Consider the following 57214-nt stretch of genomic DNA (forward strand, 5'->3'; position numbering starts at 1 on the left):
CATGGTTAAGCTTTTCTTTTTCACCTTAAACCTTCTTTCTAGTTACTTACTCATAACTCACTTCGCGATCCTTAAAAGTAATTATGTAGCAAATGATAACAAATAATAGTCACAAAATATTTTATCGAAGAAGAAGTGAAAAAACAATAGGTTTCCTCAAAATAATAGACAACTTTTATAATCTAAATCTTTTCTTTATAATCTTAATATTAACTTAATAAATCATATTTTTGATCCAATCTAACGTACTATTCTTTTCAACAAATATCTCANTCTTTCAGCATTTTTATGCAGTGGATATAGGGACAATCTAAACCAAAATATATTTCCAGTCATAGAACCAGGTAGTAATAAGACTATTTCAGGATATTGGTTTTAGCATTCACCCACTGAATCAACAGAAACATTTCTAAAAACATAAAAAGGAGAAAAGTCTCATACTTTTCTCCTTTTAAATTTAGTCTTTTTTATCCAAATCGCGAAGCATTTGGTCGATTTTGTTTCCATATTCGACAGACTGATCTTTTTCAAAAACGATATCTGGAATTTTATATATTTTTAGATTGCGACCTAGCTCGCGCTTGATGGTACCTGTAGCCTTTTCTAGACCCGTTTGAGCCTTTTGATTATCTGAAGCCAAGGTACTATGGATAGTATAGTAAATTTTAGCCAAGGACAAGTCACCTGTCATCACAACATCGGTAATAGTCACATCTTGCACCCGTGGATCACGAACTTTTAGCTTTAGAATTTCGTTCACTTCACGTTTAATTTCCATGCCCACACGGTCACTACGAAAATGATTTGCCATAAGGTTTCCCTTTCTATCTCTATGTTAGAAAAGCTGAGTTACCCCAGCCTCTCTTTTGTTTTTCAATGTCAACTTTTTGTGTAGAAATCATGCTAAATTGAACTCGTACTAAGCATTGGGCAAAAAAGATAAACTTCCCAGTGTCTTCCTGACACTTCGTCAGTTTCCTATTTTTGCGGTGTGCTGTTAACGTTCTCGTATCTTATTTTTTGATTTCTTCCATGATGTAAGCCTCAATGGTGTCGTCCACTTGTAAATCATTGTAGTTTTCAATCATGAGACCACCTTCTTGGGCATTTCCGACTTCCTTCACATCATCTTTATAATGCTTCAAGCTGATGAGTTTGCCATCATACACAACAACGCCATCACGGATAACACGGACGCTTGAATCACGTGTCACTTTACCACTGATAACCATAAATCCACCGATAGTACCAACTTTGGATACCTTGAAGGTTTCGCGGATAATGGCTTCCCCGATAATTTTTTCTTCATATTCAGGATCCAGCATTCCCTTCATAGCATCTTCCATTTCTTCGATTACCTTGTAAATGATACTATGAAGACGGATTTCGACATCATCTGCATCGGCTTGTTGGCGCGCTAATGGTGTAGGACGAACGTTAAATCCGACGATAAAGGCGTTGGAAGCTGCCGCCAAGGTAACATCTGACTCGTTAATGGCACCAACTGCTGCATGGACAATCGTTACTTTCACACCTTCAACATCAATCTTCAAAAGAGAAGAAGACAATGCTTCAACAGAACCCTGTACATCGGCTTTGATAATCACATTGACAGACTTCACTTCACCTGCTTTCAATGTATCAAAGAGGTTTTCAAGGCTGACACGTTGCGTTGCTTGACGTTGTTTGAGAAGGGCACGTTTTGCCCGTTCTTCACCTGCTGCACGAGCTGATTTCTCATCTTCGTAAACAGCAAAATGGTCACCTGCCATTGGCGCTTCGTTCAAACCTGTAATCGAAACTGGTGTAGATGGTCCAGCAACTTTAACACGACGACCGAGGTCATTCGCCATAGCACGAACACGTCCGAAGGTATTCCCAACAACGATTGGGTCTTGAACATGAAGCGTTCCTTGTTGAACAAGGAGGGTAGCAACCGCACCTTTTCCTTTATCCAAATGAGCTTCGATTACCGTACCAATTGCACGAACTGTAGGGTCTGCCTTCAATTCTTGAATCTCAGCTACTAAAAGAACGGTTTCTAACAATTCATCAATATTCTGGTTAAATTTCGCAGAAATTTCAACAAATTCAGATTCACCACCCCAAGCTGTTGAAATGACACCATGTTCTGCTAATTCGCCGATGACACGTTCTGGATTTGCGCCTGGTTTGTCAATCTTGTTGATCGCAACAATGATTGGAACATTCGCTGCTTTTGAGTGATTAATAGCTTCAATAGTTTGTGGCATAACACCATCATCAGCTGCTACAATCAGAATGGTAATATCTGTTACAGAAGCACCACGCGCACGCATTGAGGTGAAGGCAGCGTGTCCAGGTGTATCTAAGAAAGTAATCTTTTTACCACCTTCTTCAATTTGGTAGGCACCAATATGCTGTGTGATACCACCTGCTTCTCCTGTTGCGATACGAGAGTTACGAAGAGTATCCAATAATGTTGTCTTACCATGGTCAACGTGTCCCATGATGGTTACCACTGGTGGGCGTTCAACCATTTCCTCTTCATTGAGATAACCCTCTTCTACGAAGAAACGTTCAATGTCCGCATTGTCCACTTCGACTTTTTCTTTCGCTTCGATACCGTAGTCTACTAGGAGCAATTCAATGGTATCTCCATCGAGAGATTGGTTTTGGGTTACCATAACCCCCATCATAAAGAGCTTCTTGATGATTTCAGCTGGCTCACGTTTGATGCGTTTCGCAATATCTGCCACACTCATGCCTACTGTGTATTCCAACTCTGTTGGCAATTCATGGAATTTACGTTCCGTTACAGGTTTTGCTTGTTGTTGGTTTTTACCTTTTTTGTTCTTCTTGCTGGTATTCCAGTTACTATTTCTTTGATTTCTCACTTGATTTTGATTATTTCGATTCTTTTGTTGTTTACGTGGACCATCTTCTTCATGATCTGTATTAAAATCACGCTTCTTATCAGGTCTGACTTGTTTTTTTCGACGATTGTCTGCTGCTGGAGCCACTGGAGCCACTTGTGCTACTGACGGCACAACTGTTTTTGGTTCAATCACTGGCTCTTCAAATTTTATTTCCTTTGGCTTTTGTTGCCGATTTTTCTTCGCTTCTTGTGCCTGACGGAACCGTTCCTCACTACTACGAGCATATTCGGCATTTTGCTCAGCTTTCAGAGCGGCAGCTCGAGCTTTGAAGTCAATTTTAGGAGCAGCAGGCTTTTGCGCTGTCTGTTGCTGACCGCGAGGTTGGCCTCCTTTTTGAGCAAAGCGACGATCATTCTTTTGTTCAGATCTTCTGTCTGGACGGCGTTCTTGCTTCCGTTGCTCTTGAGACTGTCCCTGTTTGCGTCGGTTGGAATTTCCTTTATCTTGTAAAGGCTGTTTTTTCTGCTGACGCTGCGCCCGTTTTTCCGCTTCTGCCTTTGCTCTCGCTTCACGTTCTGCCTTAAAGTTACGACTTTGTGGACGAGCAGGACGAACTTGGGTTTTAGCAGGAGTGCCTGACTGTTGCTCGGCATTCGTTGGAGTTGAAGATGTTTTCACTACATCTTTTACAACTTGTTTTTCCGTCGTAGCAACCGTTTCAGTGGTCCCCTTTTTCTCATCTGCTTTTGGTGAAGACTGTTTTTCATTAAAACTAGCAACAATTTGTTTTGCTTCCGTCTCTTCTACAGTTGACGAATGACTCTTAACAGCTAAGCCTAAAGCCTGTGCTTTTTCGACAACTTCTTTACTTGTTTTACCCAATTCCTTGGCAATTTCGTGTAATCTCTTCTTAGACAATATCTTGTCCTCCTGTTCTATTCCATAATAGACCTCATTTTCTTAGTAAATCCAGCATCTGTTACGGCTACAACTTTTCTCGTCTTGCCAACAGCAGCGCTTAATTCCAGCGTTGAAAACGCGGTAACAATTTCTACTTGATAGGTGTTACTTTTATCAGAGATTTTTTTCGTTAAATTTGCAGCAGCATCCTCTGCTAAAAAGACCAGTCTTGTCTGACCTTTCCGAATGGCATCTACGACAAATTCCTCCCCTGATACAATGCGTCCAGCTCGTTGAGCCAAACCAATCAGTTGTAACAACCTTTGCTTTTTATTCGAGTCCAAGTTCTCTCCTCTTGACCTTATGATCAACATAAGCAATCAATTCTTCATAAAATTCTGGAGCAACTTCCATGCTAAATGCACGATTAAAGACCTGCTTTTTTTGAGCCTGAGTGGCTTCTTCATTATCCAACTTGATGTAGGCACCACGACCATTTGCTTTACCTGTTGGATCAATAAAGATTTTTCCCTCCTTGTTTTTGACAATACGGAGCAAATCACGCTTGTCAATCACTTCTCCTGACACGACTGACTTCCGTAAAGGGATTTTCCTAACTTTAGCCATGGCCTCTCCTTAATCTACTTGACCTTCTTCTACAACTTCTTCAGCAACATCACCATAAAGCTCCGCTTCAATAGCTTCATACTCTGATGCAGACTTGATATCAATACGGAAGCCTGTTAAATGTGCTGCTAAGCGAACATTTTGACCTCGGCGACCGATTGCCAATGATAATTTATTATCCGGCACGACCACTGTCGCGTGTTTTCCATCTTCTGTATCAAAGAGGACTTGATCTACTTCAGCAGGTGCAATTGCATTGTAAATAAACTCTGCTGGATCTTCCACCCACTCAATAACATCAATGTTTTCCTCAGTTGGAACCATACGATCTGATTTGGCATCATAACGAGCTGGGTGAAACTTACTCGTAATTTTCTTGATGTTGGCACCACCACGACCTACGATTGTTCCAATCGCATCCACATTCGGATTGTGACTTCGAACCGCCACTTTCGTACGATCTCCAGCTTCACGTGATACACTCATGATTTCCACAGTCCCATCATAGACTTCAGGAATTTCTTGTTCCATCAAGCGTTTAATCATTTCTGGATGGCTACGGCTTACAAAGACATTCACTCCACGACCGTTATCTTCTACCTTGTAGACATAGACATCAATGCGATCATGTGATTGAAACACCTCACCTGGAATCTGATCCTGTTTCGATAACTGTGCTTCAATGGTGCCAAGATTTACATAAATGAAACGATTATCAAAACGTTCCACTGTACCTGTCATGATTTCACCTTCATGTTCCTTGTAGGTATTGTAAGTAATGGCACGGGTTTGTTTGCGCATTTTTTCCATGATGGTTTGCTTCGCTGATTGAGCAGCCACACGACCAAACTCACCTGGTGCTTCTTCAAACTTGATTTTGTCTCCAAGTTCGTAGGCTGATGAAATAGTCAAGGCGTCTTTCAAACTGATTTCCAAGCGACTATCAAAGACTTCATCCACTACTTCACGTACAGTGTAAACACGGAAGTCGCCTTTTTTCTCATCAAATTCAATCGCTGCTGATTCAGACTGTCCATAACGACGCTTATAAGCGGAACGAAGAGATTCTGTTACGGCTTCGATGATATCTTCTTTTTTAATACCCTTGTCTTCCTCCAAAATACGGAAGGCTTCTAGCATTTCTTTACTCATGTTCTTTTCCTTTTGTCTTCAAAAGGTCCTTTCTTTTTCTTAAATTTTTACAGCTAAGCGCGCTTTTGCGACGGACGAGTACGGAATTGTTACTTCTTTCTTGCGAGTCTTGTCCATGTATTCCATGACCAGTTGCTCTCCATCAAAAGAAAGAAGAGTTCCTTCAAATACCTTGATTTTATCAATTGCTTGATAGAGTTTGACATGGATGTAGTGACCAACAGCTTGCTCTACTGCTTCGGCTGTCTTGAGCGGGCGCTCTAAACCTGGGCTCGTCACTTCCAGCATATACTGGTCAGGAAAGGGATCAGGTTTAATGCTATCCAATAAAGGACTAATGATTTCAGACAAGTCAGCAGTATCGTTAAGAGAGATCCCTCCTTCTTTATCGACAAAAACTGACAGTACATAATCTCCACCCATCTTGCCATACTCGACATCTACCAACTCATAGGGAGCTTGTATCGCTGGAGCAATCACATCTGTTACTAATTCAACAATGGTTGCCATTCCTACCTCCTTCACAAAATTACAAGATTGAAGGGGCTGGCACACGACCAACCCCTTTTCTACTATTTTTCATTATTATACCACACTACATTATTGTTGTAAAGGAAAAAGGCTTTTTTTGAAACATTCATTGCAAACGCTTTCTATATGTTGTATAATAGTCCTGTAAAAATTCAAAAGGAAGTAAAAATATGAAAAAATCAATAGCTTTTATTCTAGCTCTTATTTTATCACTTTTTCTCTTTCAGGTAGAGCCACCTATTCAGGCCAACACTGAAGCAGGACAAGCGCAAACCTATACCTATAACAATGGTGGCATTCACCTCGATAAGGCAACTGTCCCTCAAGGGGAGGTAACAATAGGCACAAATGGTCAAATTCGTCCTTTGCAAGATAGTCTCATCAAAGATGCCCAGTATGCTTTTGTCTACCAAGTGTCAAATCCGACTATTCTTTCCATTGATGAAAAAGGAAATTGGCACGCTCTCCAATCAGGGACTACAACAATCACCATTTACCCCACTTCTCTAGGAAGTTCTCCTCATTTTGAGGCAGAATTAGATGCTTTGGGTATTCAGCGATCACCAGCTGAGCCAGTCAATGCATACCCACCACAAACCTTTACAGTAACTATTTTGGATAATGCCTTAATACCTGTTAGCCGTCTCTATCATCCAGGTCTTAAAACCCATTTGTACACTAAAGACGCTAATGAAGTACAGCAATTAGCCCAAAGAGGTTGGAGGATTGAGGGTGTTGCTTGGTCTACTCGTGAAAACACAGGCGATCCCGTCTATCGTCTTTATCATTCGGGACTAAGAGTTCACCTCTATACAACAGATGCCAATGAATACAATGTTCTGGCAACTCGTGGTTGGAGGCAAGAAGGGATTGCCTATCGCTCAAATGGTACAAAAGCCATTTACCGTCTTTATCATACAGGTATCAGAAAACATTTATATACCACTGATTTCAATGAAAAAAACATCCTTTCTACCCGTGGTTGGAGATACGAGGGTATCGCCTGGTATGTAGAATAAAACCAACTAGCAAATCCCCCTTCAGCAGAATACTGAAGGGGGATATTTTCTTATTCTAAAACATTAGTTTTTTTTAAATGACATTAGAATCTTGCTTCTACTCGGTAAATAACCTGTCCTTTATTTGAAAATTTTTCTTCGTACTCGGTCATCACATTGCCTTCAAAATCACTAGCATGTAAGTCTAGCCAAACCTGTTGCAGGGTCATCCCATATTGGGAAAAACTTGCCAGGCTATATTCAAACAACCCTCGATTATCCGTCTTGAAGTGAATTTCCCCCTTTTCGGGTAAGATTTCTTGATAGGTCTCCAAGAAGGTCTTATAGGTTAAACGCCGTTTTTCGTGACGCTTTTTAGGCCATGGATCGGAAAAATTGAGATATAACCGACCAATCTCAGCAGGCGCAAAATAGTTTGTTAAGCTAGAACCATCTACGCGGAGTAATTTGACGTTTGGGACATCTGCTTCTACAACCTTATCCAAAGCATAACTCAACACTGATAACTGAATATCAATCCCAATATAGTTAATGTCTGGATGTTGACGTGCCATACCTGTAATGAAGGCTCCTTTACCTGAACCTACTTCAATGTGAATCGGATGATCATTTCCAAAAATCTCGGACCATTTTCCTCTACATTCTTCAGGATTTGAAATCACATATTGGGGATGGTTTGCAAGAAGTTCCCCTGCTCCTTTTCGATTTCTAACTCTCATGCTTCCTTATAATAGTTTGCCCGAAAGAGGCGCAAGGCATAAATTTCTTGATTCGCCGCTTCCATATTGTAGCTTTCAACGTGTTTGGCAATCTGGCTCAGATAGCCAAGTTGCCCATACCAATAAACTTTATTCAAGACAGTGCGATTATATTTATAGCCGTATTCTTTCAGCCACGACTCCCAGCCCACTCTAGGAATATAGTGCGTCAGCAAGTAGGCGACATCTAACATACGATCGGTGATACAAGCTGTCTCCCAATCTGTCAAATAGACTAAACCACTGTTGGTCTCAACCCAATTTTTATGGTGTAAATCTCCATGAACAAAAGTCGCCACTTCTTGGCGAAAAACAGGGAGATTTGCCAGCAAATCTTCGCACACTGACTGCAAGTACGTATTTTGTGCCAAACGACTAGGAGCTTCTTCCCGCCATTTTCGGACCAAATCTTGCGGTTCCTGATAAGTATAATTCAATTGCAAAGCCTGATTCAGCAAAATACGCGAAAAATGCATCCGCATCAAGATTTGACGCACCTGTTTTTTCCCCATATCGCGTCTAGTCAAGGTGCGGCCATTTAACCATTCTTGCTCCACACGTTGCCCTACTCCAACCTCACGATTTGCCGATAAGACTGGGGGCGTAATTTGTTCTCTTGCTAAAGCAGAAACGATAGGAGGCATCTCATATTTCACAAAAACAGGCGTTCCGTCCGACCGTAGGCCTTTAAATGCTTTGCCACTATTTCCTGCAATAGACTGTAGCTGCAGGCCACTCGTATCAAACTGCATGCCATTCCTCCTCACAAAAATTCCTTACTATTTTACTAGTTTTATCCTATTTAGTCAATCAATTTCTTTGCTTTTATCGCCAAATAAAACTGGTTCAATAAAATCCCACCGCCTGCCATGTGCAGCAGATACATTTTATCCTGCAAGACTAGCATCCCTACTAATAATTGTAGGGCTAAAATAGCATACAATACCACCCGTAGAATAGCTTGAAAATTCTTCAATTGAACCGATTGTTCCAAAGGATAAAGAAGGGTCAGATATTGATAATCATAGACATGAAACAGAGCTAAGAGTTGGAACAACAACAAATAGTCAAACAACAATACCAATCCCATCGCTAACCACCCTTGTTCAATGACAAGCAATGAAAGCAGGCTCAAACCCAGCAACCTGAAAGTCAAACTTAAAAAATCACCCGATCGTAAAAAGGCACGCGCGTATAGATAAAGCCATGTTTTTTCCTGTTTTTTAGGAATCCAAGCTAAGAGGCTATCAAGGTAAGCACGGCGGTTAACACTAGTCGTGATTCCTTTCACTCGGGTAAAGAGAGCAAAAAATTGCAAAATAGACTGTTTTCGCCTTATTTCAGCCGATACTGCCATTTCCCATTGGAAAACGCCACTGCTTCGATAAGAGGCTAGACGCCGTTGAATCCAGAAATACTTTCCCATGGTGAGTACAAAAAGAACAAAAACAAACCCCAAAAAAGAGAAGCCTAATCTTACATAGACCGGGTATAAAAGTAAATGGCAAAGTAGTTGAACCGTTCCCCAGACCAAAAAATGCCGTTGTCCAGCTTGATGTAGTAAGGAAATGACCTCATCCTCTTGGGGTAATAAAAAGAGACTATCAGCCGGCTCTAAGTAAGAGGCCGTTTGCCCTGCAAAAAAGAGAAGAAGAGTAATCACACCTACCACCAGATAAATAAACCATGGATTTTCAGGAAAATTCTCCAACAGTTGGCGGTATTGCAAAGAAAGAAAACCAAAGAAAACTAAGAGAAAGAGAACAAAATGATCATTTAGTACATAGCGGGAATATTTGAGGCAACGCGCCAGAAAAAGATGCCGCCGTTTCTGAAAGAGTGTCTTCATCTATTCCACCTCTTTTTGTGTCAGACTCAAGTAGATATCATTTAAACTGGCATCTGGTTGACCAAATTGTTGCTGCAAACTTGCCAAATCCCCTTCAGCCAATACCTGCCCTTGATGCAAAATCACAAAGCGATCACACATCTTTTCAGCTGAATCTAGCACATGAGTAGACATAAGAATAGAGGTTCCCTTTTGACGCTCTTCCGCTAACAAATCAATCAAATCTTGAATAGCTACTGGATCCAAGCCCAAGAAAGGTTCATCTACAATCAAGAGACTGGGATTGACCATAAAAGCACAGACAATCATCACCTTTTGCCTCATTCCCTTCGAAAACTGCACTGGAAACCAGTCTAATTTTGCATCTAGGCGGAATAGTTTCAGCAATTTTTCTGCCTTTTCAAACGCCTGAGCCCATTCCAAACCATATGCCATTGCTACCGTTTCCAAATGTTCTTTCAAGGTTAATTCCTCATATAGACTAGGAGTTTCTGGAATAAATCCAATTTTTTTACGATAACTTTTCTTATCCCCCTTTAGACTTTCACCATCAATAAGCACTTCGCCTTGATAAGGGGTCAATAGCCCAATAATTTCCTTGATAGTAGTAGATTTCCCTGCGCCATTGAGTCCAATTAGACCAACTAATTCACCATCCTTCACTTGAAAGGAGACATCCTTTAATACGGGAATATTGGCATAGCCTCCTGTAAGTTGCTTGATTTCTAACATACAATTCTCCATTAATTTGATATAATAATTATATCAAAATTTCACTAAAGAGGTGCTGTTTATGTCAGACTGTATTTTTTGTAAAATCATTGCAGGGGAAATCCCATCTTCCAAAGTTTATGAGGACGATGATGTCTTAGCATTCCTTGATATCACTCAGGTTACCAAAGGGCATACCTTGCTCATCCCTAAAAAACATTATCGCAATATTCTTGAGATGGATGCTACATCAGCCAGCACCCTCTTTGCTCGCCTTCCTAAGATTGCACAACAGCTAAAAGAAAAACTAGGGGCAAACGGCCTAAATATTGTCAATAATAACGAAGAAATCGCGGGGCAAACTATCTTCCACACACATATCCATCTCCTTCCTCGTTTTGATGAAACAGATGGACTCAATATTGAATTTACCGCCCATGAACCTGACTTTACAGCACTAGCACAGTTAGCAAATGAGCTTTACATAGGAGAATAAAATGAAATTAGGAAATTTACTTGTCGCAAGTGCGGCAGCTGTCCTATCCTATTGGGTAGTATCAAATCGAAAGGAAATTGCAGAAGAAGTAGAATATAAGCAAAGCCTTTTGAAAGATATGCATCAAAGTTACAGTCAAATCCAACGGCAAGTCGAAACCTTAAAAACATTTCGTGAGCCCTTGGAAAACATGGCACAGGACTTACGTTATCAATTTCGTGTGTACCAACAGGAAGCAAACGGGCACATCAAAGAAATCCAAAAGGTACAGGACAAGCCTACCGCATCCAACAACATTTAAAACAAAAACAGAGAAGATTACCGACCAAAATAGCCCTAATCTTCTCTGTTTTTTTATTCTGTATAAGTCGCACCAGTACTGTCTGATGTTTCGCTAGTACCAATACTTGCATTTTCTTCACTAAGACCTGTTCCAGTCGTCGTATAGCCTGTATAAGCATCAATCACCGTGATTGGATTAGACAAACCAAATAGATTTTCATATACTTTCACATTGGTTTTTAACTCTGTTGATGTCGGCAATCCTAAGGATGATTTAATGACATTCTGCATTTTTAGAAGGTGCTCACTAGTTGGGATTTGATACGACAGGCCATCTACCATCTCACCTTCACCATCTAATTGATAGGTTTCAATTGTATTCAGTGAATCTCGGTATCCAAGTAGACTCGGCAAAGTCCCTGTTGTGAATTCGATATCTGTCTGTAAATTCGTTGATACAGCATCTAAGATGTTCTTATACTGTGTAAACCCATCTAGTTGCAGCAACTTCTTCACAATAGCCGTAATCACTTCACGCTGACGAATCTGACGTCCAACATCTCCCTCTGGATCATCATAGCGCATTCGCGAATAAACCAGCGCCTGATTTCCATTAATTAAATGTTTCCCTGGAGGAATGGTCGCAGTATAATCTGGTTCTTGTGCGGATATGGAAATGGTAAATCCCAAAGTATTGTTCACAGTAATCCCACCAAGTGCATCAACTAAACTTACCAGACCATCCATATTGATCTTTGCAAAGCGATCTATCTTGATATCCATCATCTTTTCGACAGTCGCAATCGTCATAGGGTCCTGACCATAACTATAGGAATGATTTAATTTTTCAGTTGTCCCACTCGATGTCCCGTCTTCATTGGCAATCTCCACCATGATATCACGCGTCAAACTCATCATCGTTGTCTTCTTTAATTTGGGATTCACAGTGACCAAAATCATCGAGTCACTTCTTCCCTCCCAGCCACCACCACGCGTGGCCGCGTCTACGTCAACCCCCATCAGCAAGATGCTAAATGGTTGACTAGCTTCAATCACTTGATCATTGACCGCGCTTTTTCTCTTTTTATATGTTTTAGAAATCGCTTCTGTCGAGTAATCCAATAATGTTGTCGCATACAGTCCTGCTGCACCAACAGATAAGACAATAATTGCCAACAACATTAGAAAGATTTTTTTACCAATATTCATTTATTAATCTACGAGCCGTCCCATATAATACAGGTCTAGCCACTCTCCTTCATCTGTTCTTGCTCCACGTTTTTGGAGCCCTTCAATTTCAAATCCACAAGACTGATATAGGTGAACTGCGCGTTCATTACGGACCTGAACGGTTAATTCGAGGCGGTTGAGTAATTTTACTTCCTCTGCCCAAGCAACCACATCTTCCAGTAAAATCCGGCCAATTCCATGTCCCCAATAATCCTTTAAAACAGCGATAAAAATCGTACCAATATGGGAAATCCGATACGGACTATCCGCCCGTACATTGACAACACCTATAATTTCATCTTCTATCTTAGCCACTAAGCAAAGACAGTTATCTTTTTCCAAACTTTGAAATAAAATCTCAGCTGTCTCTTCTTCTGAATAAGGAAAAAACGTTTCATCCATGACCAGATAATCTGTTTCTTGTGCCACCTTGTTCATAAACGCTAAAAAGGCTGATGCATCTGCAGGTTCGGCCTCTTGAAAAATGATTTCCTTCTTAGCCATGAAATATCTCCTCTATTAGCTGAGCACTCCGCCTTCCATGGGCTGTTCCCGAAAGCTTACGCCCATCTCCACTTCTTTCAAGTGTCAACGTAAGATAATCACCTAACAGGGCAACGTCAAGTAACTCTCCCCATTCAATAACAGTTACACCGTCACCATAGAGAAAATCATCTAAATCAATTGAATCTGGGTCATCACCAATACGGTAAACATCTAGATGATACAAGGGTAAACGGCCTTCGTATTCTCTGACAATGGTATAGGTTGGACTCTTAATCATTTGCGTGATTTCTAACCCCTTTGCTAGCCCCTTTGTCAGAGTGGTCTTTCCTGCCCCTAAATCTCCCGTCAAGACCAGCACATCACCAGCCACTAGTTTCTCTCCGATTGATTGGCCGATGGCCACCAATTCTTCCTCATTTTGACTATACATAGTTTTTATTATATCAGAGAAAGCATATTTTGTCATTTCCTTGCCGTAAAGAAAAAAACGGCCCGTAGGCCGCCATTGTTCTATCCATCTTATAAGAAGGCTAAAATCACAAAGTTCAAGATGAACAAGAAGGTTGCTCCCCAAAGAATCGGATGAATTTCTTTCGTTTTACCTGTTGTTACCTTCACAAGGCAATAGAAGATAAAGGCTGCTGCAATACCGTAAGAGATAGAGTAGCAAAGTGCCATGAAGAAGGCTGCAAAGAATGCTGGAAGAGCATCGTTGAAATCACTCCAATCCACATCAAGGAATGAGGATACCATCATCACACCCACAATAATAAGGGCTGGGGCTGTCGCTGCCGCAGGAACAATTCCCACAAGTGGCAAAAGAAGCGTTGAAAGAAGGAAGGCTACTGCCGTTGATACAGCTGTCAAACCTGTACGTCCCCCCTCAGCAATACCTGCTGCTGACTCAACATAGGTTGTCGTATTTGAAGTTCCGACCAAGGCTCCGATGAAGGTACCGATAGCATCTGCAAATAAGGCTTTATCCATTTTAGAAGAGAAACCTGATGAATTTTCGAGAGCTGCTTCATCTTCTGCTGAGAAAATTCCTGTCTTACGTCCTGTACCAATGAAGGTACCAATGGTATCAAAGGTATCTGACAAACTAAAGGCAAAGATTGTCATCAATACCAATGGTAAACGACTAGCATCTGAGAAAAGCGAAGCCATTCCGCCAAAGGCAGCAAGGAAAGTAGTCCCTAATTCACCAAAAGCTGAACCGATGTGATTGCCCGCAAAATTGATAGCTGATAAATCAACTACTCCCATAGGAATACCAATAATAGTTGTAGCAATAATCCCAATCAAAATCGCACCACGGACATTTTTAATCACGAGAATTGCTGTAATAATCAAACCAATGACTGCTAAGAGAACTGATGGATCTGTGAAAGTTGAAATCGCTGGAACGACACCGCCGTTACCAAACACTGACGTCACCCCATTTTCAAATGTTTTAGCAGTTGCTTCAGCTGGTGCCACCCCATTGACAGTAATGATATTGCTAGCAGACGTTGAAAAAGTAATAATGTTCGCGTTTTTAAAGCCAAGATAAGCAACAAAGATACCGATACCACCACCAATCGCATGCTGCAAGCTAAGTGGAATCGCTTTGATAATACTCTTACGAACCTTGGTTACTGTGATTAAAATATTAAAGACACCACATAAGAGAACCATTGCCAAGGCTTCTTGCCAAGTGAAACCAAGGCCAAACACGACTGTATAAGTGAAGAAGGCGTTTAAGCCCATTCCTGGTGCCAATGCATACGGAACATTTGCAAACAGCCCCATAATCAGTGTAGATACAGCAGCTGCAATAATAGTTGCTAAGAAAACAGCCTGTGTTGGCATGCCAGCAGCACCCAAGATTGAGGGGTTTACAAAGAGGATATAAGACATTGCAAAGAAAGTCGTAATCCCAGCCATGATTTCAGTCGACACGCTTGTTCCGTGTTCTTTTAGACCAAAATAGTTATCCATAATCTAAAAATCTCCTTTTTTACGAACGATAAACACATTATAAACCAAAAACATTCACTTTTCAAGAATTTTTATCTTGAAAACGTTTTATTTTCAAAATAAACCCGAAGAAATAAGTCATTTTCCATATTTTATATGTCTTTTGTGAAAAAAAGTTCGTCTTTTTTGTTTTCCCTTCTTTTGCTTTGCCTCTCTTTTTTGATTTTGATATACTATATAAATCAGACTATCAGAGGAGGAAACGATGAAACAAAAAATAATTGCCCTAGATTTAGATGGCACCTTGCTCAATGCAGATAGTCAACTTAGTGACTACACCATTGATGTGATTCAGAAAGTTCGGCAGGCTGGTCACATTGTCTTGATTGCAACCGGTCGTCCTTATCGCATGGCCGAAGCCTTTTATCATCGACTAAAACTAGACACCCCAATGATTAATTTCAATGGTTCTTTGACCCATATCCCAGGAAAAAAATGGGATGGAGAGCAAAATGTCCTCATTGACAAACACTATTTCATTGATTTCTTAAAGGAAGAAGAGCGTTTTGAAGCTGATTTTATCGCAGGCGAATACAAGAAAAAATTCTTCATTACGCAAAAACATCTGGACAAGATTGACCCTCGTTTGATGGGTGTAGACCAGATTACACCTGAAACCTTAATCAAGCCAGAGTTGATTACAGAAGATCCACACTCTATCCTGATGCAGACGAGAGCCAAGGACAAATATGCTCTTGCTGAAGAGATGAAGGACTACTTCCGTAACGAGTTAGAAATCAATACATGGGGTGGGCCACTAAACATCCTTGAGACCTGTGCCAAAGGAGTGACCAAAGCATCTGCACTAACGTATTTACTTGACCACTACCAAGCGACTCCACAAGATTTGATTGCCTTTGGTGATGAACAAAATGATGTGCACATGCTCCAATTGGCAGGTATAGGCTATGCCATGAAGAATGCCAGCGACATCCTCTTACCTGTAGCCGATCGTATGACCAAGTTCACCAATGACCAAGATGGCGTAGCTCGAGAACTAGAACAACTCTTTCTTTCGTAAGACCATTCACGGATGTAAATCATCACTTTATTAAAAATCATAACAGTGCTTAACCAATTACAGATTAGGTACTGTTTTTATTCGCCTTTTTTATACATGCTCCCTTTCTTCATAACTCGATAACCTGCGTTCTACAACAAAAAGTTTTCAAGCATGATGATAAGAAGCCACCATAGCACCTATACTAAAATTGCAAAAATCCATTGTCAAGCAAAAAAATTAATAAAAATTTGACATATTTCATTCTTTCATAAAATCTGCTCTAACATATTTTATATCGAATTCATTCCGTTTCTATTGTTGCATATATAGAAGAAAGTATCCATTTATATTATTTAAAAAACACATTTATATGTAAATTTTTCTGAAATTATCTGAAAAAGTTTGTGATTTTTTTATCAGATGTCACATATTGGGTTGACAAAGTGATGAAAGCGATTTATAATGGAGTAGGTCTTAAGACTGATATTATATATATGCAATCAGTCCTAGTCTAAAAAATTTAGGAGGTACAATAATGAGTATTGGAATCATTATTGCAAGTCATGGTGAATTTGCAGCTGGTATTCATCAGTCTGGTTCAATGATTTTTGGCGAACAAGAAAAGGTTCAAGTCGTAACCTTTATGCCAAGTGAAGGTCCAGATGATTTACATGCCAAATTTGTTGCAGCCATTGACACATTCGATGCCGACGATGAAATCTTGGTATTGGCAGACCTTTGGAGCGGTTCCCCATTTAACCAAGCAAGTCGTGTGGCTGGAGAAAATCCTGACCGTAAGATGGCAATCATCACTGGTCTCAACTTGCCAATGTTGATTCAAGCCTACACAGAGCGTATGATGGACGCGAATGCAGGCGTGGACCAAGTGGCAGCAAATATTATTAAAGAGTCTAAGGATGGTGTCAAAGCCCTCCCTGAAGAACTCAACCCTGTAGAAGCGGCAGCAGCTCCTGTTGCAGCAGCAACTCCTCAAGGCGCTATTCCAGAAGGAACTGTCATTGGCGATGGTAAGTTGAAAATCAACCTCGCTCGTATCGATACTCGTCTCTTGCATGGTCAAGTTGCGACAAACTGGACACCAGCTTCTAAAGCTGACCGTATCATCGTAGCATCTGACGCAGTGGCAGCAGATGACTTGCGTAAAGGTTTGATCAAACAAGCTGCTCCAAACGGTGTACGTGCGAACGTGGTGCCAATCAAGAAATTGATTGAAGCAGCAAAAGATCCACGTTTTGGAAACACTCATGCCCTTATCTTATTTGAAACACCTCAAGATGCGTTGAAAGCCATCGAAGGCGGTGTTGAAATCAAAGAATTGAACGTAGGTTCAATGGCCCACTCAACTGGTAAAACAATGGTAAACAACGTTTTGTCTATGGACAAAGAAGACGTTGCAACCTTTGAAAAATTGCGTGACCTCGGAGTTCAATTCGACGTTCGTAAAGTACCAAATGATGGTAAAAAAGATTTGTTTGAGTTGATTAACAAAGCAAACGTACAATAGAAAGGAATACAACTATGTCAGATATTTCAATTATTTCTGCGGTATTGGTTGTTATTGTTGCCTTCATGGCTGGTCTTGAAGGTATCCTTGACCAATTCCAATTTCATCAACCAATCGTTGCATGTACCCTTATCGGTCTCGTAACAGGAAACTTAACTGCCGGTGTTATGCTTGGTGGTGCCCTTCAAATGCTTGCTCTTGGTTGGGCAAACATCGGTGCTGCTGTAGCCCCTGACGCTGCTCTTGCATCAGTAGCTGCTGCTATCATCTTTATCAAAGGTGGCGACTTTACAAACGTTGGTATCAACGTTGCAACTGCTGCTGCTATCCCTCTTGCCGTTGCTGGTCTTTTCCTTACAATGATTGTTCGTACAATCTCAGTTGGTTTGGTCCACACTGCTGATAATGCTGCAAAAGATGGTAACATCGCTGCTGTTGAACGCGCTCACTTGTTTGCCCTTGTCCTTCAAGGTCTTCGTATCGCCGTTCCTGCTGCCCTCCTTCTTGCAATCCCTGCTGAAAATGTACAAGACATCCTCAACCTTATGCCAGAATGGTTAAAAGGTGGTATGGCTGTCGGTGGTGGTATGGTCGTTGCCGTAGGTTATGCGATGGTTATCAACATGATGGCTACTCGTGAAGTATGGCCATTCTTCGCCCTCGGTTTCGTATTCGCAGCTGTTACTGATTTCACACTTATCGCACTTGGTACAATGGGTGTAGCGATTGCCTTCATCTACCTCAACCTTTCAAAACAAGGCGGTAATGGTGGCGGAACTGCCTCAGGTTCTGGTGACCCAATCGGCGACATCCTTGAAGACTACTAGAAAGGGGAATGAACATGGCTGAAAAAATTACACTCTCAAAAGCGGATCGCCAAAAAGTTTGGTGGCGTTCACAATTCTTGCAAGGTTCATGGAACTATGAACGTATGCAAAACTTGGGTTGGGCTTATGCTTTGATCCCAGCTATCAAAAAACTCTACACTTCAAAAGAAGATCAAGCGGCTGCGCTTGAACGTCACTTGGAATTCTTCAACACTCACCCATACGTTGCTGCTCCAATCATCGGTGTAACACTCGCCCTTGAAGAAGAAAAAGCAAACGGTACTGAAATTGAAGATGCAGCAATCCAAGGGGTTAAGATCGGTATGATGGGACCTCTTGCTGGTATCGGTGACCCAGTCTTCTGGTTTACAGTTCGTCCTATCCTCGGTGCTCTTGGAGCTTCACTTGCTGCTTCAGGAAATCTTATTGGTCCACTTCTCTTCTTCTTTGGTTGGAACGCAATCCGTATGGCCTTCTTGTGGTACACTCAAGAATTTGGTTACAAAGCTGGTTCTGAAATCACTAAAGACATGTCAGGTGGTATCTTGAAAGACATTACGAAAGGTGCTTCTATCCTTGGTATGTTCATCTTGGCTGTCTTGGTACAACGCTGGGTATCGATCAACTTTACAGTGGATCTTCCAGGTAAACAATTATCAGAAGGTGCTTACGTTGTCTTCCCAGAAGGTGCCGTTAAAGGTGCAGAATTAAAAGGTATTCTTGGACAAGCCCTCAGTGGCATGAGCTTGGATCAAGTACAAGCACAAACCCTTCAAGGACAATTGAATTCTTTGATTCCAGGTTTGATGGGACTTGCCCTTACTTTCCTATGTATGTGGTTACTTAAGAAAAAAGTATCTCCAATCACTATCATCATCGCATTGTTCGTTGTTGGTGTGGTTGCACGTTTCTTCGGTATCATGTAAGACACAAAAGAGTTTCCGTTTTTGGAAACTCTTTTGCTTATGATATAATAGAATAAAATCAGATAACAAAGTGAGTAAACATGGCACAGTCATTAAACAAAGAGATCGAATTTCAGACTACTGGTGTTTCCTATATGGGGATTGGTGGTAAGGTTGGAAAATTTTTAGTCGGCGACACTGCCCTAGAATTTTATCCAGATGTAAACGTAGAAATGTATATCCAAATTCCTTGGACATCTATCAAACAAATTGGGGCAAATGTTCACGGTAGCAAAGTTAGCCGGCATTTTGAAATCTTTACCGACCAAGGAAAATTTCTTTTTGCTTCAAAAGATTCTGGTAAAATCTTAAAAATTACTAGACATCATATCGGAAATGAAAAAGTAATAAAACTACCGACACTTCTCCAAATGATCGGTAGAAAACTCAAAGAATTATTTGCCAAAAAAGCATAATTCCTGTATAATAATCTCAACGGATAAGTAGGTTGTTTCCTTCTTTCAGAAAGTCTGCGGTTGCTGCGAGCAGGCATTAGGAACAAGTGAAATTCTACCGTGATTTAATTAGAATAACAATTAAGAGCACTTCGGTGAAGTTGGATGGAACCGTGCAATCGCACTCCAACACTTGACCGGGGTGTTTTTGTATTATGGAGGACAAATCATGCTTGATTTAAAACGTATTCGGACAGATTTTGATGCTGTCGCACAAAAATTAGCAACTCGTGGAGTAGCTGAAGAAACCTTGGCAGAATTGAAGGAACTAGATATCAAACGTCGTGAACTTCTAGTTCAATCAGAAGAACTAAAAGCAGAGCGCAACACTGCATCTGCTGAAATTGCTCAAGCTAAGCGCAATAAGGAAAATGCAGATGACAAAATCGCTGCCATGCAGGCTGTATCTGCTAAAGTCAAAACTATTGATACTGAACTAGCTGAAATCGACGAAAAAGTAACAGCGATTATCACTGTATTACCAAACACTCCGCATGATTCAGTGCCTATCGGAGCTGATGAAGAAGAAAATGTAGAAGTTCGCCGTTGGGGAACTCCACGCGAATTTGACTTTGACATCAAAGCTCACTGGGATCTCGGAGAAGACCTTGGCATTCTTGACTGGGAACGTGGTGCAAAAGTGACTGGTGCTCGCTTCCTCTTCTATAAAGGACTTGGCGCTCGTTTGGAGCGTGCTATTTACAATTTCATGTTGGACGAACACGCCAAAGAAGGTTACGAAGAAATGATTACACCGTACATGGTTAATCGTGATTCTATGTTTGGTACTGGTCAATATCCAAAGTTCAAGGAAGACACCTTTGAAATCAACGATGAAGAACGTCCATTTGTCCTCATTCCAACTGCCGAAGTACCATTGACCAACTACTACCGTGATGAAATCTTAGACGGCAAGGATTTGCCAATTTATTTCACAGCTATGAGTCCATCTTTCCGTTCTGAAGCTGGGTCTGCTGGTCGCGACACCCGTGGTTTGATTCGTCTGCACCAATTCCACAAGGTAGAGATGGTCAAATTTGCCAAACCAGAAGAGTCTTATGATGAATTGGAAAAAATGACAGCTAACGCTGAAAACATCCTTCAAAAACTAGGCCTTCCTTACCGTGTTCTAGCCCTCTGTACAGGAGATATGGGCTTCTCAGCCGCTAAGACTTATGACTTGGAAGTTTGGATTCCTGCCCAAAACACCTACCGTGAAATCTCAAGCTGTTCCAATACAGAAGATTTCCAAGCACGTCGTGCGCAAATCCGCTATCGTGATGAGGCAGATGGTAAGGTAAAACTCCTGCACACCTTGAATGGTTCAGGTCTTGCTGTAGGGCGTACCGTTGCAGCTATCCTTGAAAATTACCAAAACGCAGATGGTTCAGTGACAATTCCAGAAGTTCTTCGTCCGTATATGGGTGGAGCAGAAGTCATTGCACCGAAATAAAATAAAAATGAGTTGGATTTTCCGACTCATTTTTTGGTGTGTTCATAGTATGGCATCAAGAGTTCAAAACCATTTTTTAATTGAGCAATAAGATTTTCTAAAGTCATCGTTTCCGTTACAAGGACATCATATTTGACGAGAACTTTTCGTACTGTACCATCTGCAACCTGCTCTTTTAACAGCTGATGATTTTCCTCCGTTCCTGCAACACGACGACTAAGATCATCTTCCTGGGCGAAATAGTAGAGAGGTGCCTTAATTGGCAAGTCCAAAACCTTATGTTGCTTGACTAGGGTTTGTTCTGATTTCTTTCGCTCTACAAAACTAACCTCCACTGAAATACCAAAGCGATCTTTCACACCATACAAGCGCGTCGCCAAGGCAATATCTTCCACCGAATCGGATGGAAGTCGATAGTAACACCAAAAATGTGGACGACAGACCTGCGCCTGATTCATCCATTGGCTCACACGCTCCCCCTCAAACGGTACGACTTTCTGCGCCAAAGTTTGATTGAGGTCCTGAAATTCCAATCGAGCTGCTTGCCCAAGTGAGCGCAAATCTTGCATAAAACTTGCTAGTTCCCCTGCTTTTTCTGGCTTTATATATTTCTCACCCTGATAGGCGAGATAGCGATTGATTTGTTCTAACATTGCTTCTCCATATATACCAAGTCCATTCCTTCTTGCACAGGCTCTGTCTTATAGGCCACATACCCTAATTTTTTGTAGAGACGAACCAGATGTTCTTCCTGTAAAATCGTATCCAGAGTCCAGCGTTTGGCTGTTGGATACTGCTTTTCGATTGCTTGAATGGCTTGGTAGCCATAACCTTTCTTCTGATATGCCGGCAGAATAGCCGTTGTGCCTAGCCAAATATCCGTTTGGTCACTACTGACCTTGACACGGGAAAATCCAATCAACTGCCGATCTAGGTAAATCAAATAATGCTCAGTCAAAGGACGCTGCATCTTTTCCAATAGCCGCTCTCTGCTTTCCATATAAGGAGAATGAGCATCTTGATAACGTTCATATAAGTCTCTAAAACTCTCTTGCTGAATATGATAAATGCTGTCCACATCCTCTAACTTAGACCTTTGAATCTTTATCATCTTTACCTCCAATCAAAACCATTGCTATCAACACTCCTATCAAGCCTCCCAGACTATTATGGATGACATCCGTCACATCCGCCATCCCAATTGCCAATGCATACTGGATCCCTTCATAAAACAAACTGACAGCAACAGACAGGGCAACTGCAGACCAGAATTTCTTATTTCCTAGACGATAAAATCCAACTCCTAACGGGATAAAGGAGACAATATTTAAGAAAATCTCACGAATATCCAAGTGTCCATCCCAAGTCCGAGCCACATCCTTATAAGGAACCAAATTGATAATCCGTACAGCCATCCCTAGATAATAGGGTGGCAGAGCAAACTTCAACAAAATACCCCAAGACAGCACGATAATGTAGAGAAAAAGCAAGATGTTCCACCATTTTTTATTTGCCATTTACACTCCTCCCTTTTTGTTTTAGAGCTATTATACCAAAAAAAGCCCGCTTAGCGGACTTCATTTTTATTGGGCGTAATCTCCTCCTGGTACATGGAAATATTCCTCAAGAGTCAAACCCGACTGATAAATATCGGTTGCTTCCTGACCAATATAGCGAATATGCCAAGTTTCTGGCATATAGCCTGTAACATCTTCCTTACCTGTAATATAGCGGACAATAAAGCCATACTGGTGAGCGTGCTTCGCTAGCCAATGAACGGCAGTGAGTTCGCTCAACAAGGCACCTGATGAATCCATCAAATCAAAGGCTAGACCTGTTTGGTGCTCACTATATCCTGGGCGGGCTGAATAACGATCCGCATTGGCTTGACCGTCCGATGCAACATAACTATTGTAGAGATTCGTTTGAGTAGCGTAACTTCGAAAACCACTAAACTGATTGCTCACATCAAATCCAGCTGCCTGCATATCTTTGACCAATTGCCAAAATGCAGACAAGGCAGTTGGGTCCTCACCTTGACCATAGCTGTCAGAAAGAGGGTGCTTTTTATTGACAATAATCACTTCGCCATACTTGCCTTGCACACTATAATAAGATCCATTAAATGTGGCAGGAGTCGCATTAGAGGGCTCTGAACTAGTTGTAACCTGAGATGTCGATTCACTGCTTGTCATATCAGAAGAGACAGTCGATGACGGCACTGATGACATCTTAGTCGAAGCAACAACAGTTGATGTTGTTTTCTTTACAGCTGGTTTATCCTCTTTTTTTCCACAAGCAGTTGTACCAACAACTACTAAGACAAGACACACTAGCCAAAGATACTTCTTTTTCATTTTATTTACCTACTAATATTCACTAATTTCATAAATCAAGAACGATGAGCCATTTGGTCTTAATTTGAAGACTTGATTTTTTTCTACAATTGTTGACTCCCCATCCATGGACACATTCCGGAATTTGTTGTGCATCTATTTTTCATCATTTACAAACAGTATATATGGATATTGGCGTTTCGTCAAGGTAATGAAGCCACCGATTCATATTCCTGTTTGCATGTGTCTAAAAATTGCGTATCATAAACTTTAATGACTTCTAATTGTTTTACAAAGCTGAAAATCTATTCAGCAACTAAAAATAGGATTCTGATTTTTCTTTACTCCTACAATATGAATTTTGAACCAATTCTTAATTTCTAATAATATGAGGAAAAAAGACTATCGGAAAATATTAAAAGAGAGTTGGACTCTCTTTTAATACTTCCTAAATCGTTGATAACGTTTTTCTAGCAATTCCTCTGTTGATAATTGCTGCAAATCCGCTAATTCCTCTATTAGTTGCGATCTGATTTCACCCAAGAGTTCCGAAGCAAAATGTCCACGCTCTGCAATAACTTTATCTACTACTCCCATTTTTAGAAGTTCGTAGGAGGTGATTTTCATCAGCTCCGCCGCTTCCATGGCGCGCGAGCCATCTTTCCAGAGAATAGAAGCAAAGCCCTCAGGACTGAGAACTGCGTACATGGAGTTTTCGAGCATCCAGACCTTATCTGCTACTGCAAGTGCCAGTGCCCCCCCAGAGCCCCCTTCACCGATGATAATAGCAATGATAGGAACCTTGAGGTCACTCATTTCCATGAGGTTACGAGCAATCGCTTCCCCTTGTCCACGCTCTTCTGCGCCTACACCTGGGTAAGCCCCTGCCGTATTGATAAAGGTCACGACAGGACGTCCAAATTTTTCAGCTTGTTTCATGAGACGTAGAGCTTTCCGATAGCCTTCAGGATGGGGTTGACCAAAATTTCGCTTGAGGTTATCTTGTAGATTTTTTCCCTTTTGAATACCAATGACAGTAACAGGCTGATTATCCAAGCGGCCAATTCCTCCGATGACCGCACCATCATCACGAAAATTGCGATCACCGTGTAATTCGATAAAGTCATCAAAGATACCATTTGCAAAATCTAGAGCTGTTAACCGTGCCTGATCCCGCGCCTGCTTGATGATTCTTCCAATATCCGTCATACAACACCTCCATGTAACTTCAGCAAGAGTCCAATGGTATCACGCAAGTCTTGACGCTTCACAATCTTATCTACAAAACCATGCTCCAGTAAAAATTCTGCCTTTTGAAAATCATCAGGAAGCGTTTCTCGTACCGTATTTTCTATGACGCGACGACCAGCAAAACCGACCAAGGTTTGCGGCTCTGCTAAAATCACATCTCCCTCCATAGCAAAGGAAGCAGTCACGCCACCTGTGGTTGGATCTGTTAATACTGTCAAGTAGAAAAGTCCAGCATTTGAATGTTGCTTTACTGCAGCAGAAATTTTTGCCATCTGCATGAGACTCATGATTCCTTCTTGCATACGGGCGCCACCTGAAGCGGTGAAAAGGACGACTGGTAGATTCTTCTCCTTCGCCATTTCAAACAAGCGAGTAATTTTTTCTCCTACAACGGTTCCCATGGAAGCCATAATAAAGTTTGCATCCATAATTCCCAATGCTACTTTTTGTCCATGGATGTGAGCTGTTCCTGTCAGGACAGCTTCATCTAAACCTGTTTTCTGTCTAGTATCATCCAATTTTTCCTTATAGCCAGGGAAATTTAAAGGATTAGCTGTTTCAATACCAGTAAATAATTCGTCAAAAGAATTCTCGTCTACCAATAACGTTATACGTTCCTTAGCAGATATACGGAAATTATAAGAACAGAATGGACAGGTTTTAGCCTCGCCTAAATCCTTTTGATAAATCGTTTTTTTACAACTAGGGCATTTATCAAACAATTCATCGGGCACCTCCGGCTTTGTTTGAGGTGTCGCCTGAACCGTAGAACGATTTGGATTGATTCGGATATACTTATCCTTTCTCGAAAACAAAGCCATGATGACCTCCTTTAATCAGTAGTTGCTTGAAACTTTGGTAAAAATTCTTCCATCAAATAGGCTGTGTCATAATCTCCAGCCACCACACGCGGATCTGAAATCAATTCCCATTGGAAATCAACATTGGTTGTGACCCCTTCAATTTCCAACTCATAGAGTGCCCGTTGCATTTTCATCAGCGCTTCAAAACGATTTTTTCCATGCACAATGACTTTAGCAATCATGGAATCATAGTAAGGGGGAATAGTATAGCCTGTATACATAGCCGAATCAACTCGTACACCAACTCCACCGCTAGGTAAGTACAGACTTTCAATCGTCCCTGGACTCGGTGCAAAGTTAAAAGCAGGATTTTCTGCATTGATCCGACACTCGATCGCATGTCCTTCAATTTGAATATCTTCTTGTTTTATTTCTAACACCTCACCTGCGGCGATTCGGATTTGCTCCTTGACGATATCGACGCCCGTCACAAACTCGGTAACAGGATGCTCTACTTGCACACGGGTATTCATTTCCATGAAATAGAACCCCCCTTTGGCCTCATCCAAAAGAAATTCAATCGTCCCAGCATTTTCGTAACCAACAGACTGGGCTGCTCGGACAGCTGCCTGACCAATTCGTTCACGCAATGTCTGTCCAATCGCAATAGATGGCGCCTCTTCTAAAACCTTTTGATTATTTCGTTGTAAAGAACAATCACGCTCCCCCAAATGAATGACATGACCGTGTTGATCAGCTAAAATTTGCACTTCAATATGGCGAGCTGGATAGACTACACGCTCCATATACATGGCGCCATTTCCAAAGGCAGCTTGGGCTTCAGAAGAAGCATTCTCAAATGCAGTCAAAAGATCCTCTGGTCGTTCCACTTTCCGGATTCCCTTGCCACCACCACCAGCAGAAGCTTTTAGCATGACCGGGTAACCAATTTTTTCAGCAACTGCCACTGCTTCATCCGCAGTATAGACCTCGCCATCAGAACCAGGTATAACAGGAACCTTCGCCTTAATCATTTCCGCACGAGCATTAATCTTGTCTCCCATGGTATCCATTACCTTACTGGAAGGCCCAATAAATTTGATACCAACTTCTTCACACAGAGTTGCAAATTTGGAATTCTCACTTAAAAAGCCAAAACCCGGATGAATAGCTTGTGCTCCTGTGACAATGGCAGCAGAAATAATAGTATTCATATTGAGATAAGAATCTGCCGAACGTGCTGGCCCAATACAAACTGCTTCATCTGCCAACATCGTATGAAGGGCATTTTGATCTGCTTCAGAATAAACCGCCACTGTAGAAATCCCCAATTCACGAGCTGCACGAATAATCCGTACCGCAATCTCTCCACGATTGGCAATCAATAATTTTTCAAACACTTGAGAAACTTCTCCTTTCGTGTTGATTAGTTCCCAATAGCAAAGGTCAAAGTGCCACTTGCAGCAAGTTTTCCATCTACTTCTGCCTTTGCTTCTACCACTGCAATCGTTCCACGGCGTTTGACAAACTTAGCAGTCATGACAAGTTGATCTCCTGGGACGACTTGTTTCTTAAATTTCACCTTGTCCATCCCAGCATAAAAGACCAATTTCCCCTTATTTTCGTCCTTAGACAATTCCAAGACACCTGCCGTCTGTGCCAAAGCTTCCATGATGAGAACTCCTGGCATAACTGGGTACTCTGGAAAATGCCCATTAAAGAAAGGTTCATTGATCGTTACATTTTTTAGTGCAACAATCTCATCGTCTGAAACTTCCAAAACTCGATCAACCAAAAGCATGGGATAACGATGAGGAAGAGCTTCTTGAATTTTTTTAATATCTATCATTTGATACGTACCAATCCTTGTCCAAATTCAACAACATCTTCATTCTGGACAAGAATTTCAGTCACAACACCATCTTGTGGTGCAGGAATTTCATTCATGACCTTCATAGCCTCAATAATCATCAACGTCTGCCCCTTCTTCACACTGTCTCCAATGGACACAAAGGCTGGTTTATCTGGTGCTGGTGATAAGTAAGCCACTCCAACCAATGGACTGGTCACTTCATCTCCTTCTGCTAGAGTAGGAGCAGAAGGAGATGCAGCTTCAACCGCAGCTACTTCTTCTACAACCTGAACAGGAGTTGCTGGAGAAGGCACAACAGCAGTCGGCAACTCAACTCCAGCCCCCACATTTGCCTCATTTTTACTAAAGGATAGGGCTTCCTCCCCATGTTTATAAGAAAATTCACGTAGGTCTGAGGCGTCAAATTGTGCCATCAAATCTTTAATCTCTGCAATTTCCATTAGTCCTCCCATCGTTTGAAGGCCACAACTGAATTATGTCCACCAAACCCAAATGTATTTGAGATAGCATAGTTAATGTCCATATCACGACCTTGTCCGTAAATGACATCTGCTTCAATGTAATCTGACAATTCTTGCGTCCCCGCTGTCATTGGTGCATGAGAATGTCTCATCGCTTCAATCGTCGCAATAGCTTCCACCGCACCAGCTGCACCTAACAGATGACCTGTAAAGGACTTAGTAGAAGATACGGGTGTATTTTTACCAAATACAGATACAATCGCTTGACTCTCCCCTTTTTCGTTAGCTGGTGTTGACGTTCCATGCGCATTGATATAATCAATATCACCTGGTTCTAAACCAGCTTCAGAAATAGCTAATTTCATCGCTTTGATAGCTCCTAATCCTTCTGGGTGTGGAGAGGTCATGTGGTAAGCATCACAGGTGTTTCCATACCCAACAATTTCTGCTAAAATCGTTGCTCCACGTTGTTGAGCATGTTCCAAGCTTTCTAGAACAAGCACCCCAGCACCTTCTCCCATCACAAAACCATTTCTATCTTTGTCAAATGGAATGGACGCACGGGCTGGATCTTCTGCTGTAGATAAGGCAGTTAGGGCTTGGAAACCGCCAATCGCAAATGGGGTAATCGCAGCTTCAGCACCACCTGCCAAGATCACATCTTGGTAGCCAAATTTAATTTCACGATAGGCATCTCCAAGGGCATCGTTTGAAGAAGCACAAGCTGTAATGACACACTTACAAACTCCATTTGCTCCAACCTTCATGGCAATATTTCCTGCCGCCATATTTGGAAGAGCTTTTGGAAGAGCCATCGGACGGATCCGTTTCGGACCCTTTTCATTCATACGTTCCACTTGCTCTTCGATTTCCTTAATACCGCCGATACCTGTCGATAAGATAACTCCAAAACGGTCACGATCAATCGCTTCTGTATCCAAGTTCGCATGGGCCACTGCTTCTTGTGCTGCATAAAGAGCATAGATCGAATACGGATCGTAACGGTTGTTGTCTTTTTTCACAAAATACTTATCAAATGGAAAATCCTTAATTTCCGCAGCAATGTGCACATTGTATTCACTTGTGTCAAATTTCGTTAATTCTCCAATCCCAATTTGACCATTTTTCAAACTATTCCAAAATTCTTCTGGTGTATTTCCAATAGGTGAGGTTACACCGTAACCTGTAATGACAACACGATTTGTAGACATTTTTTTCTCCTTATGCCGACTATAAAAATGGTAATGAACAGCGCAAAACACACGTTCTACTACTATGTCAATTACATGCTATTAGTACATAGAAAGGCCACCATCAATCGCAATAACCTGTCCTGTCACATACTCTTGTTTCGCTAGAAAGACAGCCACTTCTGCCACTTCCTCTGCTTGACCAAAACGTTTCATTGGAATTTGCCCCATCATACTTTCCTTGATTTTATCAGATAGGACAGCTGTCATATCTGATTCAACAAAGCCTGGTGCAATCACATTGACGCGTACATTTCGAGCAGCTACTTCACGTGCAATCGACTTGCTAAAACCAATCACACCTGCCTTAGATGCTGCATAGTTGGCTTGTCCAGCATTTCCCATCAATCCAACGACACTGGAAAGATTAATAATCGCTCCTGCACGAGCCTTCGTCATCGGCTTCAATACCGCCTGCGTCATATTAAAGGTTCCTGTCAAATTGATTTTCAAGACCGCTTCAAAATCGTCTTCTGACATGCGAAGAGCCATTCCGTCCTTCGTAATCCCAGCATTGTTGACTAAAATATCAATCGATCCAAGTGCTGCTGTCGCTTCTTCCACCATTCGTTTGGCGTCCGTTTGACTCGAAACATCCCCTGAAATGCCGATAACTTGCACCCCATAATCCGCAAATTCCGCGAGTAAGTCGTCTGAAATGGGCGAACGTCCATTGAGAACAACATTGGCTCCAATGCTCGCAAACTTATGGGCAATCGCCAAGCCAATCCCACGGGTTGATCCTGTCACAAATACATTTTTAGTTGAAATTTCCATCCTTCCTCCTATTTCGTCACAAATTCTTCTAAGCTAGCCATATCTTCTACAGATGAGACTGCAATGGTTTTATCAATTTTTTTCAAGAAGCCACTCAAAACCTTACCCGGTCCAACTTCGATGACCTCTGTTAAACCTAAGTCTTTCATCGTTTCAATTGATTCATAGAATCGAACAGGCTCCATCACCTGACGGGCTAACAGAGATTTCACTTGCTCAGACTCCATCACCTTGGCTTCGGTATTGCCAATCAAGGGAATTTGGAAAGGTTTAAAATCCACCTTGTCCAACTCTGCCACCAGTTGTTCACTAGCCGGTTTCAACAGAGCGGTATGGAAAGGGCCAGAAACATTCAGAGGAATCAAGCGTTTGACCCCCGCAGCTTTCAAGTTTTCAGCTGCTGCATCAACCGCAGCAACATCTCCGCCGATGACAATCTGTGCTGGTGTATTGTAATTGGCTGGTCGAACATAGCCCTTGTCTGAAGCCTGTTCACAAGCTTCTTCAATAACCGATACGTCTGCGTTCATAACTGCAACCATTTTCCCACTACCAGCCGGAGCCGCTGTTTCCATCAATTCACCACGTTTGGCAACAAGCGCCACCGCTTCTTCAAAACGAAGAGCACCAGCAGCTACCAAGGCAGAATATTCACCCAATGACAAACCTGCTACCATATCAGGCTGGAAGCCTTTTTCAAGCAAGAGACGGTAAATTGCTACAGAAGTCGTTAAAATGGCCGGTTGCGTATACCGTGTTTGATGTAGCTTTTGCTCATCTTCATCGATTAATTTCCGTACATCGTATCCTAAAATGTGACTCGCTTGCTCAAACGTCTCTTTTACTACTGGGTAGGCATCATACAAATCACGTGCCATGCCCACTGTTTGCGCACCTTGTCCAGCAAACAAAAACGCTATTTTGCCCATTCTCAACTCCTCCGCTTTTTATCTGGCATACTGATCCTATTTATGCTTCAACATTTGCCCAGCGCGCTGCTTCTTTTCGGATAACGGCTGCTGCACCATAATACAAATCTGTTAAGATTTCTTCACAGGTTTCTTCTTTTTGGACAAGGCCAGCAATTTGTCCCGCCATGACAGAACCATTGACAACATCTCCATCTACTACTGCATTTCGGAGAGCACCTGCACCCAGCTCTTCGATTTCATCAGCAGATTTTTTTCCTGCTAGGAAATCTTTCTCTGCTTGACTATATGCTGTTGACAACTTATTTTTAATAGCTCGTACAGGATGCCCTACAACAGAAGCCGATAACACTGTATCAATATCTTTCGCTTTTAAAATTTTCTCTTTAAAGTTTGGATGCGCATTGGATTCTTTCGCAACTACAAAACGTGTCCCCACTTGAATCGCTTCTGCTCCAAGCATAAAGATGGCTGCTGCACCACGACCGTCAGCAACACCACCAGCACCGATAACAGGGATGTTGACAGCTTCAACCACTTGGCGAACCAACGTCATAGTGGTCAACTTTCCAATATGACCGCCAGCTTCCATTCCCTCAGCAATGACTGCATCTGCTCCTAATTTTTCCATTCGTTTTGCCAAGGCCACGCTTGGTACAACAGGGATAACCGTGATACCAGCTTCATGGAAACGTTCCATGTATTTTCCAGGATTTCCCGCCCCAGTCGTCACAACCTTGACACCTTCTTCAATCACCAAATCAACAATGTCATCTACAAACGGAGATAGCAACATGATGTTTACACCAAAGGGTTTATCTGTGATTGCTTTGACTTTATCAATATTAGCCTTGACCACTTCTTTCGGAGCATTTCCACCACCGATAATCCCAAGGCCTCCAGCATTTGACACTGCACCAGCCAAATCACCATCTGCAACCCAAGCCATTCCACCTTGGAAAATTGGGTACTTGATATTCAATAATTCTGTAATATTTGTTTGCATCTTATCCTCTTTTCATTTGCTTAGATAATTATTTGATTTTCAAATAATTACCTAAACAAGGGGAAGGACAACTTGGATATCAATCGATATCAGCCATCACTCCTCCAAATTTAAACTAGTTTGATTAGTCAATGTTTTGAACATCAAACTATTTGCACTAGTAAAAATGCTAGATTAGTAGCATCTTTAGCATTCTTATTTTGTCTGCTCTTCAACGTAGGCAACCAAATCACCGACTGTTGACAAACCTTCTTCAGATTCGATTTGAATATCAAATGCATCTTCGATTTCTGAAATCACTTGGAAAAGATCCAATGAATCTGCATCTAAATCTTCAAAAGTTGTTGTAAGTTGCACTTCTTCTGCATCTTTACCAAGTTCTTCAACGATAATTTCTTGTACTTTTTCAAATACTGACATGAGAGTTTCTCCTTTTAATAATAAAAATATTTTTTAATCACTGTGATAGCACAGCTCATTAACTAAAGTTTCATGAGGAGGCTCCCCCAAGTAAGACCGCCCCCAAAGCCACTCATCAAGATAAGTTGGCTACCGTCCAAACGGATTTTCCCTTGTTCTACAGATTCAGACAACAATATTGGAATAGAGGCTGCACTCGTGTTTCCATATTCCATCATATTTGCAGGAAATTTCGCGAAATCTGCACCTAATCGCTGGGACATCTTGTCCAAAATCCGAATGTTTGCTTGATGCATCAGGAAATAATCCACCTCATCCACACTGATTTGCACTTCTTCTAGCAAGCCGGCAATGCTTTTGGTCACATCACGAATCGCAAATTCAAAAATGGCTCGACCATCCATTTTCAGGTATAGATCATCTTCATCCTGATCAGAAAATGGAGAGGAGATGCCTTTATAGCCTGAGGTTAGCCCTTGTCCTCGACTTCCATCTGTCCGCAAACTTTCCGCTAGAAAATGAGACTCCTCACTTTTTTCAAGTAAAACACCACCAGCTCCATCTCCAAAGAGAACGGCCGTACTCCGATCAGACCAGTCCACAGTTTTCGATAATACTTCGGCACCGATGACTAGACCTTTTTGATAAGCACCCGAAGCAATCAATTTTTCTGCTGTACTTAAGGCAAATACAAATCCTGAACAAGCAGCCGATACATCATAGGCAAATGCTCGGTGGGCACCGATTGCAGCTTGAACTCGAGCAGCTGTAGACGGCATTGCTGAATCCGGTGTAATCGTCGCAACAATAATAAAATCAACATCATCTGACGAAATGTCTGCTTTTTCAATGAGTTGTTTTGCTACTTGAATCGCTAAATCGCTAGTTTGCTCAGTGGAGACAAGATGTCGACGTTTTATGCCTGTCCTGGTTGAAATCCAGTCATCACTGGTATCCATGACAGTAGACAAGGTATCATTGTCTATGACTTGCTTGGGAACATAATGCGCAACCTGGCTAATTTTAGCATAGGATGTCATTTCAATTCCTCCAAGAAGTTATACAGATTGAACAAACCTTTTTTCATCACTTGAAACTCTGCCTCATCCATTCCTTCTGTAATCCGTCTGACCATCTCCCGATGAAAACGTCTATGCAGACGGTAGACTAATCGGCCTTTTTTCGTCAAATAGAGATGAACCACACGTCTATCTTTCGTAGAACGAACCCTTTCCACATAACCCTTTCTCTCCAGGTTATTTAGGCTAGTTGTCACTGTACCAAGCGTCACCATCAACGCACGCGATACATCACTTGGAGTAGCATCTTGCTTATCCCCGATTACGTCAATCGTGTGCATCTCCTTAATGGAAACATCGCTAAAGCGACTACTTCTAAGACTAGATTCTTCGATAATCAATACATTATTGAAAATGGTCGTTAGATACTCATTAATTTTTGAGTCGTCCAACACGGTCACCTCCTTTTCTTTGACCCTCAAAGTATAGCGCAAAATACTTTGATTGTCAAATACTTTTAGAAAAAAACTTTTAGTGACCTGTAAAAACCGGACGACGACGTTCAGCATGCGCTTGAACCCCTTCTTTGAAATCCTCTTTAAAGGCTAGTTCTTTTTGCAAGTCTAATTCTAATCTTGCATACCTTTCCCAGCCTTCAAATTCACTCTTCCATACCATTTCTTTAATAGCACGATAGGAATTGATAGAACCTCGTAATAAACGCTTGGTCACCTGCGTAACCGTTTTTTCTAACTTTTCAGATGCAACCACTTTGTAGACAATTCCAACATCTTGGGCTTTTTCTGCCGACAATGCCTCTCCTGTCATCGCCAGTTGCGTAGCACGGTTTGCACCGATGGCACGAGAAAGGAGAAAGAGCCCTCCTGCATCTGGCGCTAATCCAACCCCCACAAAGGCTTGAATAAATTTTGTTTTATCCGATGCAATCACAAAATCCGCTGCAACAGCCATGTTAGCAGCTGCCCCCGCCACAGCACCATCTGTAACCATTAGGACAATCTTCGGTAATTTTTTCAAAGAGAAAGAAATTGTATTGACAAGCTCAGCAATCTGGACAAGAGAAGAGATATCGTCCTCATCCACAGCTCGTTTCATTTCAACCAAGTCTCCGCCAACCGAAAAAATGGGCCCTTCTGCTTGAATTTGTAAGATAACTACATTTTCCTGCTGCTTTGTCAGCCGAATGGCCTCAAGAATTTCTTGACACATAGGAATATTAAAACCGTTCGAAACTTCTGGGCGGCATAAGGTTAGATAAGCAATCTTCCCATTTACTTCATATGAAATTGTTGAAAATGCCATTACATTCTCCTTTACAATTCTAATTTGAATATCAAATATTCATTTGGATTATTCTAGCATAAAATTTATGAGAATAAACAAACCATCCCTATTCATTTTGTGACATTCGAAAACTCAAACAAATAAAAAGAGGGAATACCCCTCTTCCTTTGAATGGATTTAATCATTCCTTGAGCAAATCCGATAAGCCCTCAATCAACTTGTCTGCCTGAGACTGGTTCACTTGCCATTTGGTATCACGGATTGCCCATACTGTTAATCCGGCAGCAACTCCCGCTGCAATTCCTTTCTCACTATCTTCGACGACTAAGGTTTCTTCTTTACTTTGTCCAAGATAAGCCCATGCCTTTTCGTAGACCTCAGGATCAGGTTTACAAGCATGACATTCTGTTGCTGAAAAAATAGCGTCAAAAAATTCATAAATTCCTGCTTCTTGTAAAGCACGTTCCACCTCACCACGGTCTGTATTTGACGCAAGAGCTAGTCGAAGCCCTTTTTCTTTTAAAACTGATAACACAACTTTCGCATCAGGAAAAACAAGTTCTCCATATGGAGCCCCATGCTTCGTTTTATAGTCTTCATATTCTTTTTCCAAGGCTGGAACATTCCATTGATCAATATCGGATCCTAATATTTCTGGCCAAATCTGACTCGCTCGTCCACCCACAAAAAATGCTGGATCAATATGACGAATCGAAATCCCCTTAGAGGTCAGGAAGGTCGCACGGCGATGATAATAAAATTCCTCTGTCTCAAAAAGAACACCATCCATATCAAAAATAATTGCTTTATACCTCATCTTTTTCACCTTCCAATCCACCAGATATTATTCTCTTGTAGTTTCTGCTAAAACGAGCCTTCCTCTTTTTATTTGTATCACCCCTATATTTCTTCTGAAAACAGGCTTCTTCCATCTATTTTACCACTATTTCTCAAAAGAAGTAGGGATTTTCAAAATTTCCTAACGTTCGACTAGATAAATGCTAGCTTTACTGACAAGACGTTGTAATTTTGCTATAATGCTACAATAAAGGAATTTCTAAAGGAGCACCTATGAAGGTTACAAAGTTTGGTGGTAGTTCTCTTGCCTCTGCAATGCAACTCGAAAAAGTATGGAATATTGTTCAATCAGACGTGACACGTCGATTTGTTGTGGTGTCTGCACCAGGTAAACGTACAGCTGACGATACAAAAGTAACAGATGCACTCATCAAATATTATCGAGAATATTGTGATGGGCAAGATGTTTCTGAAAGTCAAGAATGGATTATCAACCGCTATCAGGCAATGGTAGACGAACTCGGTTTTACTTCAAAAAGCATGGCGAAAATTGCGCAACATATCCGAGATTTAGCTACCTTACCAATAGAAGACAACGCTTTTCTTTATGATACTTTCTTAGCTGCCGGTGAAGACAATAATGCTAAATTAATTGCAGAATATTTTAGCTACAAAGGTCTTCCATCTCGTTATGTCCATCCTAAAGAGGCAGGAATTTTTGTAACAGCAGATCCAGGAAATGCACAAATTTTACCAATCAGCTATGACCATATTGAAGAGTTACGAAAGGCTGAAGAAGTCCTTGTGATCCCTGGTTTTTTTGGAGTGACAAGAGAAGGACAAATCTGCACATTCTCACGCGGAGGGTCTGACATTACGGGTTCGATTATTGCTGCAGGCGTGAAAGCCGATTTGTATGAAAACTTTACAGATGTTGATGGCATTTTCGCAGCCCATCCTGGTATTATTCATCATCCCCATTCAATCAAAGAAGTCACTTATCGAGAAATGCGGGAATTGGCCTACGCTGGTTTCTCTGTCCTGCATGACGAGGCATTATTACCTGCCTACCGCGGACGTATCCCATTGGTGATCAAAAACACCAACAATCCAGAGCATCCAGGTACACGCATCGTTCTTGAGCATACAGGAGATAATCTTCCTGTGGTCGGAATTGCAGCAGATGATGATTTTGTCAGTATCAATGTCTCAAAATACCTTATGAATAGAGAGGTCGGATTTGGTCGCAAATTGCTTCATATTCTCGAAGAACTCAATATTAGCTGGGAACATATGCCAACTGGTATTGATGATCTATCTGTTGTTTTACGTGCTAGCGAATTAACGCCTATCAAAGAAGAAGAAATTTTACGTCAACTGAACCATCGATTAGAAGTTGATCGTGCAGAAATTGAATACAATCTTTCTATTATCATGATTGTCGGTGAACGGATGAAGAGTAGTATTGGGGTCGCTGCTACAGCTACCGCTGCACTTTCTCAACGAAACATCAACCTAGCCATGATTTCTCAAGGTGCTTCTGAAGTATCTGTGATGTTCGTTGTTCGTACCGAAGAACGCAATGAAGCAATCCGTGCCCTCTATGACGCCTTCTTCGTGAATTAAAAGGAATCTAAAAAAAGGAACGATTTGTTCCTTTTTTTATAATTTATTTTACTGTTACTTTCTCAGTCCATGAGCTGGCTGTCGTAGCAAGAACAGCATTCAACTCTTCCATATTTTGACGACCTTGTTTTGCTAACCATTCTTTGGCCGCAGCCTCTCCCTGACTAGCAAAGATAGCCACTGCATCCTTCCATGTCGCACGTCCACAAAGGACACCATTAAAGGTTGATCCTGCCTCTTTAGCCACTACTAATGTTTCTTGGAAGAGACGAGCTGAAACACCGGCACTGAGGAAGATAAATGGAAGATGGGTTGCATCCGATTGTTCTTTAAAATAAGCTTTTGCTTCTTCCAAAGTATAAACCGGCTCTTCATCTGTGTATCCTGCCACATAATTCATGTTCACAGGAACTTCTACCTTCAAGACATCTGCCTTATAACATGGTTTTGAAAATTCACGCATCGCACCAATGACTTTATGAGGTTTGAGCTTAGCATATTCACGTGAAGTCACATCCATATCGCTAGCATCGTAGGTCAAAATTTCGACGAAGTATGGGATTTCTTCTGCTTGACATTCACTACCAATGCGTTCAATCCAAGCATGTTTGATATCGTTAATTTCTGGTTTATCATCTACATCGTAATAAAGCAAGATTTTAACGGCATCAGCACCTAAGTCTTTCAGACGTTTCACAGACCAATTATCCAACAAATCTGGTAAACGACCTGGCGTTGAAGCATCATAACCAGTCTTCTCATAGCCAGCAATGAAGCCGCAAGAGTCTGCACGTAATTGTGAAGCTGGAACGCCATATTCTGCATCTAACAAGATTGAACTTGCATATGGGGTTAAGTCACTTGAAATGACCTTTTTAAAATCAATCAAGATATCATCCCCAAATTCACCACCACCAGCTGCTGCAGCTAATAGACGTTTCAATGCCCCACGCTGGTCAATTGCCAAAGCTGCAATGACTTGCCGGTCATCTGAAAGACGAGCCATATGGTCGTACTTTTCTTGTGACATTACTAATGTTTCCATATATTCCTCCAAAGGTTTTATCCAAATCGTTTAACACCATCTAGGTAAGTAGCCTGTAAATGCCCTTCATCATCGATAACAATAAAGTCAGCTGCTCTACCCTCTGCAATCGAACCACATACCTGATCGATATTGACCGAACGTGCCGGTGCCAATGAAGCCATCCGAACTGCATCAGGCAGGCTCACCAATCCCCATTTCACCACATTTTGTACAGCTTGAATCAGCTCCAAGATTGAACCGGCTAAACTACCATTGTGTTTCAAACGGGCTGCGCCATCTTTGACAATCACTTCAAATTCACCAAGACGAGAATCTCCTTCGCCTTGACCACCAGCTCGCATACAATCCGTAATGAGTACCGTTTCCTCAGCACCACGCGCCTTCACAACAATATCTGCAGCAGCTGGGTGAACATGATGGCCATCACAAATCAACTCTGCAAAAACATTCTTCAAATCAAGTGCTGCACCAACCATACCGGGCTCGCGATGATGCAATCCACTCATCCCATTATAGACATGGACAAAAATATTTGCTCCTGCTTCTACCGCATTTTTCGCTTCTTGATAAGTCGCATCGCTATGCGCTAAGGCCGTGTGAATTTGTTTGCTATTGGCGAATTCAATAAATTCTTTTACTCCATCGCGCTCGGGTGCAATCGCAATTTTATTGACCAGACCATTAGACAATTGATGCCATTTTTCCAATTTTTCAACAGATGGATCCGTCATATACTTAGGATTTTGAGCTCCTTTATATTTTTCCGTGAAGAAGGGGCCTTCTAAGAAAATACCACGAATTTTAGCACCTGATTCTTCACCAGCATGCTGCCCAATCGTTTCACAAACCGCATCTAAATTTTCAGTTGAATCTGTCAATGTTGTTGGCAACCATGACGTTACACCACAAGATAAAAGACCTTCAGACATGACTTTTACCCCTTCAAAGTCATTATCCATCACATCGTGTGAAGCATAACCATGGATGTGGGTATCAACAAGGCCCGGAGCCAAGTGATAATTCGAATAATCGACAATTTCACCAGTAGGTTTTTCCTGAGAAATTGCACCAAAAGTTCCATCGTCCTTGACTTCTAGATAAGCATTTTGGACTTCCTTCTCATCTAAAATAATGGACTTTGCGTAAAGATAAACTGACATAATTCTCCTTTCTTTATATCATATTATGTTTTTTGAACTGGTTATAACCATTTATATCTATATTGTAGACCCATTTTTCTTCCTTGTCAAGTCTTTATAGAAAAAAACTGGGAAACCCCAGTTTTTTTAGTCTTCATAAAACCGAGGAATCCGGTCCGATAGCAGACAAACTACCTCATAATTAATCGTTCCAATGTAGTCTGCCCAATCTTGTGCCGATATTTCTTTTTGACCAGATTGCCCTATCAGCACAACTTCCGTTCCTAGTGGATAGGATTGGAGCAAACGTATAGTCGTTTGGTCCATTGACACACGTCCGACAACAGGACATTCCTTTCCATCCACTAATACGCGAAAACCTTGCATAGCACGAGTATAGCCGTCCGCATAGCCAATTGGAATGGTCGCAATATATTCATCAGTACTACTTTCATAGGTCCCACCATATCCAATTAAGCTCCCGGCTGGAACCTGTTTGATATGAACTATTTCTGATACCAAGCGAAGAGCTGGTACAACTGGGTATGGGAGATCCAACTCATGTCCGCTAGGATTCAATCCATAGATAATATCCCCCAACCGAACCATGTTGAAAATTGTCTCTGAATGCCAAATACTGGTTGCTGAATTGCTTGCATGGACGAGTGGAGGCTGTTTTTTTAACTCAGATAAACAATTCTTAAATGTTTCTAATTGCTCGTTAAACTGTGTCTCATCTTTTTCATCAGCTGTTGCAAAATGGGTAAAGATTCCTTCGACAAGCGTTCCATTGTTCTCTAAAAATTCTATTGCATGATTCACAGCTAGACTATCTCGAAAGCCGATTCGGCCCATTCCACTATCTACTTTTATGTGTGCACGCAAACCAGACAAATCCTGCTCATCTACTTGATTCAGCCACTCTGCACTAGCGACCGTCAATAGAATATTTTCTTCTTTTGCGAGAGACACTGCGCTGACAGGGACAACACCTAAAACTAAAATATCTTGTTGAATCCCTATTTGGCGTAATTCCAGCGCTTCATCAATATTCGAGACACAGAAACCATCAACTTGTTCTACCAATGTTTTTGCAACTGCTGCTGCACCATGTCCATAAGCATTTGCTTTGACAACCGCAAATACCTTGCTTGAGTGGGGCAAATGGCTTACAACTTGTTCTACATTATATGAAATGGCTTGAAGATCTACTTGTATCTGCGTAGGTCTATGAATGCTTGCTCTCATTCTCTTCCTCCAAAATTACACTGGCTTGAACATAGTCACCTGAATGGCTAATACTCACCCAGACCTTTGCTGCGACAGGCGAAACCGTAACGAGCGGTGCTCCTTTTCCATCTGTTAAAATTTCAATATCTTGAAATCCAAGTTTTCCAATACCCGTTCCCAAAGCTTTCGAAAAAGCCTCCTTAGCAGACCAGCGCCCTGCTAAAAATTCGATTTGCCTTCTGCCTTTCAACTGTAAAAAGATTTCTTCTTCCTTGTCAGTCAGAATTTTTCTAGCAAATCGAGGATGTTTTTCAATGGCACGCTCAATGGCTGCGATTTCTTGTAAATCTATTCCATGTCCTATTATCATATTCTTCAAAAAAGGTCAGGATAAACTCCTAGACCTTATTCCTTTTTATTACCCCTTAGGCTCTGCCGTGGCAATTCTTAAATTTCTTACCTGATCCACATGGACAAAGGTCATTGCGGTCCACACCTTCAAATGAAGCACCTGCACTTGCCTTACCTGGAACAATATTTTTAACAGTTGTTGTATGTGCTTCATGTACGGCACGTTCACGCTCAATATTGTCATGAATTTGCGCCTTCATCATCAAACGTGTCACATCAAACTCAATCGCACCTATCATGTCATTGAACATCGCAAAGGCTTCTGATTGATATTCAACAACAGGGTTATTTTGAGCATATCCACGGAGGCTAACCGCATTGCGCAATTGATCCAGTGCATCAATATGGTCTGTCCATTTATTGTCCACTACGCGAAGTAACAGAACTTTTTGGAATTCTTTCACACGTTCTTCATCGCGTAATTTTTCAACTTGCCGATCATAAACTGCAAGAGCTCGTTCGTACAAATCTTGTTTGATTTGCTCGTCAGTTTTGCCTTCCAAATCAGAAAGTTGAATAGACTCTTCAGCAACAAGACTAGTTTGCGCAAAATGTAGAATCGCTTCAAGTGCTTCTTCTCGCTTACTTGCCTTATGACCATCCACTTGACGATCAATGGTTCGTTTGATCATGCTTTTGATTTCAGGAGCTAAATCACGGTCTGAAGTAATCACATCATGACGTTGACTATAGATAATCTCGCGTTGCTCACGCATGACATCGTCATATTGAAGGATTTGTTTCCGAGAATCGTAATTGTTCCCTTCCACACGTTTTTGAGCACCTTCTACTTGACGTGTCAACATCTTAGACTTGATAACAGACTCTTCTTCACTGAGATTCATCCGTTCCATAAAGGTTTTGATACGTTCAGAACCAAAACGTTTCATCAAATCATCTTCAAATGAGAGATAGAATTGAGATTCACCTGGATCTCCTTGACGTCCTGAACGTCCACGGAGCTGATTGTCAATACGACGGCTCTCATGGCGCTCTGTCCCAATAACACAAAGGCCTCCCAATTCACGAACACCAGGGCCTAACTTGATATCGGTACCACGACCTGCCATATTGGTCGCAATCGTTACTGCACCACGTTGTCCAGCATTCATAATGATTTGCGCTTCACGGTAGTGATTTTTCGCATTCAACACTTCATGAGGAACACCTGCTGCTACTAAACGTTGTGACAAATAGTCAGACGTTTCCACCGCAACAGTACCAACAAGGACCGGCTGTCCTTTTTCATAGCGCGCTTTTACATCTGCCACAACCGCATTAAATTTGTACTCTAAATTGGTATAAAGCAAGTCTTCATGATCCTCACGAATAACTGGACGGTTTGTCGGAATCGGAATCACGCGCATATTGTACACTTCACGGAACTCTTCTTCTTCCGTCTTAGCCGTACCTGTCATCCCTGCCAATTTCTTGTACATACGGAACATATTTTGGTAGGTAATAGATGCACTCGTCTTCGATTCATTTTGAACAGGCACACCTTCTTTAGCTTCAATCGCTTGGTGCAAGCCATCTGAATAGCGACGGCCCTCCATGGTACGTCCAGTAAATGGATCGATAATCATGACTTCCTGCTCTTCATTTACCAAATAATCGATATCATAAATCATGATATAGTTGGCACGTAGAGCGTTGTCGATAAAGTGTGTAAGAGCCACATTTTCGATGTCATACAGGTTTTCCAAACGGAAGAAGCTCTCTGCTTTATCAATCCCTGCATCAGATAGACCAATCGTTTTTGTAGAGACATCGATGATGTAATCATCTTTTTCCAAACCTTTGACAAATTGATCCGCCATAAAGTAGAGTTGGTTAGTCTCTGAGCTAGTCGCACCTGACACAATCAAAGGTGTCCGCGCCTCATCAATCAAGACTGAGTCCACCTCATCGACCAAGGCAAAATTCAACGGACGTTGCACCATATCTTCTGCACGGACAACCATGTTGTCACGAAGGTAGTCAAATCCAATCTCTGAGTTGGTTGAATAGGTAATGTCACATTCATAAGCTTCGCGTTTTTCAAACGAAGATTTTGCAGCTAAGTTGATGCCGACAGACAAACCAAGCCAAGAATATAGCTCACCCATCTCAGTCGCATCACGCGTTGCCAAGTATTCATTGACCGTGACAACGTGTACCCCTTCTCCTGCAAGAGCGTTGAGGTAAACCGGCATCGTCGCTGTCAAGGTTTTTCCTTCCCCAGTCCGCATTTCTGGAACGTCACCATTATGAAGGACAATCCCCCCCATAATCTGCACTGGATAAGGATACAAACCCAATACCCGTTTTGAAGCTTCACGGACTACTGCATAAGCCTCATACAATAAATCATCTAAGGTTTCGCCTTTTTGATAGCGTTCTTTAAACTCAACCGTTTTTGCTTGCAAAGCTTCGTCAGACAAGGCTGACATCTCATCTGCGTATGCAATGACCTTATCCGCCATTTTTTCTAATTTTTTCAATTCTCCCTTGTCGTTTTCAATGAGAGAACGAAGAATATTTGTTGCCATATTACTCATCCTATATTTTTTTCAGTTCAATGATTTATTGTACCACAATTTTATGGAGATTTCAAGAATTCCCTACATTTATGGGTGACTAACAATCAATTCCGCCTCTCCTTTTAATGACCAACTATCACAGTCCGTTGGTAAGATGAAATGCATTCCTTTTTCGATAGGATATTGTTGTTCATCTACTGACAATACTGCCTCTCCATCCAAGACACTACATAGATAGTAAGGTGCATTTCTTTTCATAGTGATTTCACCATGAAGGTCCCACTTATACACTGTGAAAAATTCATTGCTGACAAAGGTGGTCACTGCTACTTCTGAACATTCAATCGTATCTGGATGGCTATTGGCTACTTGACCAATTGTCATCACATCTACGGACTGATCAATATGCAGATCTCTAAGATTTCCAGCTGCATCCTGCCTATCAAAGTCATAGACCCGATAAGTTGTGTCACTTGATTGTTGGGTTTCTAATATCAAAATCCCCTTACCAATCGCATGCATGGTCCCACTTGGGACATAAAAGAAGTCTCCAGCTTTTACAGGTATACGTACTAGTAAGTCTTCCCATTGTCCAGACTCAATCATTTGTCGCAATTCTTCTTTAGAACGCGCCCGATGACCGTAGACAATTTCTGCCCCTTCATCAGCAGCAATCACGTACCAGCATTCTGTCTTTCCTAGTTCTCCCTCATGTTCCAGTCCATAGGCATCATCTGGATGCACTTGCACACTAAGCCAATCGTTCGCATCTAAAATTTTTGTCAATAAGGGAAATACAGGATCTTTACTGTCCCCAAATAATTCACGATGCTCTGCATAGACTTTATCCAATGCTTGACCCGCAAACGGGCCATTCTCGATAACAGACACCCCGTTTGGATGAGCAGAAATTGCCCAGTATTCCCCGATAGAGTCACTTGGTGCCGCGTAACCAAACAGTTCTTTCAGACGTGTTCCACCCCAAATTTTTTCCTGCATAACTGATTGTAAAAACAATGGTTGTCCCATGATTCGTTCCTCTTTTCATCTTCTTATAGTCATCATATCAAAAACCAATCTATTCGTAAATAAAAAGCCAGTCCTTACGACCAGCTTCTTCCTATTTCGATCATATTTATTCTGAAATTTGTTTTGCTAAAGCAAAATTTCCCAAGGTTGCCGAACCATTTCCAGAGACAGCTGGAGTAACGATATATTCCGTCATATCTGGTACTGGGAGATAGCCATTGAGAAGAGCTGTAAATTTATCACGGACTCGTTTCAACATGTGTTCTTGCCCCATCACACCACCACCAAATACGATGACTTGAGGCCGATACATCATGGTTGCTTGTACTGCCGCTTGCGCAATATAATAGGCTTGTACGTCCCAGACATCTGAATTTTGCTCAATCAATTCTCCACGAATACCAGTACGTGCTTCCAAGGAAGGACCTGCAGCTAAACCTTCCAAACATCCCTTGTGGAATGGGCAAACTCCCACAAATTCATGTTTTACATCATAAGGATGAGGAGCCACATAGGTATGGCCTGCTTCTGTATGACCAGTACCTCCAACGAATTCACCTCGTTGGATCGCACCTGCACCAATACCTGTTCCAATAGTATAGTAGACCAAGCTATCCACACCTTTACGAACCATCATTTCCCCAAAGGCAGATGAGTTGACATCTGTCGTGAAATAGAAAGGAATCGAAAACTCTTTTTCAATCAAGCCCAACAAGTCGACATTTGCCCAATGTGGCTTCGGCGTTGTCGTGATAAAGCCATAGGTTGGTGAATTTTTATCAATATCAATCGGCCCAAATGAACCAATGGCAATCCCTGCTAAATCTTTCTCATATTTTTTAAAGAAAGCCACTGTTTTTTCAATCGTTTCATATGGAGTCGTTGTTGGAAATTGCGTTTTCTCAACAACTTGAAACGTTTCATCTCCTACTGCACATACAAACTTTGTTCCGCCCGCCTCTAGGCTACCATATAGTTTTGTCATATCGAACCTCTTTTGTTTTATTGTCTCCATTATATCACAGCACGAAACATAAGAAAAAGGCAAATCGCCTTTTTCTTTATGATTTCATCATTATTTTGCAACTTTAAGGAAATCTGCACCATGTGCAACAGTTCCTTGAGCGAGGCCTTCCACTGTTGTGAAGTCCGCTGTATTCGTTACGATGACCATTGTAGTATCATCCAAACCTGCGGCCGCAATTTTAGTAGAATCAAATTTCGCAAGCGGTACCCCCGCTTTAACCTTGTCACCAGCTGCAACCAATTTTTCAAAACCTTCACCATTCATGGATACTGTATCAATACCGATGTGAATGAGAAGTTCAGCACCAGAAGCAGTTTTTAGGCCATAAGCATGACCAGTTTCAAAGGCAATAGTCACTTCTGCATCAGCTGGGGCATACACTACACCTTCAGATGGTTTTACCGCAAGACCTTTCCCCATTGCACCTGATGAGAAGACTGGGTCATTCACATTTGCCAATTCTACCACTTCACCAGAGAGTGGAGAAACAAGCACTTCGTCAGCAACAGGAGTTACTGGATTTGATACTGCTGGCTGCACTTCAGACTTTTTTACAGGAGTTGCTCCTTCAGTTACTTCATCTTCATAACCGAACATGTAAGTTAAGGCAAAACCAAGTGCAAATGATACAGCTACCATCAAGATGTATTGAAGTAATTGACCGTTTTCAACGTATAGAGTAGCACCTGGTATAATTGTAACACCAGAACCTGTACCAGCAAGACCAAGGATAGAAGCAAAGGCACCACCAATAGCACCAGCAATCAATGAAAGGAAGAAAGGCTTACGGAAACGCAAGTTGACACCAAAGATAGCTGGTTCAGTAATACCGAGGAAAGCAGACAGAGCAGCTGGGAAAGCGAGTGTTTTCAACTTAGGATTTTTTGTCTTCACACCAACTGCAACAGTTGCCGCACCTTGAGCCGTCATTGCCGCTGTGATAATCGCGTTGAATGGGTTAGCAGCCATCCCAGTCTCGGCTAATGAGCTACTTGTTAATTGGATTTCAAGCATGTTAAAGATATGGTGTACACCTGATACAACAATAACTTGGTGAACACCACCAATAAGGAAGCCACCTAAGCCAAATGGTAAAGCAAGTAGGGCTTTTGTTCCAGCTAAGATATAGTTTTCAACCACATGGAAAACGGGTCCAATCACGAAAAGTCCAAGGATAGACATCACCAAGAGAGTAATAAATGGTGTCACCAAAAGGTCAAGAACATCTGGAACGACTTTACGGACTGCCTTCTCAAATTTAGCACCAACAATACCGATTATGAAAGCAGGTAATACAGAACCTTGCAAACCTACAACTGGAATAAATCCGAAGAATTCCATTGGTTTAATGTCTTTACCTGAAACAATATCCCAAGCATTTGGCAATTGACCAGCAATCAACATCATACCCAGTACAATACCAATTGTTGGGTTTCCACCGAATACGCGGAAAGTTGACCATACTACCAAGGCAGGCAATACGATAAAGGCTGTATCTGTTAAGATTTGAGAATAAGTAGCTATATCACCTTCCAAAGGCATCCCAAATGCTGCGAACATACCACGAAGCCCCATGAATAGACCGGTTGCTACGATAGCTGGGATGATTGGTACAAAAACATCACCAAAGGTACGAATAGCTCGTTGGAACCAATTTCCTTGTTTGGCAGCTTCTGCTTTCATTTCAGCCTTAGTTGAAGTTGGCAAGCCAAGTGCTACGACTTCATCATAGATTTTGTTAACTGTACCAGTACCAAAGATGATTTGGTATTGACCTGAGTTAAAGAAAGCACCCTGTACTTTTTCAATATTTTCGACTGTATCCTTGTCGATTTTCGACTCATCTTTCACCATCACACGGAGGCGAGTCGCACAGTGAGCTACACTATTGACATTCTCAACTCCACCGATAGCATCGATGACTTTTTTTGCAATTTCTGTATTGTTCATTTTGCAAAAATCTCCTTAAATATTTTTGAGTGAAAGTGTTTTCAAAACTTTCTATGTTCCTATTATATCATTTTTTTCTATTCTGTCAAACGTTTTGCAGAAATTTTTATTTTTTACGTGAAATCGTTGATTTTTTAAGAGAAAACGTTTACTATATAGTAAAGAACTTTAGATTGACTGGAGAACATTATGAATCTACCTCAAGAAATTCGTTACAAAGCCTATGCCGACTGGACTGCTGATGAAATAACCAAAATCAAAGAGAATGTGGCTAAATCCCCTTGGCATGTCACCTACCATATTGAACCCAAAACCGGTCTATTAAATGATCCGAATGGTTTCTCCTACTTCAATGGAAAATTTAGTCTTTTCTATCAAAACTGGCCTTTTGGTGCCGCCCACGGTTTAAAGCAATGGGTTCATACGGAGTCTGAAGACCTCGTTCACTTTACAGAAACTGGAGTGGTACTGTTACCCGATCATCCTCATGATAGCCATGGTGCTTATTCTGGCTCTGCTTATGAAATAGACGACAAACTATTTCTCTTTTATACAGGAAATGTCCGTGACGAAAATTGGGTCCGCGACCCTCTTCAAATCGGTGCTTGGATGGACAAGGAGGGCCACATCGAAAAATTTGAAGAGGTCCTTATCCAACAACCAGATGATGTAACTGAACATTTCCGTGATCCACAAATCTTCGACTATCAAGGGCAATTCTATGCTATAGTCGGGGCTCAAAGTTTAGAAAAATCTGGTTTCATTAAACTCTATAAAGCTACCAATAACAACATTAAACAATGGGAATTCATCGGAAACCTGGAGTTCGGTGGCAAAGGCTCCGAGTACATGATTGAATGTCCAAATCTGGTCTTCGTAGACAACCATCCCGTACTCCTTTATAGTCCGCAAGGCCTAGACAAGTCTGAACTCAACTATGACAACATCTATCCTAACACCTATAAGATCTGTCAATCGTTTGACACCCAAAATGCCATTCTGAAAGGCGCTTCAGAAATCCAAAACCTAGACTATGGATTTGAAGCATACGCCACTCAAGGTTTCAATGCCCCAGATGGCCGGGCCTTGATCGTTAGTTGGATTGGAGGACCAGATGTTGATTACCCAACAGATCAGTATGATTATCAAGGAGCAATGAGTCTTGTCAAGGAATTGTCCATTCGTGATGGCAAACTATACCAATATCCTGTTGAAGCCATCAAGGAATTGCGCTCTACCGAAGAAACATTTGTTGAAAAAACAACTACGGATAATTGTTACGAATTAGACTTGACATTTCCAGCCAATGAAATTGGAGAACTCCTCTTATTTGCTGATACGAAAGGGAATGGTTTGCGCTTGATTGTCGATACAATAAATGGTAAAGTGACTCTAGATAGAAGTCAAGCTGGTGTCCAATATGCTACTGATTTCGGAACGACACGACAATGCGACATCACAACTAACAAAACACAAGTCCGGATTTTCGTTGACAAATCCATTATCGAAATTTTTATCAATAAAGGAGAGAAGGTATTTACTAGCCGTGTCTTCCCAGAAGCTGGTCAGACAGGAATCAAGCTACTAGCTGGCCAACCGACTGGTACTTACTTTGAGTTAAAATACTAATATGGTTGCAAAATTAACAGACGTTGCTCAATTGGCAGGGGTCAGCCCAACAACCGTCTCACGAGTTATCAATAAAAAAGGCTACCTATCTCAGAAAACCATCGAGAAAGTGCAGACTGCCATGCGAGAGTTAGGCTACAAACCTAATAATCTCGCTCGTGGTCTACAAGGAAAGTCTGCCAAACTCATTGGGCTGATTTTCCCAAACATCAGTAATATTTTTTATGCTGAACTGATTGAATTACTGGAAATCGAACTCTTTGAACGAGGCTACAAAACGATTATCTGCAATAGTGAAAACAATCCCATAAAAGAGAAGGAATATTTAGAAATGCTCTCTGCCAATCAAGTAGACGGTATTATCTCTTCTAGCCATAATCTAGGCATTGATGATTACGAGCGTGTGGAAGCTCCAATTGTAGCTTTTGACCGTAATCTCGCGCCACATATTCCAATCATTTCCTCTGATAATTTCGAAGGGGGAAAGCTAGCAGCTAGTACACTTGAAAAGCATGGGTGTCAAAATATCATTATGATTACTGGGAAGGACGACTCTGATTCTCCAACCGGTTTACGCCAGCTGGGTTTTTCCTATCACTTAAATAAAAAAAGTGCTCCTGTCATCCACGTTCCAAATAACCTGTCCAATATGCGTCGGGAACTCGAAATCAAATCCATTATCTCCAACCACCATCCAGATGGGATTTTTGTCTCTGATGACTTAACGGCTATTTTAACAATAAAGGTGGCAAAGCAACTCGGTTTATCTATTCCTGACAATCTGAAAATTATCGGCTATGATGGAACGACCTTTATTGAGAATTTCTACCCACAGTTAACCACTATTAAACAACCATTAAAAGAAATCGCCAGCCTCCTTGTCGAAATTCTTCTCAAAAAAATTGCGGGTGAAAAAACGAGTAAAGATTACGTATTACCCATTACTTTACTGCCTGGTCAAAGTATTTAAAAACAGTTTGAGAATCATCTCAAACTGTTTTTTCTATGATAAACAACTTTATTCAAATCGTTTAAAATCTGGTGCCTCATCTTTCATCCATTTTGGACGATGAGGGTCATCTTCTGCCCAATCTATCAGTTCAATGTCTCCTTTTTGCACCTTGATGGTTACATCTGAACGCACCTGACTCCCCTTGTGCTGATAGGTCGATTTTTTCTCATCCATAATTTCAGTATAAGGCAAATCGTTCAAATCAACTGTGATGTTTCCAGGCTCTGCTGTCAAGTTTAGATTGAGTAAATCCATATTGGACAGTTGTATCAGCCGAATGATGCCATTTTTATTTTCAACATCAACTTTACCGAGATAGGTCATACCAGACAGATACAAATAACCTACTTCAGCATGCACTTGGCTATCTTTTAAAATGCTCTCTGTAAAATCGATAGATGAAGTAGAAAGGATAGACAGGGAGACATTCTGCAACTTACTTGCTGAAATGTTGAGAAAGTCTTTCGCGCTAATTTTTCCTGACTTTACATAACTTTCAAAAATATTAAACTGTCCTTTTCCCTCCCCATTGATTTGATGGGCAATCACATTATTAAGAGTAACGACAGTTTGCGGTTCTGCTTGAACATTCACATTTTTGATTTCGGCATCGTTCAGACTCAGCCAAGTACCTGCACTCAACTTGGCATTCACCTGCTCCAGCACCACTTCCTTAGGGATTTGAATGACAACAGGTACCGTCCATTCATACCGGTCTTTTCTAAAGTAAGTAAAGACACCTAGGATATCTGTATCAATGTCTGGCTCATTCTCCTTAGGCCGGACAGGTTCATTTTTCATTTTCAAGATACCATTTTCCACAGTGGTGACCAATTTCCCCGTCAAGTCAAACAATTGCCTGTCATCAACAGTCTGAATAACCGTAATCTGATCCACATCCGCCACTTCAACTAGAACATTTGAACTGGTAAAGTCAACATCCAGTCCGCTAATCTTATCATACTCTGTCTTAAATTCTTTTGGTGGTGGTGCTGGAGCTATATAAATGTCTTTCACATCTTGAACACCGCCTGTCAGTGCACCAACTCCGATTGTCACACCCCCTGCTAACAAGCAGCCTGCAGCAAAGATTGCTAGATTTTTTTGCCATTTAGCCATTTTTCTCCACCTTTCTATACACACACTGTGCCAAGCGAACAATCCCTCGTCCAACCCACTTACTTGCCCAAACTCCAATGATAAAGACAAGCAAAGCTAATCCTAGGCTGACAAGTGCTCCTCCAAGATTAAAGAATAAAATCCCTAACGTTTGGAAATGCGTCACACTTTCCCATAAGAAGGCACCGCAGAGACCCAACATCGTTACTGCTGCACCAAATATTGCAATCAAAATAGCTACAAAGAAGGCAAGGATTGTAAAAAGGATTAACAATAAAATCAGCAGCACGATAAACCCAACTGGTGCTGCCGCAATGGCTAAGAGGGCAAATCGAACCACTCCTAATTTATCCTTATAGGTCTTTGCTTCTTCAATCTTCTTATCAAGCAGGTCTCCCACTACATCTGATGCAGCGATTTTGGGATCGCCTAAACTAGCTATTAACTCCTCTTCGCCTTCTGGACCTGCATCATCAAACAACTCTCTAAAGTAGCGCATGGTATCCTCAACATCTGACTTAGACAGTTTTTTGAGATGCCCCTCCAATGCTATCAAATACGCCTCTCTTCTCATTTCCGAATTCTCCCTTCAATAATATCTGCCAATGTGTCTGTATGTTGCTGCCACTCCTCTTTGAGAAATTGTAGGTACTCCTTACCCTCAGCTGTAATGGCATAATATTTCCGTTGTCTACCTTGATGTTCCTGACTGTAAGTTGTGACATAATTTGATTGTTCCAGCTTTTTGAGAATCGGATAGAGACTCGACTCTCGAATCGCCGCAACTAATTTTATCGTCTGACTGATCTCATAGCCATAAGAATCTTGCTCATCTACAATAGCTAGAACCAAAAATTCAACCAAGGTTGAAGATACTGGAAAATGCATCTGCCCACCCCCTTCATATACTAATTATAATTATATATCGAAATTTATTATATATTTATTTTAAACCTATCAATGCACTTTGTCAAGCAAATACACAATAGATTTCTATGCACAAAAAAAGAACAAGGTCTTACTCGTTCTTTCTTTATTTATTCTGTTACAAAATGCGTTAATACCCCGTTTATAAACTTCACAGAAGTCTCATCTGAAAATTCTTTTGCCAATTCTAAGATTTCATTCACAGCAACACGTGCAGGCGTTTCTTCAAAATAACGAATTTCGAACAAGCCCAAACGCAACAAACTCTTATCAATTGTTGTCAAACGATCTAGGGTCCAACCAGATTTTAAACGTGTAGCCAACTCTTTGTCCAACTCAGCCTTGTGTTCTGAAACTCCAGTCACTAGCTGAAGGAGAAAAAGAGGAATTTCTACACCATCTTCAACCTCTTCCTTATCATATAAATAGGAAAATTGTGCAGCTTGAAGCGGATCTTGTCCAAATTCTGTCGAAACGATAGCCTGTAAAGCACACTGACGCAGATATCTTCTCGATTCTTTATTCTTCATCGAGGAAGTCCTCACCGAATAAGTCTTTTAATTCTGGTTTTGGTGTTTCGACTGGTACAATACCAGCTACATGGATGTTGACTGCCGAAACCGTCACATCTGCATAGTTAAACACCGCAGTTTTTACAGCACGTTGAATATCCATGGATACTGCAGGTACATTGACACCGTATTCCAAATAGACATAAATATCTGCAGTCAACTGACCTTCTTCATCTGCTTGAAGGTAGACACCACGATTTAGAGCTTTTTTTGAAAGCCCGTCTGCAATTCGTTTGTTATGAAGCGAGTGAACGCCCTCCACCTTTGCTGAAGCAATTCCAGTGATCACTTCTAAAACATGAGGTGCAATAACGATTTCGCCAAGATTTTCTGTTGTCATTCGAAATCCTTTCTAGGAAAACCCGATTTAAGCACGTGATACGTATGTACCTTCTGCTGTGTTAATGACTAATTTTTGACCAGCTTCGATAAAGTCTGGCACGTTTACAACAAGTCCAGTTTCAAGTGTTGCTGGTTTACCAGAACCAGTTACTGTTGCACCCTTGATGGATGGTTGTGTTTCTGTAACAGTTAATTCAACAGTTGTTGGAACTTGTACCCCAATGACTTCTGTACCGTAAAATTGAATTTTTACTTCTGAATTTTCAAGAATGTAAAGCAATTCTTCTTGAACATTGACAGTTGGAATCTCATATTGATCAAAACTTTCTGTATCCATGAAATACGCCACATCATCCATTTGGTACAAATAAGTTGCAACGCGTGTTTCAATAATGGCTTGCTCAAATTTTTCGTCTGGACGATACGTTGTATCAAAGGTTGAACCTGTACGAACATCACGCAATTTCATCCGCATGATGGTATTCCCTTTACCTGGTTTGTGGTGGCTTGCTTCCAAAACGCGGAGAAGACGACCATCGTCTGTTGTGAATGTCATACCAGATCTTAATTTACTTGCATCTACCATGTGTAGTATTACCTCTTCAAAAAAATATTTATTCGTTTTATTTTACCACAAATCTTCTGTTTTCTCAAATAACAATCAATTCTTTAGGGGCCAATGTTAAAATTTCACAACCAGTCTCGGTTATCAGCAAATCATCTTCGATTCGGACACCGTATTTTCCCTCTAAATAAATACCTGGCTCATCTGTTAATACCATGCCTGCTTGGATTTTCTCATCTGAATGACCAAAGTAAGGAATTTCATGCACATCAAGACCAATCCCGTGACCAATCCCGTGGGTAAAATGTTCCCCATAACCCGCTTCGTTGATAACAGCACGCGGAATGGCGTCAAAATCACGGTAGGAAAGCCCTGCTTTAGCTTTCTCAATCAAGGCTTGATTAGCTTTGAGGACGATGTCATAAATCTCCCGCTCTTCATCTGTCACCTGACCGATATGAATGGTACGCGTCATATCGCTGACATAATGATGGTAATAACAGCCAAAATCCAAGGTTAGCGTTTCTCCAGATTGAATCACCTTATCACTAGCAACACCGTGTGGCATGGCAGAGCGGTATCCACTTGCGGCAATCGTATCAAAAGAGATCCCTGACGCTCCATACTCTCGCATTCGAAAATCCAAGAAATTGGCCACAGCAAGCTCCGTAGTCTCACCAGGCTTGATAAAGTCCAACACATCCATAAAGGCTTTGTCAGAGATGGAGCAAGCCTTGCGAATTGTGGCAATTTCCTGATCGTCCTTGACCATCCGCAACTGCTCTATAAAATCGGTCATCGGTACCAGCTCGTAGTTTGAAAAGACTGTGGTTAATTGCTGATAGTAGTGGAAAGTTACTTGGCTGTCAAAACCAATTTTTTTCAAACCATCTTCTGCAATAACCTTAGCAATTTCAGCCATCGCATCGCGTGTTTCCAAAATATCAAAGCCTGTGACGACTTTTTTGGCAATCAAGGTATAGCGAGCATCCGTCACAAATATCCGACGACGACCGCTGATAAAGACTGTTGCACTCGTTCCATGAAAACCTGTTAAATAATAAATATTGGTTAAATTGGTCACCAAAACCCCATCAACATCCGACTGCTTGAGTACTGTTTCAAATTTTGCTAACCGTTTTTCTAAATAAGTCATCTGGTACCTCCAAATCATTCTTGACACTATTTTACCACGAAAAGACAGGTATTGCTAGGTGGAAAAGAAAAAGCCCCTTCTCCATATCAAAAGAGTTTCCAAACAACTTTTAGAGTGTTTCATTGAACATACCATTCAGCAAATAGTACAAAAACGGATATCAAAACTATTCTTTTGTGAAAGCCCAACAATACTGAGAGATACCGACATGTAGCACTAAAAAAGAACAACCCTCCGGCTGTTCTTTCATGCTTATTTTTCAAGTTTGTGCTTCAAATATTGTCCTGTAAAGCTGGCTGGATTTGTCGCGACTTCTTCTGGCGTTCCAGTCGCAACAATGGTACCGCCACCAATACCGCCTTCTGGACCAAGGTCAATCAGATGATCAGCCGTTTTAATTACATCCAGATTGTGTTCAATCACAAGGACGGTATTCCCATCATCAACAAAACGAGACAGGACCTTGAGGAGTTGTGCGATATCTTCTGTATGGAGACCTGTCGTTGGCTCATCCAAGATATAAAGAGATTTACCAGTTGAGCGTTTGTGGAGCTCAGAAGCCAACTTCATCCGTTGCGCTTCTCCTCCTGAAAGAGTCGTAGCGGGTTGTCCTAGAGTCACATAGCCTAGACCTACATCTTTAATGGTCTGGAGTTTCCGCTCAATCTTTGGAATATGTTTGAAGAATTCCACCGCATCATTGACCGTCATGTCCAAGATTTGCGCAATATTTTTCTCCTTGTAATGAACTTCCAAGGTTTCACTATTGTAGCGCGTACCATGGCAGACTTCACAAGGCACATAAACATCTGGCAAGAAGTGCATTTCAATCTTGATAATCCCATCACCAGAGCAAGCTTCACAACGTCCTCCCTTGACATTGAAGGAGAAACGCCCTTTCTTGTAACCACGAACCTTGGCTTCATTGGTCTTAGCAAACAAATCACGGATATCGTCAAAGACCCCAGTATAAGTCGCAGGATTCGAACGCGGTGTCCGTCCAATCGGGCTTTGATCAATATCAATCAAGCGATCTAGATGTTCAATGCCTGAAATCGTCTTAAATTTACCAGGCTTCTCTGAGTTACGATTGAGTTTCTGCGCAATGGCTTTTTTCAAAATAGAATTCACCAGCGTAGACTTACCAGAACCAGAGACTCCTGTGACTGCAATGAATTTTCCAAGTGGAAAACGTGCCGTGATATTCTGTAAATTATGCTCTTGCGCACCGGTCACTTCAATAAAGCGGCCATTACCCACACGACGCTCCAACGGAACAGGGATCTCACGTTTACCAGATAGATATTGACCAGTAATGGATTTCTTATTTTTAGCCACTTGATTCGGTGTCCCAGCTGCTACAACCTCCCCACCGAATACACCAGCTCCCGGCCCCATATCAATCAGATAATCCGCCGCCATCATAGTATCTTCATCGTGCTCTACCACAATCAAAGTATTGCCCAAATCACGCATCTTCTTGAGGCTGGCAATCAGGCGGTCATTGTCCCGTTGGTGTAGTCCTATTGAAGGTTCATCCAGAATATAGAGTACCCCTGATAAGTTAGAACCAATCTGCGTTGCCAAGCGAATCCGTTGACTCTCTCCACCGGATAAGGTTCCTGCTGCCCGTGACAGAGTGAGGTAATTGAGACCCACGTTGTTTAAAAATGTCAGACGGTCTCTAATTTCTTTGAGAATCGGAGTTGCAATCGTTTCTTCGTTGGCAGACAAGGTCAATCCTTCTAGTAATTGAAGATGATCAGAAATTGATAAATCAGATACTTCACCGATATGAAGCCCTTCTTCACCACCTACCTTGACCGCCAAAGCTTGGTCATTCAAACGATAGCCATGGCAAGTCTGGCACGTCAATTCATTCATATAAGCCCGCATGACATTGCGTGTGTAATCACTGGCTGTCTCTTTGTAGCGACGTTCGATATTATAAACCACCCCTTCAAAGGGAAGATCAATATCACGTACTCCGCCAAACTCATTTTCATAATGAAAATGGAATTCTTTTCCATCTGAACCGTACAAAACCAAATCCTTGTCAGCATCAGATAATTTTTCCCACGGTGTATCCATGTCAACACCAAATTGGGTCATGGCTTGTTCCAACATCTGCGGATAATAATTGGAAGAAATCGGATTCCACGGTGCAAGCGCACCTTCTCGCAGTGTTTTAGTCGCATCTGGCACCACCAAATCGAGATCAACTTCCAGTTTCATCCCCAAACCATCGCATTCGCTACAAGATCCGAAAGGTGCATTGAACGAAAAGAGACGGGGTTCTAACTCAGGCACTGTAAACCCACAGACAGGACAGGAATAGTGTTCAGAAAAGAGCAACTCATTTCCGTCCATGGTATCAATAATAACATAGCCATCCGCTAAGCGAAGGGCGGCTTCAACCGAATCAAAGAGACGAGAACGAACACCTTCTTTATTGACCAAGCGGTCTACCACGATGTCAATCGTATGCATCTTGTTCTTTTCTAACTCAGGTACC

At 41.5% G+C, this 57214-nt stretch carries 60 protein-coding genes (1 of these 60 cut by a window edge); 12 read left to right on the plus strand and 48 right to left on the minus strand.

Features of this window, described 5'->3' with window-relative positions:
* Positions 1 to 457 precede the first annotated feature (457 nt).
* The 6 genes from rbfA to rimP all read right to left on the minus strand — a co-directional run bounded on the left by rbfA (position 458) and on the right by rimP (position 6047).
* Entirely contained in the window at positions 458 to 811 is a 354-nt protein-coding gene (rbfA, locus tag A3I9_RS0101570; RefSeq protein WP_018377331.1) for a 30S ribosome-binding factor RbfA, read from the minus strand.
* A 202-nt stretch (positions 812 to 1013) separates the two neighbouring features.
* Positions 1014 to 3776, minus strand: a complete 2763-nt coding sequence (gene infB / locus A3I9_RS0101575; RefSeq protein WP_018377332.1) for a translation initiation factor IF-2 — start codon at positions 3774 to 3776, stop codon at positions 1014 to 1016.
* Positions 3777 to 3793: 17 nt separating this feature from the next.
* Positions 3794 to 4102 (minus strand): YlxQ-related RNA-binding protein, encoded by a 309-nt coding sequence (locus tag A3I9_RS0101580; protein WP_018377333.1) that lies wholly within the window; start codon positions 4100 to 4102, stop codon positions 3794 to 3796.
* Complete coding sequence (gene rnpM / locus A3I9_RS0101585; RefSeq protein WP_018377334.1) at positions 4089 to 4385, minus strand: RNase P modulator RnpM; 297 nt, start codon at positions 4383 to 4385, stop codon at positions 4089 to 4091. The genes A3I9_RS0101580 and rnpM overlap by 14 nt, the downstream gene beginning before the upstream one ends.
* 9 nt (positions 4386 to 4394) lie before the next feature.
* Entirely contained in the window at positions 4395 to 5537 is a 1143-nt protein-coding gene (nusA, locus tag A3I9_RS0101590; protein ID WP_018377335.1) for a transcription termination factor NusA, read from the minus strand.
* Positions 5538 to 5576: 39 nt separating this feature from the next.
* Complete coding sequence (gene rimP, locus A3I9_RS0101595) at positions 5577 to 6047, minus strand: ribosome maturation factor RimP (RefSeq protein WP_018377336.1); 471 nt, start codon at positions 6045 to 6047, stop codon at positions 5577 to 5579.
* Positions 6048 to 6238: 191 nt separating this feature from the next.
* Between rimP and A3I9_RS0101600 the strand changes: the two genes are divergently transcribed.
* Positions 6239 to 7087 (plus strand): hypothetical protein, encoded by an 849-nt coding sequence (locus tag A3I9_RS0101600; protein ID WP_018377337.1) that lies wholly within the window; start codon positions 6239 to 6241, stop codon positions 7085 to 7087.
* Between the two features lie 83 nt (positions 7088 to 7170).
* Here A3I9_RS0101600 and trmB read toward each other — a convergent pair whose 3' ends face one another.
* From trmB to A3I9_RS0101620, 4 genes are read right to left on the minus strand one after another with little or no spacing between them, the layout of a single operon-like run.
* Positions 7171 to 7806, minus strand: coding sequence for a tRNA (guanosine(46)-N7)-methyltransferase TrmB (gene trmB / locus A3I9_RS0101605; RefSeq protein WP_018377338.1), 636 nt, complete (start codon positions 7804 to 7806; stop codon positions 7171 to 7173).
* On the minus strand, positions 7803 to 8597 hold the full coding sequence (gene ccrZ / locus A3I9_RS0101610; protein WP_018377339.1) for a cell cycle regulator CcrZ: 795 nt from the start codon (positions 8595 to 8597) through the stop codon (positions 7803 to 7805). The genes trmB and ccrZ overlap by 4 nt, the downstream gene beginning before the upstream one ends.
* Before the next feature lie 50 nt (positions 8598 to 8647).
* Positions 8648 to 9694, minus strand: a complete 1047-nt coding sequence (locus tag A3I9_RS0101615) for an ABC transporter permease (RefSeq protein ID WP_018377340.1) — start codon at positions 9692 to 9694, stop codon at positions 8648 to 8650.
* Positions 9695 to 10426: an ABC transporter ATP-binding protein gene (locus A3I9_RS0101620; protein WP_018377341.1), complete on the minus strand. Its 732-nt coding sequence runs from the start codon at positions 10424 to 10426 to the stop codon at positions 9695 to 9697.
* A 61-nt stretch (positions 10427 to 10487) separates the two neighbouring features.
* Here A3I9_RS0101620 and A3I9_RS0101625 point away from each other — a divergent pair, with 61 nt between their 5' ends.
* On the plus strand, positions 10488 to 10901 hold the full coding sequence (locus A3I9_RS0101625; RefSeq protein ID WP_018377342.1) for an HIT family protein: 414 nt from the start codon (positions 10488 to 10490) through the stop codon (positions 10899 to 10901).
* A 1-nt stretch (position 10902) separates the two neighbouring features.
* Positions 10903 to 11202 carry a hypothetical protein gene (locus A3I9_RS0101630; protein WP_018377343.1) on the plus strand — a complete coding sequence of 100 codons (300 nt, stop codon included), beginning with the start codon at positions 10903 to 10905 and terminating at the stop codon, positions 11200 to 11202.
* Between the two features lie 53 nt (positions 11203 to 11255).
* Here the strand turns inward: A3I9_RS0101630 and lytR are convergent, their stop codons facing one another.
* The 4 genes from lytR to A3I9_RS0101650 all read right to left on the minus strand — a co-directional run bounded on the left by lytR (position 11256) and on the right by A3I9_RS0101650 (position 14900).
* Positions 11256 to 12392 carry a glycopolymer--peptidoglycan transferase LytR gene (lytR, locus tag A3I9_RS0101635; protein ID WP_018377344.1) on the minus strand — a complete coding sequence of 379 codons (1137 nt, stop codon included), beginning with the start codon at positions 12390 to 12392 and terminating at the stop codon, positions 11256 to 11258.
* A gap of 3 nt (positions 12393 to 12395) precedes the next feature.
* Positions 12396 to 12917: a GNAT family N-acetyltransferase gene (locus A3I9_RS0101640; protein ID WP_018377345.1), complete on the minus strand. Its 522-nt coding sequence runs from the start codon at positions 12915 to 12917 to the stop codon at positions 12396 to 12398.
* Entirely contained in the window at positions 12910 to 13350 is a 441-nt protein-coding gene (gene tsaE / locus A3I9_RS0101645) for a tRNA (adenosine(37)-N6)-threonylcarbamoyltransferase complex ATPase subunit type 1 TsaE (RefSeq protein WP_042361590.1), read from the minus strand. The genes A3I9_RS0101640 and tsaE overlap by 8 nt, the downstream gene beginning before the upstream one ends.
* A gap of 89 nt (positions 13351 to 13439) precedes the next feature.
* Entirely contained in the window at positions 13440 to 14900 is a 1461-nt protein-coding gene (locus A3I9_RS0101650) for an NCS2 family permease (protein ID WP_018377347.1), read from the minus strand.
* 244 nt (positions 14901 to 15144) lie between these two features.
* On the opposite strand from A3I9_RS0101650, the gene A3I9_RS0101655 reads away from it, so the two are divergent.
* The 6 genes from A3I9_RS0101655 (at position 15145) to serS (ending at position 21167) form a co-directional block, all read left to right on the plus strand.
* Positions 15145 to 15960, plus strand: coding sequence for a Cof-type HAD-IIB family hydrolase (locus tag A3I9_RS0101655; RefSeq protein ID WP_018377348.1), 816 nt, complete (start codon positions 15145 to 15147; stop codon positions 15958 to 15960).
* A 517-nt stretch (positions 15961 to 16477) separates the two neighbouring features.
* Positions 16478 to 17467, plus strand: coding sequence for a PTS sugar transporter subunit IIB (locus A3I9_RS0101660; RefSeq protein ID WP_018377349.1), 990 nt, complete (start codon positions 16478 to 16480; stop codon positions 17465 to 17467).
* Positions 17468 to 17481: 14 nt separating this feature from the next.
* Positions 17482 to 18294, plus strand: a complete 813-nt coding sequence (locus A3I9_RS0101665; protein WP_018377350.1) for a PTS mannose/fructose/sorbose transporter subunit IIC — start codon at positions 17482 to 17484, stop codon at positions 18292 to 18294.
* A gap of 14 nt (positions 18295 to 18308) precedes the next feature.
* Positions 18309 to 19220, plus strand: a complete 912-nt coding sequence (locus tag A3I9_RS0101670; RefSeq protein WP_018377351.1) for a PTS system mannose/fructose/sorbose family transporter subunit IID — start codon at positions 18309 to 18311, stop codon at positions 19218 to 19220.
* 80 nt (positions 19221 to 19300) lie between these two features.
* A complete protein-coding gene (locus A3I9_RS0101675; protein WP_018377352.1) occupies positions 19301 to 19675 on the plus strand; it encodes a DUF956 family protein in 375 nt (124 codons plus the stop codon).
* Between the two features lie 208 nt (positions 19676 to 19883).
* The gene (gene serS, locus A3I9_RS0101680; RefSeq protein WP_018377353.1) at positions 19884 to 21167 is read left to right on the plus strand and encodes a serine--tRNA ligase; all 1284 of its coding nucleotides are present in this window, start codon (positions 19884 to 19886) and stop codon (positions 21165 to 21167) included.
* A gap of 26 nt (positions 21168 to 21193) precedes the next feature.
* Here the strand turns inward: serS and A3I9_RS0101685 are convergent, their stop codons facing one another.
* The 18 genes from A3I9_RS0101685 to A3I9_RS0101770 form a co-directional block, all read right to left on the minus strand.
* The gene (locus A3I9_RS0101685) at positions 21194 to 21820 is read right to left on the minus strand and encodes a hypothetical protein (protein ID WP_018377354.1); all 627 of its coding nucleotides are present in this window, start codon (positions 21818 to 21820) and stop codon (positions 21194 to 21196) included.
* Positions 21814 to 22278 carry a GNAT family N-acetyltransferase gene (locus A3I9_RS0101690; RefSeq protein WP_018377355.1) on the minus strand — a complete coding sequence of 155 codons (465 nt, stop codon included), beginning with the start codon at positions 22276 to 22278 and terminating at the stop codon, positions 21814 to 21816. Before A3I9_RS0101690 ends, A3I9_RS0101685 begins: the two co-directional genes overlap by 7 nt.
* Positions 22256 to 22684: a VanZ family protein gene (locus tag A3I9_RS12355; protein WP_018377356.1), complete on the minus strand. Its 429-nt coding sequence runs from the start codon at positions 22682 to 22684 to the stop codon at positions 22256 to 22258. Before A3I9_RS12355 ends, A3I9_RS0101690 begins: the two co-directional genes overlap by 23 nt.
* Before the next feature lie 66 nt (positions 22685 to 22750).
* Positions 22751 to 23524, minus strand: coding sequence for an LD-carboxypeptidase LdcB/DacB (ldcB, locus tag A3I9_RS0101700; RefSeq protein WP_018377357.1), 774 nt, complete (start codon positions 23522 to 23524; stop codon positions 22751 to 22753).
* 417 nt (positions 23525 to 23941) lie between these two features.
* On the minus strand, positions 23942 to 24712 hold the full coding sequence (locus tag A3I9_RS0101705; RefSeq protein ID WP_018377358.1) for an acetyl-CoA carboxylase carboxyl transferase subunit alpha: 771 nt from the start codon (positions 24710 to 24712) through the stop codon (positions 23942 to 23944).
* Positions 24709 to 25575: an acetyl-CoA carboxylase, carboxyltransferase subunit beta gene (gene accD / locus A3I9_RS0101710; protein WP_018377359.1), complete on the minus strand. Its 867-nt coding sequence runs from the start codon at positions 25573 to 25575 to the stop codon at positions 24709 to 24711. The genes A3I9_RS0101705 and accD overlap by 4 nt, the downstream gene beginning before the upstream one ends.
* A gap of 11 nt (positions 25576 to 25586) precedes the next feature.
* Positions 25587 to 26957 carry an acetyl-CoA carboxylase biotin carboxylase subunit gene (locus A3I9_RS0101715; protein ID WP_018377360.1) on the minus strand — a complete coding sequence of 457 codons (1371 nt, stop codon included), beginning with the start codon at positions 26955 to 26957 and terminating at the stop codon, positions 25587 to 25589.
* Positions 26958 to 26983: 26 nt separating this feature from the next.
* The gene (fabZ, locus tag A3I9_RS0101720) at positions 26984 to 27406 is read right to left on the minus strand and encodes a 3-hydroxyacyl-ACP dehydratase FabZ (RefSeq protein ID WP_018377361.1); all 423 of its coding nucleotides are present in this window, start codon (positions 27404 to 27406) and stop codon (positions 26984 to 26986) included.
* Complete coding sequence (accB, locus tag A3I9_RS0101725; protein ID WP_018377362.1) at positions 27403 to 27870, minus strand: acetyl-CoA carboxylase biotin carboxyl carrier protein; 468 nt, start codon at positions 27868 to 27870, stop codon at positions 27403 to 27405. Before accB ends, fabZ begins: the two co-directional genes overlap by 4 nt.
* Positions 27870 to 29102 carry a beta-ketoacyl-ACP synthase II gene (fabF, locus tag A3I9_RS0101730; RefSeq protein WP_018377363.1) on the minus strand — a complete coding sequence of 411 codons (1233 nt, stop codon included), beginning with the start codon at positions 29100 to 29102 and terminating at the stop codon, positions 27870 to 27872. The genes accB and fabF overlap by 1 nt, the downstream gene beginning before the upstream one ends.
* Positions 29103 to 29183: 81 nt before the next feature.
* Positions 29184 to 29918 (minus strand): 3-oxoacyl-[acyl-carrier-protein] reductase, encoded by a 735-nt coding sequence (gene fabG, locus A3I9_RS0101735; RefSeq protein ID WP_018377364.1) that lies wholly within the window; start codon positions 29916 to 29918, stop codon positions 29184 to 29186.
* 8 nt (positions 29919 to 29926) lie between these two features.
* On the minus strand, positions 29927 to 30847 hold the full coding sequence (gene fabD / locus A3I9_RS0101740; RefSeq protein WP_018377365.1) for an ACP S-malonyltransferase: 921 nt from the start codon (positions 30845 to 30847) through the stop codon (positions 29927 to 29929).
* Between the two features lie 40 nt (positions 30848 to 30887).
* On the minus strand, positions 30888 to 31853 hold the full coding sequence (gene fabK / locus A3I9_RS0101745) for an enoyl-[acyl-carrier-protein] reductase FabK (protein WP_018377366.1): 966 nt from the start codon (positions 31851 to 31853) through the stop codon (positions 30888 to 30890).
* 195 nt (positions 31854 to 32048) lie between these two features.
* Positions 32049 to 32273, minus strand: a complete 225-nt coding sequence (locus A3I9_RS0101750) for an acyl carrier protein (RefSeq protein WP_018377367.1) — start codon at positions 32271 to 32273, stop codon at positions 32049 to 32051.
* A 62-nt stretch (positions 32274 to 32335) separates the two neighbouring features.
* Positions 32336 to 33313, minus strand: a complete 978-nt coding sequence (locus A3I9_RS0101755) for a beta-ketoacyl-ACP synthase III (protein ID WP_018377368.1) — start codon at positions 33311 to 33313, stop codon at positions 32336 to 32338.
* Entirely contained in the window at positions 33310 to 33744 is a 435-nt protein-coding gene (gene fabT / locus A3I9_RS0101760) for a fatty acid biosynthesis transcriptional regulator FabT (protein ID WP_026217287.1), read from the minus strand. Before fabT ends, A3I9_RS0101755 begins: the two co-directional genes overlap by 4 nt.
* A gap of 79 nt (positions 33745 to 33823) precedes the next feature.
* Complete coding sequence (fabM, locus tag A3I9_RS0101765; protein ID WP_018377370.1) at positions 33824 to 34615, minus strand: trans-2-decenoyl-ACP isomerase; 792 nt, start codon at positions 34613 to 34615, stop codon at positions 33824 to 33826.
* 163 nt (positions 34616 to 34778) lie between these two features.
* On the minus strand, positions 34779 to 35414 hold the full coding sequence (locus A3I9_RS0101770) for an HAD family hydrolase (RefSeq protein WP_018377371.1): 636 nt from the start codon (positions 35412 to 35414) through the stop codon (positions 34779 to 34781).
* Between the two features lie 254 nt (positions 35415 to 35668).
* Between A3I9_RS0101770 and A3I9_RS0101780 the strand changes: the two genes are divergently transcribed.
* Entirely contained in the window at positions 35669 to 37021 is a 1353-nt protein-coding gene (locus A3I9_RS0101780; RefSeq protein WP_018377373.1) for an aspartate kinase, read from the plus strand.
* Between the two features lie 43 nt (positions 37022 to 37064).
* On the opposite strand, the gene A3I9_RS0101785 is transcribed toward A3I9_RS0101780, so the two are convergent.
* The 8 genes from A3I9_RS0101785 to A3I9_RS0101820 form a co-directional block, all read right to left on the minus strand.
* The gene (locus A3I9_RS0101785; RefSeq protein WP_018377374.1) at positions 37065 to 38066 is read right to left on the minus strand and encodes a tagatose 1,6-diphosphate aldolase; all 1002 of its coding nucleotides are present in this window, start codon (positions 38064 to 38066) and stop codon (positions 37065 to 37067) included.
* A 17-nt stretch (positions 38067 to 38083) separates the two neighbouring features.
* The gene (gene nagA, locus A3I9_RS0101790) at positions 38084 to 39229 is read right to left on the minus strand and encodes an N-acetylglucosamine-6-phosphate deacetylase (protein ID WP_018377375.1); all 1146 of its coding nucleotides are present in this window, start codon (positions 39227 to 39229) and stop codon (positions 38084 to 38086) included.
* A 126-nt stretch (positions 39230 to 39355) separates the two neighbouring features.
* Positions 39356 to 40456: an alanine racemase gene (gene alr, locus A3I9_RS0101795; protein WP_018377376.1), complete on the minus strand. Its 1101-nt coding sequence runs from the start codon at positions 40454 to 40456 to the stop codon at positions 39356 to 39358.
* Complete coding sequence (gene acpS, locus A3I9_RS0101800) at positions 40437 to 40808, minus strand: holo-ACP synthase (protein ID WP_018377377.1); 372 nt, start codon at positions 40806 to 40808, stop codon at positions 40437 to 40439. Before acpS ends, alr begins: the two co-directional genes overlap by 20 nt.
* Before the next feature lie 55 nt (positions 40809 to 40863).
* Entirely contained in the window at positions 40864 to 43380 is a 2517-nt protein-coding gene (gene secA / locus A3I9_RS0101805) for a preprotein translocase subunit SecA (RefSeq protein WP_018377378.1), read from the minus strand.
* 78 nt (positions 43381 to 43458) lie between these two features.
* Positions 43459 to 44400 carry a mannose-6-phosphate isomerase, class I gene (manA, locus tag A3I9_RS0101810; protein WP_018377379.1) on the minus strand — a complete coding sequence of 314 codons (942 nt, stop codon included), beginning with the start codon at positions 44398 to 44400 and terminating at the stop codon, positions 43459 to 43461.
* A gap of 106 nt (positions 44401 to 44506) precedes the next feature.
* On the minus strand, positions 44507 to 45385 hold the full coding sequence (gene scrK, locus A3I9_RS0101815) for a fructokinase ScrK (protein ID WP_018377380.1): 879 nt from the start codon (positions 45383 to 45385) through the stop codon (positions 44507 to 44509).
* Positions 45386 to 45475: 90 nt separating this feature from the next.
* The gene (locus A3I9_RS0101820; protein WP_018377381.1) at positions 45476 to 47377 is read right to left on the minus strand and encodes a sucrose-specific PTS transporter subunit IIBC; all 1902 of its coding nucleotides are present in this window, start codon (positions 47375 to 47377) and stop codon (positions 45476 to 45478) included.
* A gap of 189 nt (positions 47378 to 47566) precedes the next feature.
* On the opposite strand from A3I9_RS0101820, the gene A3I9_RS0101825 reads away from it, so the two are divergent.
* Together A3I9_RS0101825 and A3I9_RS0101830 are read left to right on the plus strand one after the other, a co-directional pair.
* On the plus strand, positions 47567 to 49006 hold the full coding sequence (locus A3I9_RS0101825) for a sucrose-6-phosphate hydrolase (protein ID WP_018377382.1): 1440 nt from the start codon (positions 47567 to 47569) through the stop codon (positions 49004 to 49006).
* Between the two features lies 1 nt (position 49007).
* Entirely contained in the window at positions 49008 to 49976 is a 969-nt protein-coding gene (locus A3I9_RS0101830; RefSeq protein WP_018377383.1) for a LacI family DNA-binding transcriptional regulator, read from the plus strand.
* Positions 49977 to 50024: 48 nt separating this feature from the next.
* Here A3I9_RS0101830 and A3I9_RS0101835 read toward each other — a convergent pair whose 3' ends face one another.
* The 8 genes from A3I9_RS0101835 to uvrA all read right to left on the minus strand — a co-directional run.
* Complete coding sequence (locus A3I9_RS0101835; protein ID WP_018377384.1) at positions 50025 to 51137, minus strand: DUF4097 family beta strand repeat-containing protein; 1113 nt, start codon at positions 51135 to 51137, stop codon at positions 50025 to 50027.
* Positions 51130 to 51711 carry a DUF1700 domain-containing protein gene (locus tag A3I9_RS0101840; RefSeq protein WP_018377385.1) on the minus strand — a complete coding sequence of 194 codons (582 nt, stop codon included), beginning with the start codon at positions 51709 to 51711 and terminating at the stop codon, positions 51130 to 51132. Before A3I9_RS0101840 ends, A3I9_RS0101835 begins: the two co-directional genes overlap by 8 nt.
* Entirely contained in the window at positions 51708 to 52025 is a 318-nt protein-coding gene (locus A3I9_RS0101845) for a PadR family transcriptional regulator (protein ID WP_018377386.1), read from the minus strand. Before A3I9_RS0101845 ends, A3I9_RS0101840 begins: the two co-directional genes overlap by 4 nt.
* A gap of 149 nt (positions 52026 to 52174) precedes the next feature.
* Positions 52175 to 52594, minus strand: coding sequence for a transcription antitermination factor NusB (nusB, locus tag A3I9_RS0101850; RefSeq protein WP_018377387.1), 420 nt, complete (start codon positions 52592 to 52594; stop codon positions 52175 to 52177).
* Positions 52584 to 52976, minus strand: a complete 393-nt coding sequence (locus A3I9_RS0101855; protein WP_018377388.1) for an Asp23/Gls24 family envelope stress response protein — start codon at positions 52974 to 52976, stop codon at positions 52584 to 52586. Before A3I9_RS0101855 ends, nusB begins: the two co-directional genes overlap by 11 nt.
* Positions 52977 to 53003: 27 nt before the next feature.
* The gene (gene efp / locus A3I9_RS0101860; protein WP_018377389.1) at positions 53004 to 53564 is read right to left on the minus strand and encodes an elongation factor P; all 561 of its coding nucleotides are present in this window, start codon (positions 53562 to 53564) and stop codon (positions 53004 to 53006) included.
* 64 nt (positions 53565 to 53628) lie between these two features.
* Entirely contained in the window at positions 53629 to 54699 is a 1071-nt protein-coding gene (locus A3I9_RS0101865; RefSeq protein WP_018377390.1) for a M24 family metallopeptidase, read from the minus strand.
* Positions 54700 to 54951: 252 nt separating this feature from the next.
* Positions 54952 to 57214, minus strand: the 3' portion of a protein-coding gene (gene uvrA, locus A3I9_RS0101870) for an excinuclease ABC subunit UvrA (protein ID WP_018377391.1). 566 nt of this gene lie beyond the right edge of the window; only the last 2263 of its 2829 coding nucleotides appear in the window; the start codon falls outside the window, past its right edge; its stop codon occupies positions 54952 to 54954.

It is taken from the genome of Streptococcus ovis DSM 16829, from assembly GCF_000380125.1.
Taxonomy (GTDB): Bacteria; Bacillota; Bacilli; order Lactobacillales; family Streptococcaceae; genus Streptococcus; species Streptococcus ovis.

What these genes read in the sequence shown, in the direction of transcription:
- secA (WP_018377378.1), bottom strand. Translation starts at nt 43,380, where the DNA reads ATGGCAACAAATATTCTTCGTTCTCTCATTGAAAACGACAAGGGAGAA.
- fabF (WP_018377363.1), bottom strand. Translation starts at nt 29,102, where the DNA reads ATGTCTACAAATCGTGTTGTCATTACAGGTTACGGTGTAACCTCACCT.
- alr (WP_018377376.1), bottom strand. Translation starts at nt 40,456, where the DNA reads ATGAGAGCAAGCATTCATAGACCTACGCAGATACAAGTAGATCTTCAA.
- accD (WP_018377359.1), bottom strand. Translation starts at nt 25,575, where the DNA reads ATGGCTTTGTTTTCGAGAAAGGATAAGTATATCCGAATCAATCCAAAT.
- A3I9_RS0101640 (WP_018377345.1), bottom strand. Translation starts at nt 12,917, where the DNA reads ATGGCTAAGAAGGAAATCATTTTTCAAGAGGCCGAACCTGCAGATGCA.
- A3I9_RS0101630 (WP_018377343.1), top strand. Translation starts at nt 10,903, where the DNA reads ATGAAATTAGGAAATTTACTTGTCGCAAGTGCGGCAGCTGTCCTATCC.
- manA (WP_018377379.1), bottom strand. Translation starts at nt 44,400, where the DNA reads ATGGGACAACCATTGTTTTTACAATCAGTTATGCAGGAAAAAATTTGG.
- fabK (WP_018377366.1), bottom strand. Translation starts at nt 31,853, where the DNA reads ATGCAAACAAATATTACAGAATTATTGAATATCAAGTACCCAATTTTC.
- A3I9_RS0101620 (WP_018377341.1), bottom strand. Translation starts at nt 10,426, where the DNA reads ATGTTAGAAATCAAGCAACTTACAGGAGGCTATGCCAATATTCCCGTA.
- A3I9_RS0101830 (WP_018377383.1), top strand. Translation starts at nt 49,008, where the DNA reads ATGGTTGCAAAATTAACAGACGTTGCTCAATTGGCAGGGGTCAGCCCA.
- A3I9_RS0101820 (WP_018377381.1), bottom strand. Translation starts at nt 47,377, where the DNA reads ATGAACAATACAGAAATTGCAAAAAAAGTCATCGATGCTATCGGTGGA.
- A3I9_RS0101600 (WP_018377337.1), top strand. Translation starts at nt 6,239, where the DNA reads ATGAAAAAATCAATAGCTTTTATTCTAGCTCTTATTTTATCACTTTTT.
- A3I9_RS0101685 (WP_018377354.1), bottom strand. Translation starts at nt 21,820, where the DNA reads ATGTTAGAACAAATCAATCGCTATCTCGCCTATCAGGGTGAGAAATAT.
- rbfA (WP_018377331.1), bottom strand. Translation starts at nt 811, where the DNA reads ATGGCAAATCATTTTCGTAGTGACCGTGTGGGCATGGAAATTAAACGT.
- rimP (WP_018377336.1), bottom strand. Translation starts at nt 6,047, where the DNA reads ATGGCAACCATTGTTGAATTAGTAACAGATGTGATTGCTCCAGCGATA.
- A3I9_RS0101655 (WP_018377348.1), top strand. Translation starts at nt 15,145, where the DNA reads ATGAAACAAAAAATAATTGCCCTAGATTTAGATGGCACCTTGCTCAAT.
- fabM (WP_018377370.1), bottom strand. Translation starts at nt 34,615, where the DNA reads ATGGCATTTTCAACAATTTCATATGAAGTAAATGGGAAGATTGCTTAT.
- A3I9_RS0101675 (WP_018377352.1), top strand. Translation starts at nt 19,301, where the DNA reads ATGGCACAGTCATTAAACAAAGAGATCGAATTTCAGACTACTGGTGTT.
- A3I9_RS0101750 (WP_018377367.1), bottom strand. Translation starts at nt 32,273, where the DNA reads ATGTCAGTATTTGAAAAAGTACAAGAAATTATCGTTGAAGAACTTGGT.
- accB (WP_018377362.1), bottom strand. Translation starts at nt 27,870, where the DNA reads ATGGAAATTGCAGAGATTAAAGATTTGATGGCACAATTTGACGCCTCA.
- tsaE (WP_042361590.1), bottom strand. Translation starts at nt 13,350, where the DNA reads ATGTATAGTCAAAATGAGGAAGAATTGGTGGCCATCGGCCAATCAATC.
- fabZ (WP_018377361.1), bottom strand. Translation starts at nt 27,406, where the DNA reads ATGATAGATATTAAAAAAATTCAAGAAGCTCTTCCTCATCGTTATCCC.
- A3I9_RS0101755 (WP_018377368.1), bottom strand. Translation starts at nt 33,313, where the DNA reads ATGACATCCTATGCTAAAATTAGCCAGGTTGCGCATTATGTTCCCAAG.
- A3I9_RS0101855 (WP_018377388.1), bottom strand. Translation starts at nt 52,976, where the DNA reads ATGACAACAGAAAATCTTGGCGAAATCGTTATTGCACCTCATGTTTTA.
- ldcB (WP_018377357.1), bottom strand. Translation starts at nt 23,524, where the DNA reads ATGAAAAAGAAGTATCTTTGGCTAGTGTGTCTTGTCTTAGTAGTTGTT.
- A3I9_RS0101835 (WP_018377384.1), bottom strand. Translation starts at nt 51,137, where the DNA reads ATGGCTAAATGGCAAAAAAATCTAGCAATCTTTGCTGCAGGCTGCTTG.
- trmB (WP_018377338.1), bottom strand. Translation starts at nt 7,806, where the DNA reads ATGAGAGTTAGAAATCGAAAAGGAGCAGGGGAACTTCTTGCAAACCAT.
- A3I9_RS0101825 (WP_018377382.1), top strand. Translation starts at nt 47,567, where the DNA reads ATGAATCTACCTCAAGAAATTCGTTACAAAGCCTATGCCGACTGGACT.
- fabD (WP_018377365.1), bottom strand. Translation starts at nt 30,847, where the DNA reads ATGGGCAAAATAGCGTTTTTGTTTGCTGGACAAGGTGCGCAAACAGTG.
- A3I9_RS0101785 (WP_018377374.1), bottom strand. Translation starts at nt 38,066, where the DNA reads ATGGAAACATTAGTAATGTCACAAGAAAAGTACGACCATATGGCTCGT.
- A3I9_RS0101845 (WP_018377386.1), bottom strand. Translation starts at nt 52,025, where the DNA reads ATGCATTTTCCAGTATCTTCAACCTTGGTTGAATTTTTGGTTCTAGCT.
- efp (WP_018377389.1), bottom strand. Translation starts at nt 53,564, where the DNA reads ATGGTAGATGCAAGTAAATTAAGATCTGGTATGACATTCACAACAGAC.
- A3I9_RS0101650 (WP_018377347.1), bottom strand. Translation starts at nt 14,900, where the DNA reads ATGGATAACTATTTTGGTCTAAAAGAACACGGAACAAGCGTGTCGACT.
- fabG (WP_018377364.1), bottom strand. Translation starts at nt 29,918, where the DNA reads ATGGAAATTTCAACTAAAAATGTATTTGTGACAGGATCAACCCGTGGG.
- A3I9_RS0101690 (WP_018377355.1), bottom strand. Translation starts at nt 22,278, where the DNA reads ATGATAAAGATTCAAAGGTCTAAGTTAGAGGATGTGGACAGCATTTAT.
- A3I9_RS0101660 (WP_018377349.1), top strand. Translation starts at nt 16,478, where the DNA reads ATGAGTATTGGAATCATTATTGCAAGTCATGGTGAATTTGCAGCTGGT.
- A3I9_RS0101780 (WP_018377373.1), top strand. Translation starts at nt 35,669, where the DNA reads ATGAAGGTTACAAAGTTTGGTGGTAGTTCTCTTGCCTCTGCAATGCAA.
- nusA (WP_018377335.1), bottom strand. Translation starts at nt 5,537, where the DNA reads ATGAGTAAAGAAATGCTAGAAGCCTTCCGTATTTTGGAGGAAGACAAG.
- A3I9_RS0101670 (WP_018377351.1), top strand. Translation starts at nt 18,309, where the DNA reads ATGGCTGAAAAAATTACACTCTCAAAAGCGGATCGCCAAAAAGTTTGG.
- A3I9_RS0101840 (WP_018377385.1), bottom strand. Translation starts at nt 51,711, where the DNA reads ATGAGAAGAGAGGCGTATTTGATAGCATTGGAGGGGCATCTCAAAAAA.
- A3I9_RS12355 (WP_018377356.1), bottom strand. Translation starts at nt 22,684, where the DNA reads ATGGCAAATAAAAAATGGTGGAACATCTTGCTTTTTCTCTACATTATC.
- A3I9_RS0101665 (WP_018377350.1), top strand. Translation starts at nt 17,482, where the DNA reads ATGTCAGATATTTCAATTATTTCTGCGGTATTGGTTGTTATTGTTGCC.
- nusB (WP_018377387.1), bottom strand. Translation starts at nt 52,594, where the DNA reads ATGAAGAATAAAGAATCGAGAAGATATCTGCGTCAGTGTGCTTTACAG.
- A3I9_RS0101865 (WP_018377390.1), bottom strand. Translation starts at nt 54,699, where the DNA reads ATGACTTATTTAGAAAAACGGTTAGCAAAATTTGAAACAGTACTCAAG.
- lytR (WP_018377344.1), bottom strand. Translation starts at nt 12,392, where the DNA reads ATGAATATTGGTAAAAAAATCTTTCTAATGTTGTTGGCAATTATTGTC.
- ccrZ (WP_018377339.1), bottom strand. Translation starts at nt 8,597, where the DNA reads ATGCAGTTTGATACGAGTGGCCTGCAGCTACAGTCTATTGCAGGAAAT.
- A3I9_RS0101770 (WP_018377371.1), bottom strand. Translation starts at nt 35,414, where the DNA reads ATGAGGTATAAAGCAATTATTTTTGATATGGATGGTGTTCTTTTTGAG.
- scrK (WP_018377380.1), bottom strand. Translation starts at nt 45,385, where the DNA reads ATGACAAAACTATATGGTAGCCTAGAGGCGGGCGGAACAAAGTTTGTA.
- A3I9_RS0101615 (WP_018377340.1), bottom strand. Translation starts at nt 9,694, where the DNA reads ATGAAGACACTCTTTCAGAAACGGCGGCATCTTTTTCTGGCGCGTTGC.
- serS (WP_018377353.1), top strand. Translation starts at nt 19,884, where the DNA reads ATGCTTGATTTAAAACGTATTCGGACAGATTTTGATGCTGTCGCACAA.
- rnpM (WP_018377334.1), bottom strand. Translation starts at nt 4,385, where the DNA reads ATGGCTAAAGTTAGGAAAATCCCTTTACGGAAGTCAGTCGTGTCAGGA.
- nagA (WP_018377375.1), bottom strand. Translation starts at nt 39,229, where the DNA reads ATGTCAGTTTATCTTTACGCAAAGTCCATTATTTTAGATGAGAAGGAA.
- A3I9_RS0101705 (WP_018377358.1), bottom strand. Translation starts at nt 24,712, where the DNA reads ATGACGGATATTGGAAGAATCATCAAGCAGGCGCGGGATCAGGCACGG.
- A3I9_RS0101625 (WP_018377342.1), top strand. Translation starts at nt 10,488, where the DNA reads ATGTCAGACTGTATTTTTTGTAAAATCATTGCAGGGGAAATCCCATCT.
- acpS (WP_018377377.1), bottom strand. Translation starts at nt 40,808, where the DNA reads ATGATAATAGGACATGGAATAGATTTACAAGAAATCGCAGCCATTGAG.